This window comes from Limnohabitans sp., from assembly GCF_017848645.1.
Classification (GTDB): domain Bacteria; phylum Pseudomonadota; class Gammaproteobacteria; order Burkholderiales; family Burkholderiaceae_C; genus Limnohabitans_A.
Genome location: NZ_JAFEIF010000048.1, coordinates 1 through 56936, shown reverse-complemented (window position 1 = coordinate 56936; position 56936 = coordinate 1). Strand labels below are relative to the sequence as shown.

At 62.1% G+C, this 56936-nt stretch carries 51 protein-coding genes (1 of these 51 running past the window's edge); 26 read left to right on the top strand and 25 right to left on the bottom strand.

Annotated features, from left to right (window positions below; genetic code table 11):
- A protein-coding gene (locus tag QZ190_RS10960; protein WP_291916120.1) for an FAD-binding protein crosses the window boundary here: on the top strand, positions 1–247 show its end. The gene continues 686 nt to the left of window position 1, outside the view; the window shows 247 of its 933 coding nt (coding positions 687–933); its start codon lies off the left edge, out of view; its stop codon occupies positions 245–247.
- Between the two features lie 76 nt (positions 248–323).
- Here the strand turns inward: QZ190_RS10960 and QZ190_RS10955 are convergent, their stop codons facing one another.
- From QZ190_RS10955 to QZ190_RS10900, 12 genes are all read right to left on the bottom strand, one after another.
- Entirely contained in the window at positions 324–1550 is a 1227-nt protein-coding gene (locus QZ190_RS10955; RefSeq protein WP_291916118.1) for an MgtC/SapB family protein, read from the bottom strand.
- A 150-nt stretch (positions 1551–1700) separates the two neighbouring features.
- A complete protein-coding gene (locus QZ190_RS10950; protein WP_291916116.1) occupies positions 1701–2531 on the bottom strand; it encodes an urease accessory protein UreD in 831 nt (276 codons plus the stop codon).
- Positions 2532–2585: 54 nt separating this feature from the next.
- Complete coding sequence (locus QZ190_RS10945; protein ID WP_291916114.1) at positions 2586–3353, bottom strand: ABC transporter permease; 768 nt, start codon at positions 3351–3353, stop codon at positions 2586–2588.
- Positions 3354–3366: 13 nt separating this feature from the next.
- The gene (locus QZ190_RS10940) at positions 3367–4185 is read right to left on the bottom strand and encodes an ABC transporter ATP-binding protein (RefSeq protein ID WP_291916112.1); all 819 of its coding nucleotides are present in this window, start codon (positions 4183–4185) and stop codon (positions 3367–3369) included.
- Positions 4186–4310: 125 nt separating this feature from the next.
- Positions 4311–5345, bottom strand: coding sequence for an ABC transporter substrate-binding protein (locus QZ190_RS10935; RefSeq protein WP_291916110.1), 1035 nt, complete (start codon positions 5343–5345; stop codon positions 4311–4313).
- Between the two features lie 182 nt (positions 5346–5527).
- Positions 5528–7828, bottom strand: a complete 2301-nt coding sequence (locus tag QZ190_RS10930) for an NADP-dependent malic enzyme (RefSeq protein ID WP_291916108.1) — start codon at positions 7826–7828, stop codon at positions 5528–5530.
- A gap of 262 nt (positions 7829–8090) precedes the next feature.
- The gene (locus QZ190_RS10925) at positions 8091–9572 is read right to left on the bottom strand and encodes a nucleobase:cation symporter-2 family protein (RefSeq protein ID WP_291916106.1); all 1482 of its coding nucleotides are present in this window, start codon (positions 9570–9572) and stop codon (positions 8091–8093) included.
- A gap of 199 nt (positions 9573–9771) precedes the next feature.
- Positions 9772–10614 carry a phytanoyl-CoA dioxygenase family protein gene (locus QZ190_RS10920; protein ID WP_291916105.1) on the bottom strand — a complete coding sequence of 281 codons (843 nt, stop codon included), beginning with the start codon at positions 10612–10614 and terminating at the stop codon, positions 9772–9774.
- Positions 10615–10616: 2 nt separating this feature from the next.
- Positions 10617–11870 carry a M20/M25/M40 family metallo-hydrolase gene (locus QZ190_RS10915; RefSeq protein WP_291916101.1) on the bottom strand — a complete coding sequence of 418 codons (1254 nt, stop codon included), beginning with the start codon at positions 11868–11870 and terminating at the stop codon, positions 10617–10619.
- A complete protein-coding gene (gene uraD / locus QZ190_RS10910; protein WP_291916098.1) occupies positions 11867–13642 on the bottom strand; it encodes a 2-oxo-4-hydroxy-4-carboxy-5-ureidoimidazoline decarboxylase in 1776 nt (591 codons plus the stop codon). Before uraD ends, QZ190_RS10915 begins: the two co-directional genes overlap by 4 nt.
- 2 nt (positions 13643–13644) lie before the next feature.
- The gene (gene puuE / locus QZ190_RS10905) at positions 13645–14595 is read right to left on the bottom strand and encodes an allantoinase PuuE (RefSeq protein WP_291916094.1); all 951 of its coding nucleotides are present in this window, start codon (positions 14593–14595) and stop codon (positions 13645–13647) included.
- Positions 14596–14614: 19 nt separating this feature from the next.
- Positions 14615–15280 carry a GntR family transcriptional regulator gene (locus QZ190_RS10900; protein WP_291916091.1) on the bottom strand — a complete coding sequence of 222 codons (666 nt, stop codon included), beginning with the start codon at positions 15278–15280 and terminating at the stop codon, positions 14615–14617.
- 170 nt (positions 15281–15450) lie between these two features.
- On the opposite strand from QZ190_RS10900, the gene uraH reads away from it, so the two are divergent.
- From uraH to QZ190_RS10860, 8 genes are all read left to right on the top strand, one after another.
- Positions 15451–15804, top strand: a complete 354-nt coding sequence (gene uraH / locus QZ190_RS10895; RefSeq protein WP_089952974.1) for a hydroxyisourate hydrolase — start codon at positions 15451–15453, stop codon at positions 15802–15804.
- A 131-nt stretch (positions 15805–15935) separates the two neighbouring features.
- The gene (gene xdhA, locus QZ190_RS10890) at positions 15936–17408 is read left to right on the top strand and encodes a xanthine dehydrogenase small subunit (RefSeq protein WP_291916086.1); all 1473 of its coding nucleotides are present in this window, start codon (positions 15936–15938) and stop codon (positions 17406–17408) included.
- Positions 17409–19769, top strand: coding sequence for a xanthine dehydrogenase molybdopterin binding subunit (gene xdhB, locus QZ190_RS10885; RefSeq protein WP_291916071.1), 2361 nt, complete (start codon positions 17409–17411; stop codon positions 19767–19769).
- A gap of 75 nt (positions 19770–19844) precedes the next feature.
- Positions 19845–20027 carry a hypothetical protein gene (locus QZ190_RS10880; protein WP_090142236.1) on the top strand — a complete coding sequence of 61 codons (183 nt, stop codon included), beginning with the start codon at positions 19845–19847 and terminating at the stop codon, positions 20025–20027.
- Positions 20028–20105: 78 nt separating this feature from the next.
- On the top strand, positions 20106–21389 hold the full coding sequence (locus QZ190_RS10875) for an MFS transporter (protein WP_291916067.1): 1284 nt from the start codon (positions 20106–20108) through the stop codon (positions 21387–21389).
- Positions 21390–21501: 112 nt separating this feature from the next.
- Positions 21502–22728: an MFS transporter gene (locus QZ190_RS10870; protein ID WP_291916064.1), complete on the top strand. Its 1227-nt coding sequence runs from the start codon at positions 21502–21504 to the stop codon at positions 22726–22728.
- 213 nt (positions 22729–22941) lie between these two features.
- Positions 22942–24705, top strand: coding sequence for an AMP-binding protein (locus tag QZ190_RS10865; RefSeq protein WP_291916061.1), 1764 nt, complete (start codon positions 22942–22944; stop codon positions 24703–24705).
- A gap of 20 nt (positions 24706–24725) precedes the next feature.
- The gene (locus tag QZ190_RS10860; RefSeq protein ID WP_291916059.1) at positions 24726–25637 is read left to right on the top strand and encodes a bile acid:sodium symporter; all 912 of its coding nucleotides are present in this window, start codon (positions 24726–24728) and stop codon (positions 25635–25637) included.
- Positions 25638–25693: 56 nt separating this feature from the next.
- Here QZ190_RS10860 and QZ190_RS10855 read toward each other — a convergent pair whose 3' ends face one another.
- Positions 25694–26281, bottom strand: coding sequence for a hypothetical protein (locus tag QZ190_RS10855; protein ID WP_291916056.1), 588 nt, complete (start codon positions 26279–26281; stop codon positions 25694–25696).
- Between the two features lie 106 nt (positions 26282–26387).
- On the opposite strand from QZ190_RS10855, the gene xdhC reads away from it, so the two are divergent.
- From xdhC to QZ190_RS10830, 5 genes are all read left to right on the top strand, one after another.
- Positions 26388–27176, top strand: a complete 789-nt coding sequence (xdhC, locus tag QZ190_RS10850) for a xanthine dehydrogenase accessory protein XdhC (protein WP_291916174.1) — start codon at positions 26388–26390, stop codon at positions 27174–27176.
- Between the two features lie 175 nt (positions 27177–27351).
- On the top strand, positions 27352–28557 hold the full coding sequence (locus tag QZ190_RS10845) for a urate hydroxylase PuuD (RefSeq protein ID WP_291916052.1): 1206 nt from the start codon (positions 27352–27354) through the stop codon (positions 28555–28557).
- Positions 28558–28699: 142 nt separating this feature from the next.
- Positions 28700–29683 (top strand): tripartite tricarboxylate transporter substrate binding protein, encoded by a 984-nt coding sequence (locus tag QZ190_RS10840; protein ID WP_291916049.1) that lies wholly within the window; start codon positions 28700–28702, stop codon positions 29681–29683.
- An 8-nt stretch (positions 29684–29691) separates the two neighbouring features.
- The gene (locus QZ190_RS10835; RefSeq protein ID WP_291916046.1) at positions 29692–30165 is read left to right on the top strand and encodes a tripartite tricarboxylate transporter TctB family protein; all 474 of its coding nucleotides are present in this window, start codon (positions 29692–29694) and stop codon (positions 30163–30165) included.
- Between the two features lie 62 nt (positions 30166–30227).
- Positions 30228–31721, top strand: a complete 1494-nt coding sequence (locus QZ190_RS10830) for a tripartite tricarboxylate transporter permease (protein WP_291916043.1) — start codon at positions 30228–30230, stop codon at positions 31719–31721.
- Between the two features lie 88 nt (positions 31722–31809).
- Here QZ190_RS10830 and QZ190_RS10825 read toward each other — a convergent pair whose 3' ends face one another.
- The 5 genes from QZ190_RS10825 to QZ190_RS10805 form a co-directional block, all read right to left on the bottom strand.
- Positions 31810–32856 carry an Ldh family oxidoreductase gene (locus QZ190_RS10825; RefSeq protein ID WP_291916041.1) on the bottom strand — a complete coding sequence of 349 codons (1047 nt, stop codon included), beginning with the start codon at positions 32854–32856 and terminating at the stop codon, positions 31810–31812.
- 67 nt (positions 32857–32923) lie between these two features.
- Entirely contained in the window at positions 32924–33652 is a 729-nt protein-coding gene (locus QZ190_RS10820; protein ID WP_291916038.1) for an LrgB family protein, read from the bottom strand.
- Positions 33649–33996 carry a CidA/LrgA family protein gene (locus QZ190_RS10815; RefSeq protein WP_291916035.1) on the bottom strand — a complete coding sequence of 116 codons (348 nt, stop codon included), beginning with the start codon at positions 33994–33996 and terminating at the stop codon, positions 33649–33651. Before QZ190_RS10815 ends, QZ190_RS10820 begins: the two co-directional genes overlap by 4 nt.
- 57 nt (positions 33997–34053) lie before the next feature.
- Positions 34054–35787: an aldehyde dehydrogenase family protein gene (locus QZ190_RS10810; RefSeq protein WP_291916033.1), complete on the bottom strand. Its 1734-nt coding sequence runs from the start codon at positions 35785–35787 to the stop codon at positions 34054–34056.
- A 22-nt stretch (positions 35788–35809) separates the two neighbouring features.
- Positions 35810–37411, bottom strand: coding sequence for a GMC family oxidoreductase (locus QZ190_RS10805; protein ID WP_291916030.1), 1602 nt, complete (start codon positions 37409–37411; stop codon positions 35810–35812).
- Between the two features lie 181 nt (positions 37412–37592).
- Between QZ190_RS10805 and QZ190_RS10800 the strand changes: the two genes are divergently transcribed.
- The 4 genes from QZ190_RS10800 to QZ190_RS10785 all read left to right on the top strand — a co-directional run bounded on the left by QZ190_RS10800 (position 37593) and on the right by QZ190_RS10785 (position 41147).
- Entirely contained in the window at positions 37593–38540 is a 948-nt protein-coding gene (locus tag QZ190_RS10800; RefSeq protein ID WP_291916027.1) for a helix-turn-helix transcriptional regulator, read from the top strand.
- Between the two features lie 179 nt (positions 38541–38719).
- A complete protein-coding gene (locus tag QZ190_RS10795; protein ID WP_291916024.1) occupies positions 38720–39571 on the top strand; it encodes an oxidoreductase in 852 nt (283 codons plus the stop codon).
- A gap of 37 nt (positions 39572–39608) precedes the next feature.
- Entirely contained in the window at positions 39609–40625 is a 1017-nt protein-coding gene (locus QZ190_RS10790; RefSeq protein WP_291916022.1) for an AraC family transcriptional regulator, read from the top strand.
- 12 nt (positions 40626–40637) lie between these two features.
- Positions 40638–41147: a hypothetical protein gene (locus QZ190_RS10785; RefSeq protein WP_291916019.1), complete on the top strand. Its 510-nt coding sequence runs from the start codon at positions 40638–40640 to the stop codon at positions 41145–41147.
- A 1-nt stretch (position 41148) separates the two neighbouring features.
- Here QZ190_RS10785 and QZ190_RS10780 read toward each other — a convergent pair whose 3' ends face one another.
- From QZ190_RS10780 to QZ190_RS10770, 3 genes are all read right to left on the bottom strand, one after another.
- Positions 41149–42579, bottom strand: coding sequence for an 8-oxoguanine deaminase (locus tag QZ190_RS10780; protein ID WP_291916017.1), 1431 nt, complete (start codon positions 42577–42579; stop codon positions 41149–41151).
- 139 nt (positions 42580–42718) lie between these two features.
- Positions 42719–43912 carry a M20 aminoacylase family protein gene (locus QZ190_RS10775; RefSeq protein WP_291916014.1) on the bottom strand — a complete coding sequence of 398 codons (1194 nt, stop codon included), beginning with the start codon at positions 43910–43912 and terminating at the stop codon, positions 42719–42721.
- 86 nt (positions 43913–43998) lie between these two features.
- Entirely contained in the window at positions 43999–44910 is a 912-nt protein-coding gene (locus QZ190_RS10770; RefSeq protein ID WP_291916013.1) for a LysR family transcriptional regulator, read from the bottom strand.
- Between the two features lie 99 nt (positions 44911–45009).
- On the opposite strand from QZ190_RS10770, the gene QZ190_RS10765 reads away from it, so the two are divergent.
- The 4 genes from QZ190_RS10765 to QZ190_RS10750 all read left to right on the top strand — a co-directional run bounded on the left by QZ190_RS10765 (position 45010) and on the right by QZ190_RS10750 (position 49279).
- Positions 45010–46074 (top strand): tartrate dehydrogenase, encoded by a 1065-nt coding sequence (locus tag QZ190_RS10765; RefSeq protein ID WP_291916011.1) that lies wholly within the window; start codon positions 45010–45012, stop codon positions 46072–46074.
- An 82-nt stretch (positions 46075–46156) separates the two neighbouring features.
- A complete protein-coding gene (locus QZ190_RS10760) occupies positions 46157–47146 on the top strand; it encodes a tripartite tricarboxylate transporter substrate-binding protein (protein WP_291916009.1) in 990 nt (329 codons plus the stop codon).
- A gap of 127 nt (positions 47147–47273) precedes the next feature.
- The gene (locus QZ190_RS10755) at positions 47274–48581 is read left to right on the top strand and encodes a glycerate kinase (protein WP_291916007.1); all 1308 of its coding nucleotides are present in this window, start codon (positions 47274–47276) and stop codon (positions 48579–48581) included.
- 62 nt (positions 48582–48643) lie between these two features.
- On the top strand, positions 48644–49279 hold the full coding sequence (locus tag QZ190_RS10750) for a Crp/Fnr family transcriptional regulator (RefSeq protein ID WP_291916005.1): 636 nt from the start codon (positions 48644–48646) through the stop codon (positions 49277–49279).
- 13 nt (positions 49280–49292) lie between these two features.
- Here QZ190_RS10750 and QZ190_RS10745 read toward each other — a convergent pair whose 3' ends face one another.
- Both QZ190_RS10745 and QZ190_RS10740 read right to left on the bottom strand, forming a co-directional pair.
- Positions 49293–50870, bottom strand: coding sequence for an indolepyruvate oxidoreductase subunit beta family protein (locus QZ190_RS10745; protein ID WP_291916002.1), 1578 nt, complete (start codon positions 50868–50870; stop codon positions 49293–49295).
- 23 nt (positions 50871–50893) lie between these two features.
- Positions 50894–53050, bottom strand: coding sequence for an indolepyruvate ferredoxin oxidoreductase subunit alpha (locus QZ190_RS10740; RefSeq protein ID WP_291915999.1), 2157 nt, complete (start codon positions 53048–53050; stop codon positions 50894–50896).
- A gap of 95 nt (positions 53051–53145) precedes the next feature.
- On the opposite strand from QZ190_RS10740, the gene QZ190_RS10735 reads away from it, so the two are divergent.
- From QZ190_RS10735 to QZ190_RS10720, 4 genes are all read left to right on the top strand, one after another.
- Positions 53146–54081 (top strand): LysR family transcriptional regulator, encoded by a 936-nt coding sequence (locus QZ190_RS10735; protein WP_291915997.1) that lies wholly within the window; start codon positions 53146–53148, stop codon positions 54079–54081.
- Positions 54078–54398, top strand: coding sequence for a thioredoxin family protein (locus QZ190_RS10730; RefSeq protein WP_291915995.1), 321 nt, complete (start codon positions 54078–54080; stop codon positions 54396–54398). The genes QZ190_RS10735 and QZ190_RS10730 overlap by 4 nt, the downstream gene beginning before the upstream one ends.
- 80 nt (positions 54399–54478) lie before the next feature.
- Positions 54479–54757 (top strand): type II toxin-antitoxin system RelE/ParE family toxin, encoded by a 279-nt coding sequence (locus QZ190_RS10725; RefSeq protein WP_291915992.1) that lies wholly within the window; start codon positions 54479–54481, stop codon positions 54755–54757.
- Positions 54758–54767: 10 nt separating this feature from the next.
- Positions 54768–55076 carry a HigA family addiction module antitoxin gene (locus tag QZ190_RS10720; protein ID WP_291915989.1) on the top strand — a complete coding sequence of 103 codons (309 nt, stop codon included), beginning with the start codon at positions 54768–54770 and terminating at the stop codon, positions 55074–55076.
- 21 nt (positions 55077–55097) lie between these two features.
- Here the strand turns inward: QZ190_RS10720 and QZ190_RS10715 are convergent, their stop codons facing one another.
- The gene (locus QZ190_RS10715) at positions 55098–55331 is read right to left on the bottom strand and encodes an oxidoreductase-like domain-containing protein (RefSeq protein ID WP_291915986.1); all 234 of its coding nucleotides are present in this window, start codon (positions 55329–55331) and stop codon (positions 55098–55100) included.
- A 151-nt stretch (positions 55332–55482) separates the two neighbouring features.
- On the bottom strand, positions 55483–56817 hold the full coding sequence (gene guaD / locus QZ190_RS10710) for a guanine deaminase (protein ID WP_291915984.1): 1335 nt from the start codon (positions 56815–56817) through the stop codon (positions 55483–55485).
- Positions 56818–56936: the final 119 nt, after the last annotated feature.

Genomic DNA, 56936 nt, shown 5'->3' with positions numbered 1-56936 from the left:
CGCAGCGGTGGACGCAGGCTACGCCGCCAACGACCTGCAGGTCGGCCAGACCGGCAAGATCGTCGCGCCTCAGTTGTACATCGCAGCAGGCATTTCGGGCGCGATCCAGCACTTGGCGGGCATGAAGGATTCCAAGGTGATCGTGGCGATCAACAAGGACCCTGAAGCACCCATCTTCAGCGTGGCCGACTTTGGCCTCGAAGCCGATTTGTTTGCGGCTGTGCCTGAACTCGTACAGCAGGTCTAAACCACTACGAAAGCGGTCATTGGCTACATAACAGCCTTTCGCAGACCCTCATCCCTCGCAAGCCTGCTGGTTCAATTCAGACAAACCACATCACGCCCACCGCGCCGCCCGCCACCATGACCCCGAATCCAATTCCTACGGTCAGGCCGTAGCGAATCCCGCCGCTGGCCATCGCCAAGGCAGTTTTGGCCACTGCGCTGGAGGCCAGAACGGCCACCAGTGCCCAGTGCGCCCACTCAGGCGCCATGCCGCCTGACTGAATCAGTTGCGCAATGCTGGCGGCGGCAGCATGCACTTCCACCCAAGCGACGCACAAGGCAGCCACAAATACGCCCACATCGCCGAAAACGTTTTGCAGCCAAGCGGCGAGCAAGGACATCAAGGCAATGATGCTGGCCATGCCCACGGCATGGGTGAGCTTGAAGGCACGCCCTGTGGGGGTCTTGGCACCATCCCCTTCGATGGGACGCAAGGCGAGCAACATCACCAGCAGCAAGCCCAAGCCTGCCAAGACCAGTGGCCAGCGCATGGCCAACAGCAGGGGCGGTGAGGCAGCCCCCAGCACCCCGGCAAACAACGCCAGCGACGCCAGATTGGCCAACAGGGCACAAGCCGCTGCGGGCAGTGCATCGCTTTGCCCTGACCGCACGCGCTGCCCCGTGCTGACGACCACAGCGGTGGAGGACACAAAACCCGAAAAGAATGCCGCCAGTGGCATGCCCCAACGACTACCCAACGCCCGCTGCGCGACGTGGCCCAGCATGCCGATCGCCATGACCAGTAACACGATGCGCCACAGCGTGGTGGCTTGCAACACACCCCAGGGGTCCATCGCTTGGTCCGACAGCAGCGGCATGACCACCAGTGCTGCAGCAGCCAGGATCAGGGCGTCTTGCAACTCTTGATCCGTGATCAAAACACGGCTGATGCGCTGCGAAGCTTGCTTGGCATGCAGCAGTGCGGCAGCCAGCACGCCCAGAGCGGCAGACAAGCTCGGGTTTTGTTGCGCCAGCGCCGACAACATCAGTGTCGCCAGCAAAGCCACCTCACCCGTCTGGCCAGGATCGCTTCGGGCTGTGGCCTGATAACCCCCGATCACCAGCGCGCCGATCACCAAGACGGTGGCCACAAATGGCCAAGTGCCCAAACTCCAGCTCACATAGCCCAGCATTGCCACCAGCGCGTGCGTCCGCGTGCCAGCTTTGGACACATGGGGCTCGTGCCGGCGCTCGCGCACCACACCGATCAGCAAGCCCACCCCCAGGGCGGTCAGCAATCCGATCCAATGCGCGGCGGAGTTCATGACAAAACAAACATCATCCGCATCTGACCATGAGGCTCAGCGCCCAACTGTGATCCAGATCACTCTCTGATGGATCCAGGTCTTGGTTCTCGATCCTTTGGCATGCTGAATGTTGGATGCCATGGCGCTTGGGTGAAAGAATCTCTGGCTTCACATGCTCCACAACCGAGGAACCGTGCCTGCCAAGCCCCACATCTCATGCCGCCACGCCGCCCACACTTGCCTGAGCAGCTGCATCGCAGGCTCGGTCACAGGCGCGAGCACCCGCAGCACAATGACCTGTGAGTGCGGTGATGTGGCCCCGGCTGTCAGGCGCAGCCCTGAGGCTTCGAGCAGTTCGCGTGCGCAGCGCAAGGCCCGGTCTGAGCGTTCTTGCGTGATGGTGCTGCCCGCTGCAAACACCAGCGTGGCCATGCAGCGCTGGCCTGCCAAGCCCAGCGGGCTGTTCATCAATTGGGTGTCGGTGGCATTGATCGTGCCGCGCTCCAGCCACACGCCGGGGATCTCCAAATGTTGACGAAAGGTCCCTTGCGCAAAAGGCATGTCGGCCGCAGGCAGGCCCAGCGCGGTGATGTCCCAGGTCATCATTTCGGCCTCGGGTGCCAGGTCAAACACGGCGCGGTTGAGCGCATCGCATTGGTTGTAGGCAATAGCTTCCAAAGGGAGCCATTCCAAACGAGCGCCAGACTCGACACGCGCATGCACTTGCTGTGTGGCCAAGCCTGCTTCGGACCGGTAAAAGCGTGTGGCACCCGGTGTGGTGACCAGACCGTGCGCCCCTTCGCCCACGGTGACGTGCATGTCGAGGGTGTCGCCACCCACCAGGCCGCTGGGCGGGTGCACCAGCACGTTGTGGCACACCGCATCGCCTTCGGGGTAGAGGCTTTGCAAGATGCGCAGCGGGCCTTGGTGCAGGTAGCGGGCCACGCTGCGCTCGGCTTCGAGCGTGTAGTCCAAATCGAGTCGGGCCAACCAAGTCATCTGATGCACTCCCTTGGTTGGGCCGACTGCGTCACGCGCAAAACAGTGTCCGCTTTACTCGCCTTGCGAGCCGCGGTGTGCCCAGCCTGTGGTGCGCTTTTCGATGGCGCTGAACAGTTCGTACATGGCCATGGCCATCGCACCCACCACCACCAAGCCAGAAAACGCCAGGCCCATTTGCATGGCCGAGCCGGCCGAAATCAGCAGGTAGCCAATGCCTTCGTTCGAAGCGGTCATCTCGGACACGGTGGTGCCCACAAAGGCCAGCGTGATCGCGACTTTGAGCGAGCCATAGAAGTAAGGCATGGAGCGGGGCAGGCCGACTTTGACCAGCACGTCCCAGCGCTTGGCGCCCAGCACACGCAGCACGTCTTCGAGCTCAGGCTCCAGCGTGGCCAAGCCCGTGGCGATGTTCACCATGATGGGGAAGAAGCTGATCAGGAAAGCCGTGAGGATGGCGGGGCCGATGCCGATGCCGAACCACACCACCAAGATGGGCACAAAGGCCGCTTTGGGCAGGGCGTTGAAGGCGGTCATGAGCGGGTACACGGCGGCATAAGCCAGGCGTGAGCTGCCGATGATGAAGCCCAGCAGCACGCCCACCACGATGGCGATGCCAAAGCCCACCATGGTCACCCAATAGGTGCGCCAGGCGTGGCCCGCGATCACGTCGCGGTATTCGATGGTTTGCTGCGCAATGCGCGAAGGGCTGGGGAAAACGAATTCCGACACGTTGAAGGCGCGGCACAGACCTTCCCAGATCAGCAAAGTCAGCACCAGCAAGATCCAGGGGGACCAGCTTTCGAGGGATTTCTTGTTCATGTGGGGCTCCCGCTCATTGGTTGATGGCTGTACCGGTCTTGCGCATGGCACCGATGTGGCCGCGCAGCTCGTGCACGATGTTGGTGAATTCGGGTGTGTAGGTGATCTCCAGATCGCGTGGGCGCGGCAGGTCGATCTCGCGTTTCACCACAAAACGGCCGGGGCACTTGCTCATCACATACACCGTGTCGGCCAAAAACACCGACTCGCGCAGGTCGTGGGTGACCAAAATCACGTTGAACTTTTGCTCGGTCCACAGGTCGCGCAAGATGCACCAGAGTTCTTCACGCGTGAAGGCATCGAGCGCACCAAAGGGCTCGTCGAGCAGCAGCATTTTGGGCTCATGGATCAAGGCACGGCAGATGCTGGCGCGTTGCTGCATGCCGCCTGACAGTTGCCAGGGGAATTTGTCTTCGTAGCCACCCAAGCCCACGGTGTTGAGCAGCTTGCGGGCGCGTTCTGCGTACTCTTCGCGTTTTTGCTTGAAGTTGGAGCGGTAGGGTTCCACGATTTCGAGCGGCAGCAGCACGTTGTCCAAAGTGGTGCGCCACGGCAAAAGTGACGAGGCCTGAAACGCCATGCCGCTGATCTTGAGCGGACCGGTCACCGGTTGGCCGTCGACCAGGATGCGGCCTTTGCTGGGCATCTTCAGACCCGTGGTCAGCTTCATGAAGGTGGACTTGCCGCAGCCCGATGGTCCAACGATGGCGATGAACTCGCCTTGCTTGACCTGCAGGTTGATGTCTTCCACCGCAAAGTGGTTTTGCGCCAGCAACTCGTCGTTGTAGGCCAGCCAGACATTCTGGAAATCAACGAATGATTCTTGGGTCATGGTGAGAGCTCGAAAATGGTGTTCGAAAGTGTATACACGCTACGCCCTGTAAAAGCCCACCGACCCGTGCAGGGTGGCGGTGGGCACGGAGCGCCGGGGCGGCATGCCCCGAAGCTGGCGCTGGTTTACTTCTTGCCTTTGGGCAAGATGTCCAGCTCTTTGGCCGTGGGCAAGAACGAGCCGTTCCAGATCTCTTCGGACTTGACGCGGGTCTTGGTGTTGAAGGCGTCCGACACTTGCGAAGCCATCAGTGTCATGCGTGGGCCATTGATCTGGCCAAAGCCTTCAGCGCGGGCCGATGGGCTGTTGATCACGGTGTCGATGGCCAGTTGCAGGCGGCGGGTTTCGAGCGCCACGTTGATGATGCCGTCGCGGGCCTTGACCGATTCAATGGCTTTGGCGGGGTCGGCCATCACGTCCTTGGCACCCTTGGTGAAGGCAGCCAGGAAGGCTTTCACAGCGGCTGGGTTTTCTTTCAGGATCTTGGGCGAGGCGATGATCGCGTTGCCATAGAGCTTGACGCCGAAATCGGGGTACTGCATGACCACCACGTCTTCGGCTTTCACGCCACGTGCTTCGATGTTGAGCAGCGAGGTGAAGGTGAAGCCGGTGATGGCGTCCACGTCACCGCGCACCAGCATGGTCTCGCGCAGCGGTGGGTCCATCGCGGTCCAGGCCACGTTGCCAATGCTGTTGGCTTTCTGGAAGATGGGAAAAGCACGGCGACCGGCGTCAAACACGGGTGCGCCCAGCTTTTTGCCAGCCAGGTCGGCGGGGGTCTTGATGCCGGACTTCTTCAAAGCCATCACCGAGGCGGGTGTGTTGTTGTAGACCATCATGATGGCCACAGGCTTGTTGGGGGCGTCGGGGTTGTTGGCGTGGAATTCCATCAGGGCGGCCAAATCGGCAAAGCCCAGGTCGTAGGTGCCCGAAGCCACGCGGGTGACCGCGCCACCGGAGCCGTTGCCCGAGTCCACCGTCACGTCCAGTTTGGCGTCCTTGAAATAGCCTTTGGCCGCAGGCAACAAAAAGAAAGCCGATGGGCCTTCAAAGCGCCAGTCGAGCTGGAACTTGAGGGGGGTGCTTTGGGCTTGCGCCAGGCCAAAAGAGGCGACTGCTGCCAGTGCGGCCGTGGCCTTGAGTAAGAAACGCTTGTTCATGAGGGGCTCCAGGGACTGATAAACGGTGAATCTTGTCTAGCAAAATCGGTGCCATTATCCGGGAAGTACCTGACGGTGTATGTCAGGTCCATCCCCTATAAAACCCCTGTTTTGGTGCCCATTTCGGCTGAAATGGGCACCAAATTGGGGCTTTTTGCAGTGCTGGGCCCGTTTTTAGCGGCTCAGCTGCGCACGCCGGCTGCGGCCAGTGCGGTCATGTTGAGCACCCGGCGCACGGTGGCTGCAGGCGTCAGGATGTGCGCCGTGCCGGCCGCGCCCATCAGGATCGGGCCCACCGTGACACCGCCGCTGGTGGTGGTCTTCATCACGTTGTACAAAATGTTGGCCGCGTCCAGGTTGGGGCAGACCAGCAAATTGGCCGAGCCGCTCAGGGTGCTGTCTTCCAAGTACACGTTGCGGATTTCGGGCTGCAAGGCCGCGTCGCCGTGCAGCTCGCCATCGCACTCGATGTCGGGGTGCTGCGCCACAAACAGGTCACGCGCCAGGCGCATCTTGCGCGCCGATGCGCGTTTGGACGAGCCGTAACTCGAATGCGAGAGGAAAGCCACCTTGGGCACGATGCCAAAGCGCTGGATCTCCTTGACCGCCATGGCCGCGATCTCGGCCAGCTGCTCGGCGCTGGGGTCTTCATTCACATAGGTGTCGGTGATGAACAGGGGTCCCAAGTCACTCACGAGCGCATTCACGGCGGCGTAGTTGGTCACGCCCGCACTTTTGCCCAAAATGCTGTCGATGCGCTCGAGGTGCGTCATGTAGCTGCCCGTCAGGCCGCAAATCAGGGCGTCGGCATCGCCCAAGGACACCATCAGCGAGCCGATGATGGTGTTGGAGCGGCGCACCGCTGCCTTGGCCACCGCGGGTGTGGCGCCGTTGCGCTTCATCAAGTGGTGGTAATGCTCCCAGTACTGGCGAAAGCGCTCATCGTCTTCCGGGTTGACGTTGTCCACATCCACCCCCAAGCGCATGCGCAGCCCAGCTTTTTCGATGCGGGCAGCAATCACGGCGGGGCGGCCGATCAGGATCGGGTGCGCCAACTTGTCGTCGATGGCCATTTGGGCGGCACGCAGGGCGCGTTCGTCTTCGCCGTCGGCATAGGCCACGCGCTTGGAGGCGTTGGGCACGGCCTTGGCGGCGTTGAAGATCGGGCGCATCAGGATGCCCGTTTGCGTCACAAAGCTTTGCAGCTGCTGGCGGTAGGCATCCATGTCGGTGATGGGGCGCGTGGCCACACCCGACTCTGCAGCGGCCTGGGCCACGGCCGGGGCGATGCGCAAAATCAGGCGTGAGTCAAAAGGCGTGGGGATCAGGTAGTCACGCCCAAAAGACAGTTCTTTGCCCGCGTAGGCGCTGGCCACTTCTTCGCTGATGTCGGCTTTGGCCAAGTCGGCAATCTGGCGCACGCAGGCCAGCTTCATGGCTTCGGTGATCTTGGTCGCGCCGCAGTCCAGGGCCCCCCGGAAGATGTAGGGGAAACACAGCACGTTGTTGACCTGGTTCGGGTAGTCCGAGCGGCCGGTGGCGATGATGCAGTCCGGGCGGGCGGCTTTGGCCAGCTCGGGGCGGATTTCAGGCTCGGGGTTGGCCAGAGCCAGGATCACCGGGTCGCGGGCCATGGTTTTGAGCATGTCCACCGTCATCACGCCGGGGGCCGAGCAGCCCAGGAACACGTCCGCGCCGTTGACCGCATCGGCCAGCGTGCGGGCGTCGGTCTTTTGGGCGTAGCGCGCTTTGGATTCGTCGTAGCCACCGGGGCGGCCTTCGTAGATCACGCCCTTGGAGTCGCAGACAAAAATGTTCTCGATCTTGACGCCCAGGCCCACCATCACGTCCAAGCAGGCGATGGACGCAGCGCCTGCGCCCGACACAGCCAGCTTGATGCTGCCGATGTCCTTGCCCACCAGCTCCAGGCCGTTGAGCATGGCGGCCGAGGCGATGATGGCGGTGCCGTGCTGGTCGTCATGAAAGACCGGGATGTTCATGCGCTCGCGCAGCTTCTTCTCAATATAGAAGCACTCGGGCGCCTTGATGTCTTCGAGGTTGATGCCGCCCAGCGTGGGCTCCATGGCGGCGATGATGTCCACCAGCTTGTCCGGGTCACGCTCGGCCAGCTCAATGTCGAACACGTCGATGCCCGCGAACTTCTTGAACAAGCAGCCCTTGCCCTCCATCACCGGCTTGGCCGCCAGAGGGCCAATGTCGCCCAGGCCCAACACGGCCGTGCCGTTGGTGATCACCGCCACCAAGTTGCCACGCGAGGTGTACTCGGCCGCTTTGGACGGGTCGGCCTCGATGTCAAGGCACGGATAAGCCACGCCGGGCGAATAGGCCAGCGACAGGTCGCGCTGGTTGGACAGGGGCTTGGTCGGGTTGACCGAGACCTTGCCGCGTGTGGGAAAGCGGTGGTAGTCGCGCGCAGCGTCGCGCAAGGCTTCTTCGGCGGGGGAGAGTTGTTTTTGGCTCATTGTTCTTGTCTCGGTAGATCAAATGAAAAGAGGGTTGCCGTGAAAGCGTAACCTATTTGAGCGCGGTTTCAGGCTGTGGATTACCTGCATAAAAAGCAAAAAGCCAAGCACCGGGCTTGGCTTTTGGGGACAAATGTCTGTCATGCCCGGCATGACCGGGTATCCATCTGCACCGAAGGCATGGACCCCCGATCAAGTCGGGGGTGACAATTGCGCGTCATACCCGGCTTGACCGGGTATCCATGTCTTCAGGCGATCGTCTTCAATGCGAGTCGGCGTGTTTGGCCGCTTCGATGGCCTCGCTGCTGTCGCCCTTGGAGCCGTTGAAGTACAGGTTCAACAACACAGCGCTGATGGAGGCCAGCAAGATGCCCGACTCGATCAGCGGGTGGATGCTGTGCGGCATCCACTGCAGGTAGCGTGGCGCGATCAGCGGGATCATGCCAAAGCCGATCGAAATCGCCACGATGAACAGGTTGTTGCGGTTGCCCTTGTAGTCCACGGTGGACAGAATCCGGATGCCGGTGGCGGCCACCATGCCGAACATCACCAAGCCCGCACCGCCGAGCACAAAGGTGGGCAGCGACTCGACCAAGGCCGCCATCTTGGGCAACAGCCCCAGCACGATCAGGATCACGCCGCCTGCGACGCAGACAAAGCGGCTTTTCACGCCCGTCACGCCCACCAGACCCACGTTTTGCGAGAAGCTGGTGTAGGGGAAGGTGTTGAAAATACCGCCGATCAGCGTGCCCAGACCGTCGGTGCGCAGACCAGCCGTCAGCATTTTCTGATCGACTTTTTTGCCGGTCAGATCGCCCAAGGCGAGGAACATGCCGGTCGACTCGATCATCACCACGATCATCACCAGGGTCATGGTCAGGATCAGGATCGGATCAAAGACGGGCGTGGCGATTTCGAAGGGCAGCACCAGGTCAAACCAGCCAGCTTTGCCGACTTTGTCGAACGTCATGAGCCCAGCGGCTGTAGCCACCACGCCACCGATCACGATGCCCAGCAGCACCGAAATGTTGGCCACAAAGCCACGGGCGTACTTGGCAATCAGCAAGATGGACACCAACACGATGGCGGCAATGCCGATGTGCGACAGCTGCGCGTACTTGGGGTTGGGCACCGAGCCGACGATGTTCATGCCGGCAGGCACCGGGGGCACTGCACCCGTGCTGGCCGCTTGTTTAGCGGCATCGAGCCAGGCCAGGTGTTCCGGGTTAGGGATGCTGGGCGCTGTGGGGCCGAAGGGGTTGCCAAAAATCCAGTTGATGCCCACACGCATCAAGCTGATGCCGATGACGGCAATGATGGTGCCGGTCACGACTGGCGGGAAAAACCGCAGCATGCGGCTCACGATGGGCGCAATCAAGATGGAGATCACCCCCGCGCCAATGATGGCGCCAAAGATCAGCCCCGCGCCTTGCACGCCCGGGTTGTTGTTGGCCATGGCCACCATCGGGGCGACAGAGGCAAACGTCACGCCCATCATCACGGGCAGCTTGATGCCAAACCACTGTGTGGCGCCCAGCGATTGGATCAGCGTGACCAAACCGCAGCAAAACAGGTCGGCCGAGATCAGCATCGCCACTTGTTCAGGGCTGAGCTTGAGGGCGCGGCCCACGATCAGGGGCACGGCCACCGCGCCGGCATACATCACCAGCACATGTTGCAGGCCCAAAGCGGCGAGCTTGCCATTGGGCAAATGCTCGTCCACGGGGTGGATGGTTGAACTCATGGAGGGGTCTCCTGAAAAGTAAACAGAGGGGAAGACAGCAAAGCCGCTATAAGTGTGCTTCTTTGTGTTCCAAACTGTATACAAAATAGAATGCGATGTGGATGCGTGAAAACCCTGTGTATTCAAGGTCAATCAGCCCCGGACGCAAAAAACCGCCTGAACCCCGAAAGGCGGCGGTTTTCAGTGCACGCACGTCAACTCAAACCGACATCAAGGGAAACAGCGCATGGTCCATCGGCACCCCAGTGGGCAGTTCCTGGTCGAGCCCAGGGAAGGGCGGCGAGGTCACCCAAGGCCGTGGGGCGTGGGTCATGTCGTCGCCCAAAAAACGCACCGAGTACACGCGCCTGCGCTGCGTGCCGTCCACCCCGGCCGATGCGTGCAGGCTGAGCATGTGAAAACAGACCAAATCGCCCGGCTGCAAGTCCCAGCCCAAGATGGGGAAGTTTTGGCGGTGGTTGTCGATGTCGGGCAATTCAGCCAACGAGCCTTCGGGGAACCATTTGGCCTGGTTCGTCATGAAGGTGCGTGGCATGAGCCAGGGACCCCGGTGGGAGCCCGCGACAAACTCCAGCGTGGACGGGCGGGACACCGGGTCCACCGGAATCCAGAAACTGATGTTTTGCAGACCGTCCACGTTGTAATAAGGCTGGTCCTGGTGCCAAGGCGTGCGCTGGCGCGTGCCGGGCTCCTTGACCAGCAGGTGGTCGTGGTACAGGCGCACCGTCTGGCTTTGCATCAGGCGCTGCGCCAGGGCGGCCAGGGGGGTGTCGAAGATGAAACGCTTGTACTGCGGGATGTCCTGCCAGTTGCAAAAGTCTTCAAAAAAGCGCCCCGGGTCGTCCGGCCTGCTGGCCACCATGCCGCGTGGGCTGGGGTGGGCCAGGTTGGCCTCGATGCCGTCCCGCAGCAGGGCCACTTCTTCGGACGTGAACAAGTTGCGGATGCACACCGCACCATCGCGCTGGTAGTCGGCCACGTCCTGGTCGGTGGTGCAGGCCTGCACACGCTGGCGCAGGGTGTCAAGCTGCGGCGCGCTCATGTTTAGGCCAGCAAATCCAGCAAGGTGCGTGCAATCACCTTGGTCGCCCGGCGCAGGTCTTCCAGCTCCACATGCTCATCGGCACGTTTGGCGTTGGACTCGAGCACGGTGCGCGGCCCTGCGCCGTAGATCACGCCGGGGATGCCGCGCTCCACGTACAGGCGCACGTCGGTGTAGAGCGGTGTGCCCAAGGCAGGGATGGCTTCGCCGAAGACTTGTTCGCCGTGTCTTTGGATCGCATCGACCAGTGGTTGGTTGCCCGCCAGCGGCTTCATGGCGTTGGCCAGCAGCATGCGGCGCACATCCACTTTCAGCGCATGGCCACCGCGTGGGGGCTTGAAGCTGGCAGCGGCATCGGCAATGGTTTGGCGGATGCTGGCTTCCACTTCGGCCGGGTTCTCTTCGGGGATCATGCGGCGGTCGAGCTTGAAGCTGACTTTGCCGGGCACCACGTTGGTGTTGGTGCCGCCTTCGATCAGGCCCACGTTCAGATAGGGGTGGCTGATGCCTTCAACCTGGGACGTGACTTGGAGGTATTGCGTGTTGAGGGCGAGCAGGGCGTTCAGTATGTGCACAGCGCCTTGCAGCGCGTCGGTGCCGCTGTCAGGGATGGCAGCGTGCGACATCTCGCCTTGCACGGTGACTTCCATTTGCAGGCAGCCGTTGTGTGCGGTGACGACCTGGTAGCTGAAGCCAGCGGCGATCATCAAATCAGGCTTGGTCAGACCCTTGGCCAGCAACCAGCCAGGGCCCATTTCGCCGCCAAACTCTTCGTCGTAGGTGAAGTGCAGTTCCACACCGCCTTTGAGGGGGGCCTTGAGTGATTCGAGTGCGCGCGTGGCAAAGGTGAAGGTGGAAAAATCGCACTTGCTCACGGCGGTGGCGCGGCCGTACATGGCACCCCCATGGATCTCGCCGCCGTAGGGCGGGTGTGTCCAGCCTTCGCCTGGAGGGACTACGTCGCCGTGGGCGTTCAGGGCAATGGTTTTGCCTTCGCCATATTTGCGGCGCACGATCAGGTTGGTGACCGACTCCAGGCCGTAGGCTTTGACTTCGGAAGCAGGCACAGGGTGCTTTTCTGCGTCAAAGCCCATGGGCGCGAGCAGCTCGGCTGTGCGCTCGGCGTGTGGTGCGTTGTTGCCGGGTGGGGTGTCGGTGGGCACCTGCACCAGAGCCTGCAAAAACTTGACCTGTTCGTCAAAGTGCGCGTCGATCCAAGTGTCGAGTTGTTGGTATTGCATTTCGGTAGCGCTCATGACAATTCCTGAGAGAGTTGGTTCAAAACATGGGTGAATGCGTCGACACACAGTTGCATGTCGTCGCTGGTGGTCGATTCGCGTGGGTTGTGGCTGATGCCCCCGTTTTCGCCGCGCACAAAGAGCATGGCTTGTGGCATGACTTCGTGCAGCTTCATCGCGTCGTGGCCTGCGCCGCTGGGTAGTTTGAACAGCGGCACACCTAAAGCGCTCACGGCGCGTTCCCAAAGGGCTTGCCATTCGGGGGCGCTGGGTGCGGCGTTGGCGCTCATGGTCAGCTCGGCTTTGACGCGCACGCCACGGCGCTCGGCAATTTGGTCGAGTTGCGCCATCACATCCGCCACCAGCGCGTCACGCTGTGCATCGGTGGGCGCACGCATGTCCAGGCTGAACAGGCAGCGCCCGGGCACCACGTTGATGGAGCCGTTGGGCACTTGCAGCTGGCCAATCGTCGCCACGCTGTCGCCGTCTTGGCCGGCGCGTTGCTCCATGTACAGCGCCAGTTCGGCCACGGCGCAGGCCGCGTCGCGGCGGCGGTCCATGGGGGTGGTGCCCGCGTGGCTGGCCGTGCCCATGACTTCGCACAGGTAGCGCACGCTGCCGTTGATGGAGGTGACCACGCCCAGCGGGATGTTCACTTCGTTGAGTACCGGGCCTTGCTCGATGTGGACTTCGATAAAGCCCAAATACTGCGCCGGATCGCGCTGGATTTTGGGGATGTCGTCGATGTTCAAACCCGCGTTCTGCATGGCTGCGCGCATGGTGATGCCGTCGGCGTCTTGCTGGTCCAGCCAGGCGGGGTTGAACTGGCCAATGAGCGCGCCCGAGCCCAAGAAGGTGGCTTTGTAACGCTGGCCTTCTTCTTCGGCAAAGGCCACGACCTCGATGCCGAAGGGTAGGCGCTTGCCCTGCTGGTGCAGCTGCTGCACGCAGGCCATGGGCACAAAAATGCCCAAGCGGCCGTCGTACTTGCCGCCGTTGCGCACGGTGTCGTAGTGGCTGCCCGTCATCAGGTATTTGGCACCCGCAGTGGCGGGGTGGTAGCGGCCCACCACGTTGCCCACCGCGTCGGTGTAGACCTCGTCAAAACCGCAGTCGCGCATGTTTTGTGTGATGCGTTGGGCGCAAGCGCGATGCGCGTCGGTCAAATAAGTGACGGTGAGTTGACCCAGTTCGGCAAAACCAGGGTCGGAATGTTGCGCGAGTTGTTCTTGCCAGTCCCAGACCTGGTGGCCCAGCGTGGGCTCTGCGCCAAATTTGTCGTTCAGGCGGATCTCGACGATCCGGTGGATGTGGCGCAGGCACTCGGCCAACTCCATGTCGGGGTGGCCGAACAGGCGGCGCTCAAAGGCGTCGATGATCTTTTTTTTGTTCAAACCCACGCCACGCGGGCCGCGCACCGCCAGGATGAAGGGCCAGCCGAACTTGGCGTTGTAGTCGGCGTTGAGCTTTTGGATCTTGGCGAACTCTTCGGGCGTGCAGTCGGTCAGGCCCGCCTTGGTTTGTTCGTTGGTGGACTCGGCCGTGAGCGACTTGCTCACCATGGCCTTGCCTGCCAATTCGGGGTGGGCGCGGATCAGGCCCAGCTGCGCGTCGCGCCCAGCGTGGGCCAGCACTTCGCACATGGCATGCTTGAGGTGGGCCAGCGAGGTGAAAGGGCGTTGCGCTAGCGCTTGCTCGGCGATCCAGGGAGAGTGCTCGTACAGGCCGTCGAGCATCTGCGCCGCCTCTGCTGCGGATGCGTGGTTAAGTTGGTCGAGGGTCAGGGCCATGTTCAATCCTTGTAGGGGTGTACGGTCTTCCAATGCCGCGCAATCTCGATGCGCCGCGCCACCCAGACCTTGTCGTGTGACTGGATGTGGTCCAAAAAGCGCTGCAGCGCGGTGATGCGGCCCGGGCGTCCCAGCAGGCGGCAGTGCATGCCGATGCTCATCATCTTGGGGGCGTTGTCACCACTCGGGTCACCTTCGGTATAGAGCGCGTCAAAGGTGTCCTTCATGTACTGAAAGAACGGGTCGGCGTGCGAATAGCCTTGGGGCAGCGCAAAGCGCATGTCGTTGCAGTCCAGCGTGTAGGGCACGATGAGTTGGGGCGCATCGGTGCCGTCTGACTTGCGCACTTTCATCCAGAAGGGCAGGTCGTCGCCGTAGTAGTCGCTGTCGTATTCAAAGCCGCCAAAGTCGGCCACAAGACGGCGCGTGTTGGGGCTGTCGCGCCCTGTGTACCAGCCCAAGGGCCGCTCACCGGTCAGCTTTTGCAAAATGTCCATCGCCTCGGCCATGTGGGCACGCTCGGTGGCTTCGTCGACATTTTGGTAATGGATCCACTTGAGGCCATGGCAGGCGATGTCGTAGCCCAATTCTTTGAACGCGGCGGTCACATCGTCGTGCTTTTGCAGCGCAGTGGCCACGCCAAACACCGTGAGCGGCAGGCCGCGTTTTTCAAACTCGCACAACAAGCGCCACACGCCAGCCCGGGAGCCGTATTCGTAAATGCCTTCCATGCTGATGTGCCGCTCGGGGAAGGACGCAGGGTTGAACATTTCAGACAAGAACTGCTCGGAGCCCGCATCGCCGTGCAGCACCGAGTTTTCGCCGCCTTCTTCGTAGTTCAAGACAAACTGCACCGCCACCCGGGCGCCGCCGGGCCACTGCGCGTGTGGCACATGTCGGCCGTAACCCTTCAAGTCACGGGGGTAGGGGAGGGTGCTGTCGTAAATGCTCATGGGTCTTGCTCGGTGGTGTTCAGGCCAAGGCCAGGGAAATGTCGTGGGTGGGGACTTTGCGGTCAAAGGTCAGGCTAGCTTCGACGTGCAACAGGTGTTCGTGCATCAGGCGCACGGCCAGGTCCGAGTCCTTCGCCTCCAGAGCGGCCACCAAGGCCACATGCTCGTCGGTGGAGTGCTCGGCCTCGTTGCGCGACTGGTACATCAGCGTGATCAGGGCGCAGCGCGAGATCAACTCGCCCAGCACCTGGGCCAGCACATCGTTGTTCATGAGCTCTGCCATGCGCACATGGAAGTCGCCCAGCAACTCGGTGCGTCCTGTGATGTCGCCTTGCGTCACGGCTTCGCGTTCTTGTTTGATGTGGTCTCTGAGGGCCACGATTTGTTCAGGCGTGACCTGCTGTACAAATGCACGGGTCATCTCGGCTTCGAGCATGCGGCGCACGGCAAAGACCTGTTGCGCTTCTTCGACCGAGGGGGCGGCCACAAATGCGCCGCGTGCCGGCTCCAGACGGATCAAGCGGTTTTGCGACAACTGAAACAGCGCCTGACGCACCAGTGTGCGCGACACGCCAAAGTGGTCGGCCAGCTTTTGCTCGGCCAGTTTGGAGCCGGGCAACAGCCGATGCTCCACGATGGCGCGGGTCAGCGATTCGACGATGTGGTGCGTGGTGGAAGTTTCCATGTCTCGCGGTCCCTTGGGGCTGTTCGCCCGGGTGTTTTTGTGTCGGTGGCGCAAATCATAGCCACCAAAAGCAAAATTGTATACACTTCGGTCGACCGGTTTGACGGGCTTTGGAAAGCCTTGCTCAAACCACCCTTTTTTGACTCTCATTCAAGACAAGCGAGCACACCATGGGATTGAGCACACACGTTCTGGACACCATGCACGGCTGCCCCGCCGCAGGCATGCAGGTGGCCCTTTACACCACACAAGGCGATCAGGCCACTTTGGTCAAGAGCTTTACCCTGAATCATGACGGCCGCAATCCCGACGGTATGCTCTACGACCACGCCAGCTTGCGCAAAGGCACCTACCGCTTGGTCTTTAATGTGAGCGACTACTTCAAAGCCAAGGGCGTGGAACTGCCCGAGCCCAACTTCCTGAACAAAGTCAGCCTTGACTTTGGCGTGGCGCATGAAGACCAGCACTACCATGTGCCGCTGCTGGCCAGCCCTTGGAGTTATTCGACTTATCGAGGCTCATAAAACAATGGGGATCTGACCCCAATTAATTTAATTGGGGTCAGATCCCCATTAATCCGTCGAAAAGCCGCCCAGCGAAGGCCCTGACTCCTTAAAATCGGGGTCTTACCGTTTATTTACCCACCCTTCGCACCATGACCCAAGTCACCAACACCGTGCGCTTTGTGCTCGACGGCCGCATCGTCGAAGCCCAAGGCGAGCGCCGCACCACCACTGTTCTGGACTATTTGCGTGAGCAAATGCACCGCACCGGCACCAAAGAGGGCTGCGCCGAAGGCGATTGCGGCGCTTGTGTGGTGATGGTGGGTGAACTCAACGCCGCTGGCACGGGCGTGGACTATGTGGCCACCAACGCCTGCATCCAGTTGCTGCCTTCGCTGGACGGCAAATCGGTCAAGACGGTCGAGAGCCTGAAAAAAGCCGATGGCACGCTGCACCCGGTGCAGGAAGAAATGATCAAGTGCCACGGCTCGCAGTGCGGTTTCTGCACCCCCGGCATCGTGATGAGCCTGGTGAACCTGGTTCAGGTCTTGCCCATGCCCAATCGCCAGCAGATCACCGATTCGCTCAGCGGCAACCTTTGCCGCTGCACCGGCTACAAGCCGATCATCGATTCGGCCACCAAGGCCTGCGCCAAGCCCGAGGCGCTCAAACTCGACGACAGCGCCGATGTGCCGCTGCTCAAAGAAATCAAACGTGCCAGCGTGCCCACGCTGAGCCTGGACGGCGACATCATCGTGCAGCCGGTCGTGCGTACCCGCAAAGGCAATGAATTTGTATCGCCCGCCACCCTTGCCGAGGTGGCTGACTATCTGGTCAAGAACCCCACCACCACGCTGTTGGCAGGCAGCACCGAAATCGGTCTGCAGGTCAACAAGCAGTTCAGCCGTCCCGACCACATCATGTATTTGGGCAACGTCAAAGAGCTGCGCCAAGTGACCGAGACCGCCAGCGCCTGGCGCATTGGTGCGGCTGTGTCGCTCACGCAGGTCGAGGCCCTGGTGGCCCAGGCCTACCCCGACTTCACCGAAGTGCTGCGCCGCTTTGGCTCGCCCCCCATCCGGTCGACTGCCACGTTGGCGGGCAACATCGCCAACGGCTCGCCGATTGGCGACACCATGCCTTGCCTGATGGCGTTGGGTGCCAGCTTGGTGCTGCGCCGGGGCGACAAGACCCGCAAGGTGCTGCTGGACAACTTCTACACCGGCATGAAGAAAAACGTGATGGAGCCCGGTGAGTTCATCGAAGCTGTGGAATTGCCCAAGCCCGTGGCCGGACAGGTGTTCCGCGCCCACAAGGTGAGCAAGCGTTTTGAGCAAGACATTTCGGCCACTTGCGCGGCTATCAGCTACACGCTGAAAGACGGCAAATTGAGCAGTGTGAAACTGGCCTACAACGGCCTGGCCCCATCGCCTTGCCGTGCGCCCAAGCTCGAAGCCGTGCTGGAAGGCCGTGCGCCTGCCGACGTGAAATCGGCCGACCTGGACGCCGCGATCACCGCCAGCTTCACCGCCCGCGACGGTCTGCGTGCCACTTGGGCCTACCGCGCCTTGGTCGCCCGCAACCTGGTGCTCGAATTCATTGAAGAACAGAAAGAGGTGGCTTGAATGAACGCTCCTACCCCCATCAAAAACCTGTTGCCCGCTTCGGGCGTTCAGCAAGGCACCGACATCGTTCACGAGTCCGCGCACCTGCACGTCACGGGTTCGGCCACCTACATCGACGACATCCCTGAGCACGCGGGCACTTTGTATGCTGCGCTCATCTTGTCGCCCGTGGCGCATGGCGAGTTGATCGGCGATGGCATCGACCGCGCAGCCATCCTCAAGGAGCACGGCGTTGTCGCGGTTTACACCGCCAAAGACATTCCCGGCGAAAACAACTGCGGCCCCATCATCCACGACGATCCATTCCTGGCCGCAGGCAAGGTCGAGTTTGTGGGCCAGGCCGTGGCCGTGGTTGTGGCGCGTGAAATGCTCTACGCCCGCGAAGCCGCCAAAAAAGCCAAGGTGCTGGTGAAAGAACTCACGCCCATCTTGACCATCGAAGAAGCGATGGCGGCGGGCAGCTTCATCATGCCGCCCAAAGGCATCACGCGGGGCGATGCCGCAGCCGCCATTGCCAACGCGCCCCACAAAATCAAGGGCAGCACCAACACCGGTCAGCAAGAACAGTTCTATCTGGAAGGCCAGATCACTTACGCGGTGCCCAAGGAAGACGGTCAGCTGACGCTGTACGTGTCGACCCAGCACCCTGACGGCAACCAGCGCGAAGCCGCGCACGCCCTGAACCTGCACACCAACGATGTGGAGGTGATTTGCCGCCGCATGGGTGGCGGCTTTGGCGGCAAAGAAGGCAACGCCAGCATCTTCAGCCAGAGCGCCGCGCTGGCTGCGCACAAGCTGCAAAAGCCCGTCAAGCTGCGTGTGAACCGCGACGACGACATGACCATCACCGGCAAGCGCCACGACTTCCGCATCGACTACGAAGTGGGCTTTGACGACAATGGCCGCGTTCTGGGGGCCAACATCACGCTCATGTCGCGCTGCGGTTACAGCACAGACTATTCGGGCCCGGTGAACGACCGTGCTTGCCTGCACATCGACAACACCTACCACCTGCCCGCGCTCAAGCTGGTCAGCCACCGCTGCAAAACAAACACCCAAAGCGCCACAGCTTTCCGGGGCTTTGGTGGCCCACAAGGCATGTTCGGCATCGAGACGGTGATGGACGAGATCGCCATGACTTTGGGCAAAGACCCACTGCAAGTGCGCAAGCTCAACCTGTACAAAGACCCGGCCATCAGCGGCACGCCCGACACCATGACCACCCAGTACAACCAGCTCATTGAAGACTGGGTGGGCGACAAGGTGATCGACCAGGTGGAGCAAGAATCCAACTACGCCGAGCGCCGCGCCGCCGTGCACGCCTTCAACGCCAAGAGCAAAACCCGCAAGCGCGGTTTGGCTTTGGTGCCACTCAAGTTCGGCATCAGCTTCACCGCCACGCACCTGAACCAGGGCGGCGCATTGCTGGTGGTTTACATGGACGGCTCGGTCAGCTGCAACCATGGCGGCACCGAAATGGGCCAGGGCCTGAACACCAAGATGGCGCAGGTGTGTGCCGATGGTCTGGGCATCAGCGTGGATCATGTGCGCATCACTGCGACCGATTCACAAAAAGTGCCCAACGCGTCGGCCACCTCCGCTTCAAGCGGTGCCGACATCAACGGCGCGGCCATCATGAACGCCACAGCGCAAATGCGCGAGCGCTTGAAGCCCGTGGCGGCCCGCATGCTGGGCTGCGCCGCCGAAGAGGTGAGCTTCTCCAACAACGAGCTGCACGGCGGCGGCAAGTCCGTCAAGTGGGCCGATGTGACCAAGCAAGCGTACATGGAACGTGTGGGCTTGTCGGTCACGGGTTTCTACATGACGCCCGAAATCAAGTACGACTTCGCGACCCTGAATGGCCGTGCTTTCTATTACTACTGCTACGGCGCGGCCGTGAGCGAAGTGGAAATCGACACCCGCACCGGCGAGTGGTGGCTCAAGGCCGTGGACATCGTGCACGACGTGGGCCGCAGCATCAACCCCGCATTGGACAAAGGCCAGATCGAAGGCGCTTATGTGCAAGGCATGGGCTGGCTGACCATGGAAGAGTGCATTTGGGACAAGAAGGGCAAGCTGCTCACACACGGCCCCAGCACTTACAAAATCCCGGTGGCGGGCGACATTCCGGAGCACTTCAAGGTGTCCTTGTTCGACAACGCCAACATCAAACCCACGCCTTTCAACAGCAAAGCCACAGGCGAGCCGCCTTTGATGCTGGGCTTGTCGGCCTTCTTTGCCTTGCGCGATGCGGTGGCGGCCAGTGCCAACCACAAGGCGGTGGTCTACATGGACGCTCCGGCGACGCCCGAGCGCATCCTGATGGCGTGCGAAAAAGCCAAGGCCACAGCGGGACTGTGATGGCTTGAGCCGGATGCCTGAAACGGTTTCAGGCATCCTGTCACTTTGATTCCAACAGCCCACAGGAGCAGGCCCATGTCAGACGATCCACGGTGCTGCGGCACCGGCACTTGCATCATCAACGCCGAAGGCCTGTGCTGGTGCGGCCAGCGCTGGGATGGCGAGAAGATGTGTTTCATGCCAGAGCCTGCGGCGCAGCCAGACCGCCTTGCCAAAAACGACGCCACCCCGCAGTCGCCTCGCGCCGGGCAGGATTGAGCGCATGAGCGCCATGCGCCCGCGCCCTTGCCGCCGTGCGCTGTTTCCCCTCATTTTGCTCTGCACAGGACCACGGCCATGAGCCAGGGGGTGTCGACGGCTGACACAACACCCGCCATGCACTGGCGCGACCCGTTTCGGGTCAGGAGTTTCCGCTTTCAGTGGCCGGCCGATCTGGCCACCTCCTGGGCCTTCGAGATGGAGTCCATCGTGCTGGGCTGGTTCATCCTGGTCGAGTCGGGCTCGGTCATGATGCTGGTGGTGTTTGGCTCTTTGCAGTATCTCGGCTCTTTGGTCTCGCCCTTGTTTGGCGTGGTGGGAGACCGCCTGGGTTACCGCCGCATGCTGGTTCTGTCACGGGCGCTCTATGCAGCGCTGGCCGCCACCTTCATGCTGCTGGCCTGGCTGCAAGCGCTCACGCCCTTGATCGTGTTGTGCATGGCGGCTTTGGCGGGGCTGGTGCGGCCGTCGGACATGATGATGCGCAACGCGTTGATCGCACAGACTTTACCGCCCCGGCATTTGCTGGGTGCCTTGGGCATTTCGCGCATCACCTCGGATTCGGCCCGCATCGCGGGTGCTTTGGCGGGGGCAGGCGTGGTCGCATGGCTGGGCATGGCCTGGGCTTACGCGCTCATCACCGCGCTCTACACCCTCAGTTTTGTGCTGTCGCGCGGCGTGTCCGATGGGCCTGCGCCAACAGCCAACAAAGATGCGCCACCCCTGTCGTCCGTGTCGCCTGTGCGCGATTTGCAGCTGGCTTTTGGCTATGTGTGGACGCGCCCGGTGCTGATGGCGGCCATGGCCCTCGCCTTCTTGGTCAACCTGCTGGCCTTTCCCTTTTCTTTGGGCTTGCTGCCTTATGTGGCCAAAAACATTTACCTGACCGACCAGACGGGCCTGGGTTGGCTGGGCGCGAGCTTTGCCTTTGGGGGGCTGGTGGGTTCGGTGGTGCTCAGTTCGCACCGTTTTGCGTTTCGCGCAGCGCAAACCATGGTGCTGGCGGGGGCGGTGTGGTTTGCGGTGGATGTGCTGTTCGCCTTCAACACCCATTTGGGGGTGGGCATGGCCTTGCTGTGGGTAGCGGGCCTGGCGCAAAGCCTGAGCATGACGCCGCTGGCGGCCGTGATGCTGCGCGTGACCGAGCCCGCCTACCGCGGCCGGGTGATGGGCATGCGCATGCTGGCCATCTGGGGCCTGCCTTTGGGTTTGCTGATGTCGGGCCCCTTGATCGAGCGCTGGGGCTATGCCGCGACAGCGGGGGCGTATTCGGTCCTGGGCCTGTTGCTCACGGGTGCCATGGCGGTGTATTGGCGGGCGCACATCTGGGACGCCAAAGCCCCGGCCAACGCGCCTTTGTGAATGCCATGCATCCCCGCTGTGACCAAAGCGACAGCGTTCAAGCGTCCTTCGGCGCACAGTGTTGGTGCCTGATGGTCGAGGTAAGCACTTGGCCTGAAAATTGAAATTGACCATGACGACCTTGTCCCCTTCTGCCGCCCCTGTGACCGAACAAGCCGCCGACCACCCCCGCATGGTGCGCGGCCTGCTCAACATCGCGCATGCGCTGGACCATTTGTTTTTGCTGATTTTTGCGGCGGCGGTCAGCACCATCGCCCTTGACATGGGCCTGGCCCAGTGGCAAGACCTGATGCCTTACGGTGCGGGTGCGTTTTTCATGTTCGGTCTGGGTTCTTTGCCTGCCGGGCGCTTGGGCGATCTGTGGGGCCGCCGCAGCATGATGCTGGTCTTCTTTTTTGGCATTGGCGCGGCCTCCATCCTCACGGCCTTCGCGCAAACACCTTGGCAGCTGGCCGGATGCTTGACGCTGATCGGCGTGTTCGCCTCCATTTACCACCCGGTGGGCATTCCCATGTTGCTCGAGCGTTCGTCCAACCCTGGCGCAACCATTGGCTTCAATGGTCTGTCGGGTAATTTGGGCGTGGCGGTGGCCGCTTTGCTCACGGGTTTTCTGATCCAGTGGCAAGGCTGGCGGGCAGCTTTTATTCTGCCCGGTGTGGCGGCCCTGGTGTGTGGTTGGCTGTTTGCCCGCACTTGCCCGCCAGAGGTCTCGTCGCCCGCCAAACGCAAGGGCGGGGCCAAGGTGAGCCTGCCCGCACCTTTGCTGATGCGGGCCATGGTGGTCATGACGGCAGCGGCGGTGACCAGCAGTGTGTTGTTCAACTTCACCACCAACGGCAATGGGCCTTTGATCACCGAGCGATTCAAGGGGGTCATGGAAGACCCGGCCAGCTTGGGCCTGTTGTTGGCCTTGGTTTACGCCGTGGCCTCAGTCGCCCAGGTGGTGGTGGGACACCTCATCAACCGTTTCCCACTCAAGCGCTTTTTCATGTTCATGGTCTTGGCGCAGATTCCCATGCTGGTGCTGGCCTCGCAGGCGCAGGGCTGGTGGCTGTTTGCAGCGCTGATTGGGGTGATGGTGTTCATCTTCGGGGCCATCCCGTTCACCGATTTCATGATCGCCCGCTATGTGGACGACCGCTTGCGCTCGCGCGTATCCGGCATGCGCCTGGGTGTGTCGTTTGCGGTCAGTTCCTTGTCGGTCTGGGCGCTGGGGCCGGTCGTCAAGGCCATGGGCTTTGGCAACTCGCTCTTGCTGCTGGCGGGGTTTTCGGTGGCCACCACGCTCATTTTGACGATGCTGCCCGGAGCAGCCCACGAGCAGCAAACACCTGCTTGAGTGAGGGTTTTGGGTCAGGGAAAACACCCTTATTTGAGGCGGTGTTTCAGGGTTTTTTCAGTCTGATCACGTCAATAATGGCCGCTCTCGCAGTGCGGCCTTTTTTTGCGGGTGTCACACCCGTACTCAGTGGCGCATCGAGTCTCTCGCTGCAGCGACCGCTGAACCGCCTTGACCATCCCTACTGTTTCATCTCTGCCCCCAAGGACCTTCATGAGCTTGACCCCAGACCCCACGAGCGCCGTGCGCCCGTGGCAAGCGGTTTACCCCCAAGTGGGCATCGCCCCCGATTTGCCCGCGCCCGAGCACCAGAGCCTGGCGCATTTGATCCACGACCACTGCACCCGCTGGGCGCGTGACAGCCAGGCCAAGGCAGCCTTCACCTGCGTGGTGCCCAACGGCATGAACGGCAGTTTGAGTTTTGCGCAAGTCGATGCTTTGTCGGATGCGTTTGCTGGTTACCTGCGCGGTACCTTGGGCCTGGCCCGGGGCGACCGTGTGGCGGTGCAGTTGCCCAACAGCCTGCCCTACCCGGTGGTGGCTTTTGGTGTGCTCAAGGCCGGGTGCGTGCTGGTCAACACCAACCCGCTTTACACCGTCAGCGAAATGGTGCATCAGTTCAACAACTGCCAGGCCAAGGCGCTGGTGGTGGTCGACATGTTTGCCGACAAACTGCCCGAGGTGCTGGCGCAAACGGGTGTGAAGCACATCGTGCTGGCGGGCGTGCCCGAGTTTTTCCCGGCCATTCCGCGAGGCATCATCCGCGGCGTGCAAAAGGTCTGGAGCAAGGTGCTGCCGCCCGTGACCGTGCCGCATGTGCGCCTGCAGGCTGCGCTGGCCCAAGGCCGCGTCAGCTTGGCCCAGCAGCCTGCCAAAAATTATTGGCAGGACTTGCAGCCGCAGGATTTGGCCTTGTTGCAATACACCGGAGGCACCACGGGCGTGAGCAAGGGCGCGATGATCAGCCACGGCAATTTGCTGAGCAACGTGCAGCAAATGCTGGCCATGGGCGCGACCCACATGAACCCCGGCCAAGAGTGCGTGCTGACGGCGCTGCCGCTGTACCACATCTTTGCGTTCACGGCCAATTTGCTGGGCTTCCTGGCCATCGGTGCGCACAACATTCTGGTGCCCAGCCCGCGCCCGGTGCAGAACCTGCAACGCGCTGTCGAAAACTATCCGCTGACCTGGATGACGGGCGTGAACACCTTGTTCAATGGCCTGCTCAATGAAGAATGGTTTTTGGCTTACCCGCCCAAGCACCTGAAGGCCTCGATCGCAGGGGGCACCGCTTTGCACAGCGCCGTCGCGCAGCGTTGGCGCGAAGTCACCGGCACCCCCATTGCCGAAGGTTATGGCCTGACCGAAACATCGCCCGTGGTGAGCTTCAACCCACTCAGCGGCGAGCCGCGTGTAGGCAGCATCGGCATCCCGGCCCCCGGCACCGATGTGCGTTTGGTGTCTGAAGCCGGGCAAGACGTGCCTGTGGGCGAGCCTGGTGAGATCTGGGTGCGCGGCCCGCAGGTCATGCAAGGCTATTGGCAAAACGAGGCCGAAACCGCCAACGTGATGCATGACGGCTGGTTCGCCACGGGCGACATCGCGGTGATGGACGCGACCGGCTTTTTGCGCATCGTGGACCGCAAGAAAGACATGGTGCTGGTCTCCGGCTTCAACGTCTACCCCAACGAGGTGGAAGACGTGATCGCGCAGATGGCCGCAGTGCTGGAGGTGGCAGTGGTCGGCACGCCCGACGAGCGAACAGGCGAAGCCGTGCGGGCCTATGTGGTGCCCAACCCCGACCATGCAGGACAGTTGCGCGCCGAAGACGTCGTGGCGCATTGCAAGCAACACTTGGCGGCCTACAAGCGACCCAGCTCGGTGGTGCTGCGCGACGAGTTGCCCAAGTCCCCCATTGGCAAGGTGCTGCGCAAGGACCTGAAAGCCGAAGTCAAAACCGAATTCAATCGCGCCTGAGCGCCACAGCGGAGTTTTATATGGTCACCGAATTTGAAACCAAACTGCTGGGCGTGATGATGATGGTCATCATGATGGGCATGGGCGCATCGCTCACCTGGCGCGACTTTTTAATTGCCTTTCGCAAGCCCAAGGGCGTGCTGGTTGGCGTGCTGTGCCAGTACGGCATCATGCCCTTCCTGGGCTTTGCCATGGCCATGCTGCTGGACTTGCCACCTGCGTTGGCGGTGGGCCTGATCCTGATGGCTTGCATGCCCGGTGGCACCACCTCCAACATATTTACTTACTTCAGCAAAGGTGTGCTGGCGCTGTCCATCATGATGACCAGTGTGTCGACTTTGGTGGCGCTGGTCATGGTGCCCGCCTTGCTGGAGTTTTATTCGCAAGCAGCTGGCATCGGCGGTGACTTCAAGATTCCTGCCAGCAACGTGGCACAGGTGCTGATGGTGCTTTTGGTGCCCACCTTGATTGGCATGGCGTTGCGCAAAATGAGCCCCAACATCGGCGCCACCATCGAGTTGCTGGGGGGCTTTTTGGGCATTCTGGTGATTTTGTTTTTGGTGGTGACCTGGATACCGCGCAACCACCAGCTGCTGGCCACCACACCGTTGACGGTGTATTTTGCGGCCATTGGCCTGGGCCTGTTCGGCATGGCGCTGGGTTACGGCCTGTCTCGCCTGCTGCGCCAGGACGCCAATCGCAGCCGCACGATTGCGCTGGAGACCGGCATCCAGAACGGGCCCTTGGCGGTGCTGATCGTGACGCTCAGCTTTGCCGGGGCCATGCAGCAAGACATCTTGTTGATCCCGGTGCTGTACTCGCTGTTCATCGTGATCAGCAGCAGCTTTGTGACGCTGGTCTTTCGCCGCCGCAGTGACCGCGAAGCCTTGGCCCGCGACAAGGCCAAGGCGGGGCAGTTGGTTTCGGCTTGAGGCACTCTTGAAATGGGGGGCAGCGCCCCCCCTGAGGGGTGACCAGTTTGGGCCGTTCAGTCCTGACCTTCTGTCAAAGTGTCGAGTTGGAATTTGCCGCTTTGGTGCCAGAGCCACACGTCGGTGTAGGTGACTTGGCTCATGTGCTGGGGCACCGGGTAGGGCGCTGCGGCTTTGACCATGCGCTCGATTTGTTGCATGACCTGGGGCACATGCCGGGGCGCACGCATCCATTGCACCGATTTGACCGAGCCGTGGCGGTCGATGTCCACGTTGAGCACCCCCACCGCCTCCAGCATGGGGGGCAGGCGGCCTTTGTAGATGTGTTGGCTGTGGCGGGCGTACAGGTGGCTGGCCGCATCTTTGCGGTAGTCCCGGGCGTTGCGTGCAGCGGATTTGACGGGACCGGAGACTTGTGCGGGTGTGGCGGCTGGGATAACAGTTTGCGCCACGGCCTCGGGCCGAGTTGCAGCCGGTTGACTGGGGTTGCTGGGCACCTGGCTGGTGGCAGGACCAGGGCCGGGTTTGCTGCTGGGCGGGGTGCTGCAGCCGCTCAGCCAGCCAAGGCCTAAGGCGCTCAGGGCCAGCAAGGTGCGTGACAAAACCGTGCGTTCCGGGCTCTTGTGCGGGGTTGCCTCTGGCATGGGTCGGGTCCTCTCCTTGGCATACTCGGTGTTCGGGCGTGATTGTGGCATTGGACACGGGCCTTGGCGAGCAACAAATTGACAAAGGGGTGTGCGTGTGAACTGGATGATGGCGGCGTTGGATCGGTTGGCCCATGAGGCGGCGGTGCGGGTGAGTGTGCAAGCCACTCAGGGCTCGGTACCGCGTGGGCCGGGCACCCACATGCTGGTGTTTGCCCGCGGCGAAGCGGGCACCATTGGCGGCGGGCATCTGGAGTTTCAGGCGCTGGCGCATGCTCGGCGCTTGCTCGCCGGGGAGTTGGTGTCCACCCACTTGCGCCAGGTGCTGGGCCCCAGTTTGGGGCAATGTTGCGGCGGGGTGGTCGAATTGACCATGGAGCGGGTGGACGCGGGTGACGTGGCGCGTTTACGCACCGTGTTGATGCCGCCCCGCACTCCGTTGGCGCTGTTTGGCGGCGGCCACGTGGGCCGGGCGATTGTGAACACGCTGGCGCCTTTGCCTTTTGCGGTGCGCTGGATCGACAGCCGCGACGAGATTTTCCCGGACGATGTGCCCCCAGATGTGGATTGCGAGCATTCCAACCCGGTGCAAGCGGCGGTGGCCGATCTGGCTGCGGGCAGCCGGGTGCTGATCATGAGTTTCAGCCACGCCGAAGACCTGGACATCGTGGTGGCCTGCCTCAAACGTTTGCGCACACAAGACGATTTGCCCTTTGTCGGTTTGATCGGCAGCCAGACCAAGTGGGCCACCTTCAGGCACCGACTGGAGGACCGGGGTTTCACGGCCGAAGAGATTGAGCGCATCACCTGCCCGATTGGGGTGTCTGGCATCACGGGCAAAGAGCCCGAAGTCATTGCCGTGGCGGTGGCGGCACAACTCTTGCAGACCCTTTGAAGACGGATGATGGTTTTCCCTAGGCGAACAAGCCCGGGGAAGGCTGGATTCAGAGGGTTAAACTGTATACACTTCGGTGCACTGGTCGCAGCGGCGCAAGTTTCTCCGGGAACATGTTCGCGACCGAATACCCGCTCACAGGGCCCGCGGTGGTGAGCTGGTTGGAGAATCCTTCATGGAATCGTATTTTCTGGAATGGGCCAATTTGTTGCTGCGATGGGTGCATGTCATCACCGCCATCGCCTGGATTGGCTCCTCGTTCTACTTTGTCTTTCTGGACAACAACCTGCAAAAACCCAACTCGCCCGACCTGCTCGAAAAAGGCGTGGGCGGTGCCATGTGGGCGGTGCACGGCGGCGGTTTTTACAACCCCCAAAAGTACATGGTGGCCCCTAAAAAGATCCACACCAAACTGCATTGGTTTTATTGGGAAAGTTACTCCACCTGGCTGAGTGGCTTTGCGCTGTTCACGGTGCTGTATCTGTACAACGCGGGCACCTTCCTGATCGATAAATCGCTCATGGACTGGACCCCCGTGATGGCCGGGTCGGCCGCGGTGGGCATGCTGGTGGCTTTCTGGTTCGTGTACGACATCATTTGCCGCGTGTTTGGCTTCAGAAAAAACGGCGAGCTGATCGTGGCGGGCCTGATGATTGTGGTGGTCGCGTTTTGCTCCTGGCTGGCCAATGAGCTGTTTGCAGGCCGTGCCGCTTTCTTGTTGGTGGGCGCGATGATTGCCACCGCCATGAGCGCCAACGTGTTCTTCTGGATCATCCCCGGCCAGCGCAAAGTGGTGGCGGCCATGACCTCAGGCGAAACTTATGACGCCAATGCTCTGGCCATTCACGGCAAGCGTGGCAAACAGCGCAGTGTGCACAACACCTACTTCACGCTGCCCGTCATCTTTGCGATGCTGAGCAACCACTACAGCTTTTTGTACACACACGAGCAGCGCTGGGTGCTGCTGTTTGTGATGATGCTCGCCGGTGCCCTGATCCGCCAGTTCTTTGTGCAGCGCCACGCCTTTCACCTGGGCCGCGCGGCCAACCCTTGGCCCTTTGCGGCCGTCGGTGTGATGATGATTTTGGGGGTGATCGTGGCCTTGAAGCCCGCCGCGCCCCAAGTGTCGGCTGTGCCTGCTGCGCCTGTGAGTTTTGCTCAGGTGCAAAGTCTGGTCAGTCAGCACTGCATCAGCTGCCATGGTGCACAGGTGCAGATGAAGAACGTGCGCCTGGACAGCCCCGAACTGGTGAAGCAGCACGCCCAAAACATCTACCAGCAAGTGGTGGTGACCAAGCAAATGCCCATGGGCAATGCCACAGGTCTGACCGAAGAAGACCGCGCCATGATTGGGCGCTGGTTTGTGGCGGGGCCAAGGTAGACTGATCTCTGCCAGGCATCGAGACAGTCGCCAGTGTTACTGGGGCTATGGTTGACCCTAATGGTATGACCTTCGAATGGGTATAAATTTTGATGCAGCAGGCTCTTTGGGGCCCGGCTGTTCAAATCAAAAGGAGACACCCATGTTCAATCGCTCACGCCGTTCTTTGGTTGCCAGCGCAGTTGCTGGTTTGACTTTTTTGGCAGCAGCTGTGCCTGCTGTTGCACAAAACTACCCCGTCCGACCGATCACCATGATCGTGCCTTGGGGCGCAGGCGGAGGCACCGATGCGGTGGCTCGCATTGTGGCCAGCTTGCTCGAAAAAGACCTCGGCCAACCCGTCACAGTCGTCAACCGCACCGGGGGCAGCGGTGTGGTGGGCCATGCGGCCATTGCCTCGGCACCCGCTGATGGCTACACCATCGGTCTGGCCACGGTCGAAATAGGCATGATGCATTGGCAGGGCTTGACCCAGCTCACAGGCGCTTCTTACACCCCCATCGGTTTGGTCAATGCCGACCCGGCGGGTATTCAGGTGCGTGCCGATTCGCCTTACAAGAACGTGAACGACTTGCTGGCCGCCATCAAGGCCAACCCTGGCAAGTTCAAAGCCTCGGGCACAGGCCAGGGCGGCATTTGGCACCTGGCGATTGCCGGTTTGTTGCTGGACCAGAAAATCGACCCCGCAGCACTGCCCTGGGTGCCCAGCAACGGTGCTGCCCCTGGTTTGCAAGACATGGTGGCTGGGGGTGTTGAAGTGGCCCCGGTGTCTTTGCCTGAGGCGCGTTCGCTGATCGATGCCGGCAAGGTCAAGAGCCTGGCCATCATGGACGCCAAACCTTCTGCGCTGTACCCCAATGTACCCACACTGAAGTCGGCTACAGGCAGCAACTGGACCATGGCGGCATGGCGCGGTGTGCTCGCGCCGAAAGGTTTGCCTGCACCGGTGCAAACCAAGTTGGCCGAGGCCGTGCGCAAAGCGGTGGCCAGCAAAGAGTACAACGACTTCATGTCCAGCCGTGGCCTGGGTGTGATTTATGGCGGACCGGATGACATGGCCAAATTCATGGCCAAGTCCGATGCGGAAATGGGCGTGACCATGAAGGCCGTGGGCCTGGTCAAGTAAACCCGCGCATGAAAATCAACGACGCTTTTTGGGGCGTCCTGCTCATGGCCTTGGGCGCTGCGGTGCTCTGGGCTGTGCGCGGTTACCCCAATATTCCGGGTCAGCCCGTCGGGCCTGCTTTATTTCCGGGCTTGATTGCGCTGGGCCTGTGTGCGGGCGGCGCCTTGCTGGTCTGGCAAGGCTGGCGTGATCGCGCGAACGGACCATGGCTTGAGTGGGAAGACTGGGTGCGTTCGCCACGGCACACCAAGGCGCTGGTCGCCTTGCTGGGCTCGGTGGTCTTTTACATCGTGCTATCTGATGAGCTGGGATTTTTCATCACCGCATTTTTGATGCTGGTCACCTTGTTCAGATCCTTGCACGTCGCATGGGGCCGATCGGTCTTTTGGGCGGTGGTGGCCACTGTGGTGGTTCACTTTGCGTTTTACAAATTGCTGCGCGTGCCCTTGCCGTGGGGCATCTTGACGCCCTTCGCTTGGTAACGGCATTGCCCCCTTTATTGTTTTCACCCCAAAAACTGTGACAGTCTGAGGAGTCTCATCCCATGTGGACAGCCATTGGCCAAGCTTTTTCGATGGTGTTCGAGCCCTACACCTTGATGGTGATGGTGCTCGCTTCGTTGTACGGCTTGTTTGTGGGGGCTGTGCCAGGCTTGACGGCCACCATGGCCACCGCTTTGCTGGTGCCGGTGACTTTTTTCATGCCACCGATCCCGGCGGTGGCCGCCATGGTCACGGCCACCGCCATGGCGATTTTTTCTGGGGACATTCCGGGCTGTTTGCTGCGCATTCCGGGCACGCCCGCATCGGCCGCCTACACCGATGAAGCATTTGCCATGACCCGCAAGGGGCAGGCCGAGAAAGCGCTGGGCGCAGGCCTGGTGTTTTCGGCAGTGGGGGGCTTGTTTGGCACGGTGGTGCTGATCGTCGCTGCGCCTGCCTTGGCCGACTTTGCGCTGAATTTCAGTTCCTTTGAATACTTCTGGTTGGTGCTGTTGGGTCTGACTTGCGCGGTCTTCATCTCCACCGGCTCTGCGGTCAAAGGGCTGATGATGTTGTTCATGGGCTTGTTGGTGGCGTGCGTAGGATTGGGCAACCCCGCTGGTTTTCCGCGCTTTACCTTTGGCAACACCGAAATGTCGGGTGGCATCGGCATGATCGCCATGATGATCGGCATGTTCGCCATCTCCGAAATCATCCGTTACGTGGTGGACACCAGTCCGCCCGCTGAGTTGGTGGTGGAAGAGGTGGGCGGAGTGCTCAAGGGCCAATGGGCACTGGCCAAAAAATACCCCAAGCAAATTTTGCGAGGTAGCGTGTTGGGCACGGCCGTGGGCGCTTTGCCCGGCGCTGGGGCTGACATCGCCGCCTGGATGTCTTATGCCGTGAGCAAGAAATTTTCCAAGAAGCCTGAAAAATTTGGCACCGGGCATGTGGAAGGCATTGTGGAGTCGGGCTCGGCCAACAACAGCGCCTTGGCCGGCGCGTGGATTCCGGCCTTGGTGTTTGGCATTCCGGGTGACTCGATCACGGCGATTGTGATCGGAGTGCTCTACATGAAGAACATGAATCCTGGCCCGACTTTGTTCACCACCAATCCGCAAAACATCTATGCCGTGTTTTTGCTGTTCATTGTGGCCAACCTCATCATGATTCCGCTGGGCATTTTGTGCATCAAGGTGGCCAAGCGCATCCTCAAGGTGCCGCGTGAAATCCTCATGCCCATGATCTTGCTGTTCTGCGTGGTGGGCACGTTCGCCATCAACAACTCGGTGTTTCAGATCGGTGTGATGCTGGTGGCCGGGATTCTGGCTTATGTGCTGGAGGCCAATAAATTCCCGGTGGCTCCTGCCATTTTGGGCGTGGTGCTGGGCGGCATGCTGGAGGAAAACTTCATCACCTCGATGATCAAGTCCAACGGTGATCTGAGTGCCTTTGTGTCGCGACCTATTGCACTGGCATTGGCCATCCTGACGGCGCTGGTCTGGTTGACGCCCATGCTGCTCAGGGCCTTGCGCAAACCAGCGCCAGGGCGTTGAGCGTTCAGGGTTCAGGGTTCGGGGTTGCTGGTGTTTACTCGGCAACGGGCGGCATGGGCCAACTGGTGGGCATGTCTTTGGTATGGTTTCAGATGGGCTGGGGTGCTGCGACTTTGAGTTTTTCGGCCCAGGGCAAGAGCATGGGCATGATGTTGGGGTAAAGCGCTACGCCCTCGTTGGCGCTGCTCGCCTTGAGTTTCAGGCCGCGCTCACCGGGTGTGCGCACCCAGCGGTCAGGCTGAGCGGGGCGCGAGGCATGGCATTGGCGCGAGACTTCGTCCATCTGCGTGTTGAAGGCGCTTGCCCCCGCAAACGCACGCGGATCCATGATCTGTAAAAACACCGTGGCCCCCCAACCCTCCGGCGCATCGGCCCGGCCGTGGCCGGCCAAGCCGCCCGTCAGCGCTTCGACCATCCAGCTCAGGCCATAGCCTTTGTGACCTGAATCCATGCCCCCCAGCGGCAAGATCGTGCCCTTGGGTTCGTTGAATAAAACGGCCGGGTCTCGGCTGGCTTGGCCGAGGCCATCCATCACCCACTCGGCAGGCAGCGCGCCGCCTTCTTTGTGCAAGCGGTTGGTCATGCCGTTGGTGGTGGACGAGGTGGACACATCGATCAGCACCGGCAAGCCCGAGGTGGGAATGCCCACCGACATGGGGTTGGGCGTGAACACCGGGTCCAGCCCGCCAAAAGGCGCGATGCTGGCGGTGTTGGGGTCCGAGCAATGCAGCAGCATCATGAAACCCTGATCGGTCACGCGCTGGTGATACGCGGCCAGGCAAGCAATGTGGTGGCTGCGGCGGATAACCACCGTGCAGGTACCTTGTGTGCGTGCGCGGTGGGTGGCCAAGTCGATGGCTTGCTGCACCAGCCAAGGGCCGGGCAAGCGCTGGCCATCCCAGGTCACGGCAGCTGGGTGGTCCGACACCACCAGCGGCTGACCATCCTTGCGCATCTTGCCCGATTCGAGCTCCGCCAGATAAGGGGCCAGCAAGGCCAGGCCATGGGTGGTGTGGCCCAGCAAGTCGCCCTCCAGCAACACTTCCGCTACGGCCTGCGCCTTGTCGAGCGGCAAACCTGCGGTTTGCAAAAGTTGGTCGGCAAAAGCCAGGAGGTCTGTGGTGGCGTAGTTCATGGCTTTCATCATAAAAAGAAGCTTGGCAGACCCTGTCACGCTGCGGACTCGGTACAAAATCCGGGTTTTAAAACCACCAAGCCACCGCATACGGGATCAGCATGGCTCCCGCGATGCCATGCAGCCCCATGCCTAGGCTGGCATAAGCCCCGGCCTCGGCGTTCACGCTGAATGCGCGTGAAGTGCCGATGCCGTGCGCGGCCACGCCCAGGGCAAAGCCGCGTTGCCACCAGGCCGTGACGCGCAGGGCGTCCAGCACATAGCGGCCCAGCACCGCGCCCAAGATGCCGGTGCTGACGGCAAAAATGGCCGTCAGGGTGGGCGAGGCTTGCACGCGTTCGGCAATGCCCATGGCAATCGGCGCGGTGACCGATTTGGCCACCAGGCCGCGCACCAGCGCTTCGTCCACACCCAGCCAACGCGCCATGCCCACCGCCGTCAGCACCGAGGTGATGCCACCCGCCACAAGTGACAGCAGCAACACCCCCATGCGCCCTTTGAGCGAGGCCAAGCCCTTGTAAATCGGAATGGCCAGCGACACCGTGGCCGTGCCCAGCAAAAAGTGCACAAACTGCGCGCCTTCGAAGTATTGGGCATAGGGCATGTCGATCACGCTGATGCCGATGCACACCACAACCACCGCAATCAGCACCGGGTTGGCGAGCGGGTTGCGCTGGCTGCGCTCGTACAAGGTCAGGCCCAGCAGGTAAGCGCTGAGCGTGAGCACCAAAGCCAGCAGCGGGCTGCCCGAGAGATAGACCCAAATGTCAGAGATGGGCGGCAGGCTGTTGTTCATGGCGCGCTGTCCTTTTGGGCGAACAGTTTGAGCACCAAGGCGGTCACCGCCACCGTGGCCACCACGCTCAGCACCAGCGCCGCCGTGATGGCCCAGGCGTTGGCCTGCAGCACCGGCAAATACAGCACCACGCCCACCGATGCGGGAATGAACAACAGCCCCAGGTGCTGCAAGATGCTGCTGCCCACCAAGTCCATGGACGCGGGCACATGGCCGCGCAAGGCCAAAAACGCCAACAGCAAGACCAGACCCAGCACGGGCCCGGGGATGAAGGGCAGGGCGAACTTGGAAAGCAGTTCGCCCAGCGCCTGGAAGAGGAAGAGTTGAACGAGGCCTTGGATCATGGCCTCAGTTTAGACAACTTGGCGGGCGGATCATCAGCCCCTTGGTCAGTTCTGTTGTTACCCCAACAAGGCATTCCAAAAAATGCGCGGCATCTTCAGCAAGCTGGGGCGGTGCTGAAACGCCACCAGCAACTTGCCCAGAATGGCCCCTTTGCGGTTGGTCACAAACCAAGGCGGGCGTGGCAGCAGGGTGAACGACAAACTCAGCAGGTTACGCGGGAAGGGGCGAAACGGGGCTTCGACCACGGCGCGTTCGGTCTTGTCGAACAGCATCGTGTTGTGCACCACGCCGATGCCGCTTTGCACGTCGTCTAGCGTGTGGCCCGGAAACGCGCCCCAGGGCGACTGCGCCGACAAAAATCCCAAGCCCGTCCAGGCGTTGATGGCGATGGTCCCGTAGCGCAAGTCGGCCAGAATTTCTTCAAAGCGCTGGCGTCCTATCTGGGCGATGGTTTGCGGGTGGATCACGATGTTCGCGCCCAAGGTGCCATAGAGCTGGCTGTTGGCCAGTGCAATTGCAGTGGTCAAATAGGTCTCGGCGTCTTGCCCGCCGATTTCGACCACGTTGAGCGCCGGCGCAAACACCTCGGTGCTGCGTGCTTTGGCGTTGCCCAAGTCCAGCGTGGACATGACCAAGTCTTGCGCGCCGGGGCGCTTGACGGTTTTGAAGGTCGGGTTGTTGGTGCAGAACTCGGCCAGGCGCTCGGGTGCGCCAGGGTAGTACAGACCGCGGGGCAGGGCGTTGCCGATCACGTTTTCCAGCGCCTGCACAAAGGCGGATTTCTGGTCCCAGTCTTTGGGCAAGACCAACACCTGGCAGGCCACGCAATTGAAACCCGAGTTGTGCAGCTTTTGTGTGGCCACTTGCTCGGCCTGAAAGCGGATGTCGGCCGCTGACCAGGGGCCGGGCACCACGATGGTGGGGCACACCGCGCCCAGCTCCGAGGTGATCTGGCGGGTGTTGATGGGCGTTTTGGCCGCTTTGTTGGCCGCGCCTTTTTCGCCGATTCCCCACACGATGGCGTCGTGCGATGCACCCGCGCCCGTGATGTGCAGCGTCTCCACCAACGGGTGATTGCACAGGTATTGCCCCACATCGGTGCCGCCGCGCACGATGCGCACAAAGCCCCGGTCGATCAGCGGCTTGAGCGCGGCATTCAAGAACTCGATCAGGTAATCGTTGACCGGGTTCATCTTGAGCATCGCCACTTCGTTTTCGGCAAACAGCTTGTGGAACACATCGAGCGGCGCAATGGCCGCGATGTTGCCCGCGCCCAGCACCAGCGAGACTTTGCCAGTCTTGTGCTGCGGGCTGGCGCTGTCGTAAATGGCGGCCGTGTGCTGGGCCAGGTTGGTGCGGTTCACGCCCGGCTGCATCCACACGTCGAGGGTCACGCCGCTCAGCAGCAAGTGGTCCCACAGCGAATGCGGCAGCACGCGTGCGGCCAGTTGCCCATTGGGCAGCTCGCGCAGGGGCAGGCCGCTCAGGTGCTGCTTGCCCTGCACCTTGGACAGCGTGGCCATCATCTGGTTGCAATACGCCATGACGGTGTAAGGCCCGGACAGCCACTCCTCGCCTTCGAGCGGCGAGCCGACCGGAATGCCTTTGTGGCGCGAAGCCGTCTCGGACCAGTTTTTGGCCACAGGCAGCAAGGCGTCCTTGATTTCGTTCAGAATGGCGATGCGCTCGGCCACCGAGGTCTGCACCCAGCGGCTGCGGTGCTCGGCCAAAGTTTGTAGGTCTTGGTCCAGGCTCGACTGGCACTCGGCCAGGGTAGGGAGGTTAGGCATATCAGGTGGTCTTGGTAGGGGGTCAGGCGTGGCGGATCAAATCGGCAGCTTTCTCGCCAATCATGATGGTGGGTGCGTTGGTGTTGCCGCCGCACAGGGTGGGCATGATGGACGCATCGACCACGCGCAGGCCTTGCAGGCCGTGCACGCGCAGCTGGGCATCGACCACGGCCATCGGGTCGCTGGCAGGGCCCATCTTGCAGGTGCCCACCGGGTGGTATTGCGTGTCGGCACGGCGGCGGATGTCGGCCGCAATGGCGGCTTTGTCGTTCTTGTCCACTGGGTAGAGCATCTTGCCGCGAATGGCGTCAAAGGGTTTGGACTCGATGATGGTTTGCTGGATCTGAACGCCTTTGACCAGCAGGTCCAGGTCGCGCTCGTCGCCCAGAAAGTTGGGGTCGATCAGCGGCGCGGTGCGCACATCGGGGCCGGCCAGCGTGACGCTGCCCCGGCTGTGCGGACGGATCACATCGACGTGGCAAGAAAAGCCGTGGCCCAGGTGCATCTTGCGGCTGTGGTCGTCCACGATGCCGACCACAAACACCAGCTGCAGGTCGGGCGTTTCCACCTCGGGAGAGGAACGGAAAAACGCGCCCGATTCGGCAAAGGTGCTGGTGACCAGGCCCGTGCGTTTTTTCTTCCACTCGCCAATGGCTTGGGTGATCTTGACGGTGCCTGTGGCCGACACGCCAAAGGTCTCGGAGCTGCTGGGCGCGCGCCAGGTCTGCACTTGGTCGATGTGGTCTTGCAGATTTTTGCCCACGCCTTCGAGCGCGTGCACCACCGGGATGCTGTGGCGCTGCAGCTCGGCCGCAGGCCCGACGCCCGAGACCATGAGCAGCTGCGGCGAGCCAAAAGCCCCCGCCGAGACGATGACCTCTTTGTTCGCACGCAGCTCCTGCGTCTGGCCGCCTTCTTGCACGCGCACCCCCACGGCACGTTGGCCTTCAAACAAAATCTTGCTGGTGATGGTGTTCGTCTTGACCGTGAGGTTGGGGCGCGACAGGTGGGGCGTGATGTAGGCCTTGGCCGCGCTGTGGCGCTCGCCGTTTTTGTGGAAGACCTGGTACATGAAGGCGCCAAATTGTTCGGCGCCGTTGTAGTCGGCGTTGTAGGGAATGCCGTTCATGGCGCAGGCCTGCAGGAACATCTGGTTGAGTGCGCTGGGGCTGCGCAGCTCGGCCACGTTTTGCGGGCCGCCCGTGCCGTGGTATTCGCTGTCGGTGTGGGTCTCGTTGTGCTCGGCTTTCTTGAAGTACGGCAGCACGTCCTGGTAAGACCAGCCGCTGTTGCCCAGCGACGCCCAGTGGTCGTAGTCGTGTTTGTTGCCACGCACATAAAGCATGGCGTTGATCGAGCTGGAGCCGCCCAGCACCTTGCCCCGGGGCTGGTAGCCCTGGCGGCCGTTCAGGCCTTTTTGCGGCACGGTCTTGTACGCCCAGTTGTTGAACGGGATGGGCAGCATGGCCACCACACCCGCCGGGGCGTGGATGAACACGCTTTTGTCAGGGCCGCCCACTTCGATCAGGCACACGCTCACGTTGGGGTCTTCGCTCAGGCGCGAAGCCACCACGCAACCGGCCGAACCGCCACCCACCACGATGTAATCAAATGCTTGGCTCATGTCGTCTCCTTCGTTGTTGTGTTGAATGGGGCCAGTCTAAAAACCGCCCGGCTGGGCGACTATCCAGATTTCTGCAAAGGGGCCTCAGATTCGCTAGGGATAACCCTGCAGATAAGGGATAACCCTGCGGATTGACACAGCGCACCCCAAAGGGTTCAATTCCGGGCCAACGTTCATACCCATGCACCCATCCACAGCCACTTCTGCGACCTCGGTCACCCGACTCGACGCCTTCGATCCGCAGGCGCTGGTGTTGGCTTTGCAAGAGGGTTTTCTGGAGCATGTGCAGTTGGAAAAAGGCCGCTTTGGCGGGCAGATCGTGCACAGCGTCAGCCCGCAGTGCCGCACCGATTGGGGGCAGTACAACCTGGCCCTGCTGGCGCAGGGTGACCTCTCGCCCGAGTGGCTTTCGGTGGGCATCTTTTTGCACGGCCAAGGCGTGTGGCGCGTGCAAGGTCAGGCGCTGCGCAACGGCGACCTGGTGGTCTATGCGCCAGGGCGTGACATGTGCATCAGCCTGCCGCCGCAGGCGCAGTGGGTGGGCGTGCAAATGCCGCCGCACAAGCTGCAAGCCCTGGGCCTGCATATGGCCCCGGGTGTGAGCGCCTTGCACCTGCCCGGTCAGCTGCCGCCGCAGGCCTTGCAGCAACTGGTGGATTTGTCGAGCGTGTTGGGCCCCAACCGGCAGCACGACCTGGACGCGGCCTTGGTGGACCAGGCGCACGAGCAGCTGCAGCACATCCTGTGGAGCGAGTTGGCACGGCGCTGGCGACAGCCCAGCAGCAGCGCTGCGCTGAGCCTGCAAACCCGCGAGCGCTTGTTGCAGTCGGTGGACCAGTGGGCCCAGGACAACAGCACCACACCGCTGCGCATCGACGCGCTGTGCGAGGCGCTGGAGGTGCCCATCTGGCAACTGGAGCGGGCCTTCTTGCAAACCTACGGCATGGCCCCGCAGCGCCTGATCACCCTGCGCCGCTTGGCCAAGGCCCGCCGGGCTTTGCAACTGCAAACCGTCAGCGTGACCGAAGTCGCCATGGGCCACGGCTTCTGGCACCTGGGGCGCTTTGCAGGGCTGTACAAAAACTACTACGGCGAAAGTCCGTCGGAGACGGTGCGGGCGATGGGGTGAGGTGAGGGGCTTTGGGGTTAAGGGGCCCTTGACTGCAAAACATCGCGCACGGGGTGCGCTCCTGTAATCGCCATCATTGGCATCTTCTGCATGTGCATTGGCGCGATCCGATGGTGACGCTTCGCGCCCCAGCGGCGACCATCACTTCATTCGCAACACATTCACGAACGGAGTTTTTCATGGCATCGACATCCCCCTTTTCCCAACTCAAACCACAGGTGGCCCTCGTCACCGGCGCATCGTCCGGCATGGGCAAAGAAACAGCCAAGCGGCTGCTGCAAGAGGGGCTGGTGGTTTACGTCGCGGCCCGGCGTGTGGCACAAATGGAAGACCTGCGGGCCTTGGGCGCGATACCGCTGCAGATGGACATTTCGGTGGACGCTGACATCGTCGCGGCCGTGAACACCATCACCCAAGGTCATGGCGGCATCGATGTGCTGGTGAACAACGCGGGCTTTGGCATGTACGGCGCGATGGAGGATTCGACCTTGGCCGATGCCCGCTACCAGTTTGAAGTCAATTTGTTTGGCATGGCGCGGCTCACGCAATTGGCGCTGCCGCACATGCGCCGCCAAGGGGCGGGCAAGGTCATCAACATCTCGTCCATGGGCGGCAAGATCTACACGCCCCTGGGCTCGTGGTACCACGCCACCAAGCACGCGGTGGAAGGCTGGAGCGATTGCTTGCGCCTCGAGTTGGCGCCCTTCGGCATTCAAGTGGTGATCATCGAGCCCGGTGTGATTGCCACCGAGTGGGGTGGCGTGATGCTCGAGCCCATGCTGGCGCGTTCGGGCAAAGGCCCTTACCACGCCATGGCGCAGGGCATGGCCAAGGCCATGCGCAGCACCTACGCCAAAGCGGGCGCCGCTTCGCCGCCGTCGGTGGTGGCCGATGCCATACTGCAGGCTGTGCGTTCGCGCCGACCCCAAACCCGTTACGTCATCGGCAAAATGGCCAAACCCCTGATGTTCATCCGCAAGTATTTCGGGGACCGCCTCTTTGACATGGCCATCATGAGCCAAGCCAAATAGTCCTTGTCCACGCCGCATTGCCAGAAAGACCCACACCGTGAAACAGGCCACGCGCTTTGCCGTGCAGATGAGCTGGAAACTGCTCATCCTCGATATGGGTTATGCCCCTGCTGATGTGCTGAGCTTGGCCCGGCTGCCGGGCGACCTGTTTGCGCGCTCGGGTGCGAGTTTGTCACCTTCGCAGTACTTTGACCTCTGGCGTGGACTGGAGCAAGCCGCAGGCCATGACGAACTCGCCCTGAAGCTCGCACAGGCCATGTCGGTGGAGGCTTTTGACCCGGCCCTGTTCGCCTGCCTGTGCAGCCCCGACCTGAACACCGCGCTGCAGCGGCTGGCGCATTACAAACGCTTGATCGGACCCTTGCACATGGCGGTCGACATCCGCGCAGACCGCACGCAGGTCACACTCCGCTGCTACGGGAGCACCGCACCGATTCCCCGCAGTCTGGGTGTCTCGGAGCTGGTGTTCTTTACGCAACTGGCCCGGCTGGCCACGCGCGAGCGGATCGAGCCCTTGGCGGCCTCGGTGCCGGATTTGCCTTTGAAAATTGCACCCTATCAAGCCTATTTGGGCTGCGCCTTGGGGGCCTCTGAACAGATCCAGATTGCCTTTTCAGCGCACGATGCGCGTCGGCCTTTCTTGACCGACAACATGGCCATGTGGGACGCGTTTGAGCCCGCCCTCAACAGCCGGCTCTCTGAGTTGGATGCACAAGCGAGCCTGCGCGAGCGGGTGCGGGCCGTGTTGCTGGAAACGCTGCCCGCCGGCATCAGCAGCATCGACGCCGTGGCAAAGCGTTTGGCCATCAGCAAGCGCTCCTTGCAGCGGCAGTTGGCCGACGAGTCGGTGGGGTTTCAAGAACTGCTCAGCGAGGTGCGGCATGAGCTGGCGCGGCATTACCTGAGCCGCACCGACATTTCAGCCGGCGAGATTTCGTGGCTGCTGGGCTTTCAGGAAAGCAACTCCTTCATCCGGGCCTTCAGAAGCTGGACCGGCACCACACCTGCGGCCTATCGGCAGGGGCGTGCGGGCATGGACGCCCAGTGGCATTGAGGGGCACAGAACATGAACACAGGAGACCTGCACATGGTGAAAGACATGACGGATTATTTTGTCGGGGAGAAGCAGGAAAGCGTGCTTTTCATGCTGGCGGCCTTGATGGCGATAGGCCTGGCGGTTTGGCTGTGGTCCCACGGCCACCGCCTGCGCTGGATGGCGCTGCCTTTGGTGGTGGTGGCGCTGATGCAGCTGGTGGTGGGCGTCACCATTTTTGCGCGCACCGATGCCCAACTGGCCAAGCTCAGCACCCAACTCGTGAGCGCACCAGCCGAGTTCAAACAAGCCGAAACCGCACGCATGCAAACGGTGATGGCCAATTTCAAACTGTACAAAAGCGTCGAGCTGGGCCTGCTCGTGCTCGGGGCCTGCCTGATCGCGTTCTTCTCCAAATGGGACCCGGCCACCGCCATCGGCATCGGCTTGGTGGTGCAGGCGGGCTTCACGCTGGCGCTGGACTTGTTTGCCGAGGCGCGTGGGGAGGCTTACTTGAGGGCGCTGGCGGGCATGGCCACCTAGCTCAGTTCACACCCAAGGCCAGCTGCAAAGCCAACTGGTTGTGCCGCTCGATCAGGGGCCCCATGTCCACGGTGATGATCTGCCCTTGGCGCACCACCACGCGGCCATTGACGATCGTGTAGTCGGCGTTGTCACTGGCGCACAGCAAGAGCGCCCCCACCGGGTCGTGCACCGCGCCGCCCGCCATGCTCAGGGTGTCGGTGCGGAACATGGCAATGTCGGCGCAATAGCCCGCTTTGATCTGCCCCAGCTCATGGGCGCGGCCCAGCACTTCGGCCCCGCCGCGTGTGGCCAGGCGCAGGGCGTCGCGGGGCGTCATGTCGGCGGGGCCGTGGTCACAACCGAATACAGTGCGCCCGTCTTCGACGCGCGGTGGCTCTAAAGCCTTGCCCACACGCGCCAGCAGCATGGCTTGACGCGCTTCGTTCAGCAGGTGCGCCGCGTCGTTGCTGGCGCTGCCGTCCACACCCAGGCCAATGGGCACACCCGCATCGAGCATTTTGCGCAGCGGCAAGATGCCGCTGGCCAGGCGCATGTTGCTGCACGGGCAGTGGGCGATGCCGGTGCGCGTGCGGGCAAACAGGTAGGTGCCTTCGTCGTCGAGTTTGACGCCGTGGGCGTGCCACACGTCATGGCCCACCCAGCCCAGGTCCTCGGCGTATTGCGCGGGGGTGCAGTGGAACTTCTCGCGGGTGTAGGCGATGTCGTGGTCGTTTTCGGCCAGGTGGGTGTGCAAGCGCACGCCGTGGGCGCGGGCCAACTTTGCGGATTCGCGCATCAGGTCCTGGCTCACGCTGAAGGGCGAGCAGGGGGCCACGGCCACGTGCGTCATCGACCCGTAGCTGGCGTCGTGCCAGGTCTCGATCAGGCGCTGGGTTTCTTTCAAGATGGCCGGTTCTTTTTCGACCACGCTGTCGGGCGGCAGCCCGCCTTGGCTCTCGCCCACGCTCATGCTGCCGCGTGTGGCCGTAAAGCGCATGCCGATGGTGTGCGCCGCTTCGATGCTGTCGTCCAGTCGCACACCGTTGGGGTAGATGTAGAGGTGGTCACTGCTGGTGGTGCAGCCGCTCAGCAGCAGCTCGGCCATGGCTACCTGGCCCGACACACGCACCATCTCGGGCGTCAGGCCCACCCAGATGGGGTAAAGGCCCTTGAGCCAAGAAAAAAGCTCGGCGTTTTGCACTGCCGGAATCGCCCGCGTGAGCGACTGGTACATGTGGTGGTGCGAGTTGATCAGGCCCGGCACCACCACATGGTGGCGTGCGTCGATCACTTCATCCACTTGCGTGAGCAGTTCGTCAATGTTCTCACTGGAAGGGATGATGCGTTCTATGCGGCCGTCGCGAATCAACAGCGAGGCGTCTTTCAGTTCGGTGTTCGCATCGTCCATGGTGGCGATGCAGCGGGCGCGGTGGATGAGCAGCGTGGTCATGGACTTGTCCTGGGCAAAGGGTGAAACAAGTCGCGGCCGAATCCCCTGGTGTCCGCAAAAAGCGGGGAGGGCGAGCACCACGTTGCCGCGCGTCCCGGGCTGTGCAGTGAGGCGATTTTAAGCAGACGGCTTGATCGCTTCAAACCTTGGCAAGCCAGCGTTCCACCAGTTTGACCCAGTAAGTGGCACCGGTCGACAAAATTCGGTCGTTGAAGTCATAACCTGCGTTGTGCACCATGCAGCCGCCCACACTGCCCACGCCGTTGCCGATGTTGATGAAGCAGCCGGGCACCTTTTCCAGGAAAAAGGCGAAGTCTTCACTGGCGGGCACGGGCTCGGGGTTGGGCACCAGGCCGGTCTCGCCCAGCCAGTCGCGCACCAGATCGAGACAGAACGCGGTTTGGGTGGGGTCGTTCATGAGGACCGGGTAGCGGCGCATGTAGTTCACCTCGACCGTGGCACCGTAGGTCTGCGCCTGGGCGGTGGCGATTTCGTGGATGCGGCGCTCCAGCAGGTCGCGAATTTCGGGTTGCATGGCCCGCACGCTCAACCGCAGCTCGGCCGTGCCCGGGATCACGTTGGGTGCGTCGCCTGCCAAAAATGCCCCCAGCGAAATGATGCCGGTTTGCAGGGGCGGCACGTTGCGCGAGACCACACTTTGCAAGGCCATGACAATGGCCGAGCCCACGAGGATGGGGTCAACCGCATTGTGCGGAAAGGCGGCATGGCCGCCCACCCCCTTGACGGTGATGATGCAGGTGTCTGCGCTGGCCATGGCACAACCGGGCACGGCCATGAATTGGCCTTCAGGAATGCCGGGGCCGTTGTGCATGCCAAACATGGCATCGCAGGGAAACAAGTCCAGGAAACCGTCTTCCAGCATCTTGCGGGCACCGCCCAGACCCTCTTCGGCGGGCTGGAACACGGCGTGCACGATGCCGTCGAAGTGTCGGGTGGCCGCCAGATGGCGTGCCGCAGACAGCAGCATGGCGGTGTGGCCGTCATGGCCACAGGCGTGCATCTTGCCAAACACCTTGCTGGCCCAGGCCTTGCCCGAGGTTTCGGCAATCGGCAGGGCGTCCATGTCGGCACGCAGGCCGATGCGGCGTGTGCTGGTGCCCGAACGCAAGGTGCCGACCACGCCCGTGCCGCCCAAACCTCGGTGCACCTCCCAGCCCCAGCGTTCAAGCCGTGCGGCCACCAGGTCACTGGTGTCGTTCTCTTGAAATCCCAGCTCGGGGTTGGCGTGGATCTGGTGGCGGATGTCCACCATCTCGGCTTCGTGCGCACGGATAGCTTCTAGGGCAGGTGGGAGGAGGGCGGTGTCGTTCATGGCGTGTCCTGGTCATGACTGGGAGGATGGCCAAATGCTAAGGCTGGCCAAAGCGTCCGATGTTGCTTTGCATGACAGCCGGCCCATCAAGGCCTGGCGGGCCTGAACGCCTCGGCCACAAAGTCCACAAACGCCCGCACCCGCGCCGCCGATTTGTGCTGCGCGGGGTAAACCGCATAAATGTCGGCATCGGGCGTGTGGTGCTGCGGCAGCACTTGCACCAGCTGGCCAGTGGCCAAGTGCTGGCGGATGTCCCATTCGGCCCGCAGCAAGAGGCCGTGACCATCCAGCGCCCATTGCACCGCGATGCTGCCGTCGTTGGTGGTCAGGTTGCCGCGCGTCTTGATGGTCTCGGTGGGGCCTTGCTTGCCGCGTGTGAGTTTGACCACGCCATAGGCTTCGCCCCCTTGGCGGATACTGATGAAGTTGTGCCGGGTCAGGTCGGCCGGAGTTTTGGGCTCGCCATGCGCCTGGAGGTAGGCGGGCGATGCACACAGCAGGCGCTGGTTGTCGGCGATCTTGCGTGCAATCACGCGGGTGTCGGGCGGCGGGCCAAAGCGGATACACACGTCAAAGGCGTCGTCGCTCAGCGAGGGCGGGTCCACCGACAGCTGCAGCTGTGCATCGACTTGCGGATATTGCCGCACGAAGCGGCTGATCAGTGGGCCGATGTGGCTGCGCCCAAATCCCAACGTGGCGTTGATGCGCAGCAGGCCGCTGGGCGTGGAGCGGCTGGCACCCAACTGCTGTTCCAGATCGGCCATCTCGGCCAGGATGCTGCGGGCGTGGCGCAGCATGGTTTCGCCTTCCACCGTCAGGCTCATGCGGCGGGTGGTGCGGTTGACCAGGGGCACACCCAGGCGCGACTCCATGTGCGACAGGCGCTTGCTCACGGCAGCGGTGGTGATGCTCAGCTCACGCGCAGCGGCGCTCAGGCTGCCCGCCATGGCCAGTGCAGAAAAAAAGCCCAGATCGGCCGCTTGCAGGCGTGGTTCCATTGTTGATCTAAGGTTAACAATGAGTTGAATTTTAGGGTGTTTGTTGATCTGATCAGGCTCCAGAATGTCTGCACCGTTCAACATCCATCCCGCATTCACATGAAAACCTACCGCATCGCCACCATCCCCGGAGACGGCATTGGCAAAGAAGTCATTCCTGCAGGCCAACAGGTCATGCAGGCCTTGGCGCAAGCCTGTGGCACTTTTGCTTTCGAGTTTGAAAACTTTGGCTGGGGCGGCGACCACTACCGCCAGCACGGCGTGATGATGCCCGCCGATGGCCTGGATGCCTTGCGCGGCAAAGACGCCATCCTGTTCGGCTCGGCCGGTGACCCGGACATCCCGGACCACATCACGCTGTGGGGCCTGCGCCTGAAGATTTGTCAGGGCTTTGACCAGTACGCCAATGTGCGGCCCACACGCATATTGCCCGGCATCGATGCACCTTTGAAGCGCTGCACCCCCAAAGACCTGGACTGGGTCATCGTGCGTGAAAACTCCGAGGGCGAATATTCGGGCGTGGGCGGGCGCGTGCACCAAGGCCATCCGATCGAAGCGGCCACCGATGTGTCCATCATGACCCGCGCAGGCGTGGAGCGCATCTTGCGCTACGCCTTCAAGCTGGCGCAGTCGCGCCCGCGCAAGCTGCTGACGGTGGTGACCAAGAGCAACGCCCAGCGCCACGCCATGGTCATGTGGGACGAGATCGCCGTTCAAGTCTCCAAAGAGTTTCCCGATGTGAAGTGGGACAAAGAGCTGGTCGACGCCGCCACCGCCCGCATGGTCAACCGCCCGGCCACGTTGGACACCTTGGTCGCCACCAATTTGCATGCCGACATCCTGAGCGATCTGGCCGCTGCGCTGGCGGGCAGCTTGGGCATTGCGCCCACGGGCAACATCGACCCCGAGCGCCGTTACCCCAGCATGTTCGAGCCCATCCACGGCTCGGCCTTTGACATCATGGGCAAGGGCCTGGCCAATCCGGTGGGCACCTTCTGGTCGGTGGTTATGCTGCTGGAGCACATTGGCGAGCCGGCTGCGGCCCAGCGTCTGATGGCGGTCATCGAAAGCGTGACGGCCAATCCGGCCTTGCACACGGGTGACTTGGGCGGGAAAGCCCGCACGGTCGATGTCACCGAGGCTGTATGCAAGGCCTTGACTTGAAGTCATGATGCAGGGCTGGATGCAGTCTGTCCTTTTCCTGATCAATGAATCTTGATCCCCTTAATCTTTGAAAGGTTTGACCATGCGCTCCCCATTTCTGCCGGTTTCCTTCGCTTGCGCTTTGCTCTTGTCTGCCAATGCGTTCGCACAAGACTACCCCGCATCGAACAAAACCATCACCTTCGTGCTGCCCTATGCCGCAGGCGGCCCCACTGACAAAGCCGCACGCGACCTGGCCCAGGCCATGAGCAAAGCCATGGGCGGGCACAGCATCGTGATCGACAACTCGGCAGGCGCTTCCGGCTCAATTGGTGCCAACAAAGTGGCCAAAGCATCGGCCGATGGTTACACGTTGCTGTTCACACACATCGCCCAAGCCACCTTGCCCACTTTTTTCCGCAACTTGCCCTACAACGTCGAAAGAGACTTTGAGTACATCGGCTTGGTCAGCGAAAACCCGATGAACCTGATCGGTCGCCCCAGCCTGCCCGCCAACAACATGGTCGAGTTGGTGAGCTGGATCAATGCCAACAAGGGCAAGATCAACATTGCCAACGCAGGCCCTGGCTCGGCCTCGCACCTGTGTGGCATGTTGTTCCAGTCCACCATCAAGGTGGACATGACCTCGGTGCCCTACAAAGGCACGGCCCCCGCCATGACCGACCTGATCGGCGGTCAGGTGGACCTGATGTGCGACCAGACCACCACCACGATCCCGCAGATCGAGGGCAAAAAGGTCAAGTCTTTCGCCGTGACCACGCCCGCGCGTTTGAGCTCGCCGGTGCTCAAGGACAACCCCACCATGCAGGAAGCCGGGCTCAAGGATTTCAGCGTCACGATCTGGCAGGGCTTGTATGCACCCAAGGGCACACCCGCCCCGGTGTTGAAAAAGCTCAACGACGCACTGAAAGTGGCGGTCAAAGATCCGGACTTCATCCGTAAGCAAGATGCTGGTGGTGCGTCTGTCATCAACGATGCCCGCAACGACCCAGCAGGTCACAAAGCCTTTGTGCTGGCCGAAGTGGCCAAGTGGGCGCCTGTGATCAAGTCAGCGGGCGTTTACGCGGATTGAAGCGCACATCCAAGCCACCAAAGGGTGCACTGGCATTGGGGCTGGTGCACCCTTTTGGCTTTGATGGGTTGTGGGCTGAAATGCCTTTATCCTTTGCGCCTGTTCTTTTGCCCGAGACTGTCTGAACATGACCGATCCTCAAACCGCGCTGCGCCACCTCTACGATGTGGCCGTGCAACGCGCCTTGCCCCTGCACAACACCGCCGCCCATTTGCCCAACCCGCCAGATCCTGCGAAGGGCCGCACCCTGGTGCTCGGCGCTGGCAAAGCTGGGGGCGCCATGGCGCAAGCTGTCGAGGCCATGTGGCCAGCAGATGCGCCGCTGTCGGGTCTGGTGGTCACGCGTTACGGCCACACACCACCGCGCCCTGCCGGTTTGCCCGAGCGCATTGAGGTGGTCGAAGCGGCCCACCCCGTGCCCGATGCAGCGGGTTTGCAAGCCGCCGAGCGCATTTTGGAATTGGCGAAAGGCTTGACGGCCGATGATTTGGTGCTGTGCCTGATCTCGGGCGGCGGCTCGTCTTTGCTGACCTTGCCTGCCGACGGCATCGATTTGCAACTCAAGCAAGACATCAACCGCCAGCTGCTGGCCAGCGGGGCCAATATTTCTGAAATGAACTGCCTGCGTAAACACCTCTCGCGCATCAAAGGTGGGCGTCTGGCGGCGGCATGTAGTCCGGCGCGGGTGGTCACGCTCACCATCAGCGATGTGCCGGGCGACGACCCCTCCATCATCGCCAGCGGCCCCACCGTGCCCGATGCCAGCAGTTGCGCCGACGCGCTGGCCATCCTCAAGCGCTACGCCATCACGGTGCCCGACTCGGTGCTGCAAGCTTTGCAGTCGGGTGTTTGGGAAACACCCAAGCCCGGCTCGCCTGTGTTTGCGGGGCACAGCGTGCACATGATCGCCACGCCCCAGCAGTCGCTGGAGGCCGCGGCCGATGCCGCCCGAGCGATGGGGCTGAACGCCTACATCCTGAGCGACGAGATCGAAGGCGAGTCGCGCGAAGTGGGCAAAGTGCACGCGGCGCTGGCCCGTGCAGCGGCCAAGGGTCTGGGGCCCTTCATCAAGCCTTGTGTGATTTTGAGCGGTGGCGAAACCACCGTGACGATCAAGCCCCAAGCCGCTGGTGTGCCCAAGGGGCGCGGGGGCCGGGCGGGCGAGTTTTGCATGGGCTTGGCGCAAGCCCTGCAAGGCCAGCCGGGTGTGTGGGCACTGGCAGCCGATACCGATGGCATCGACGGCATCGAGGACAACGCCGGGGCGCAAGTGAGCCCCGACACGCTGGCCCGCGCCCTGGCGCTGGGTCACAAGGTGGACGAGCACCTGCAGCGCAACGACGCCTATGGCTTCTTTGAGCCCTTGGGCGATCTGGTCATCACCGGGCCTACACACACCAATGTGAACGACTTTCGGGCGATCTTGGTGAGGTGATGGGGCCTTATTGATTTGCGTCAAAGCCCAAGGGCTGGGGCTCTGGCACATTCGGCTCCACCATGTTGGATACCTCTTTGCCCCCTTTGTCCGAGACTGCGGCCCCTTTATCCCTTTTGGCGGCAGGCACAGCGTTGCTGCACCGAGGCGATGCGGTGGACCGCATCGTGCACGTCATGCAGGGGCGCGTCGTGCTGGGCGTGATGGCGGATGGCCACATGGCGCACCAGCTGGGCGTGGTCGAGGGGCCTTTCTGGCTCGAAGCCGCTTCGGGCCTGTTGGCGCTGCCCCACGCGATCGATGCGGTGGCCGAGACCGAAGTGCAGGTGCAGTACGTGAGCTTGGGCGATTTCGTGGCCGAGGTGCAAACCTTGCCCGAGGCTTCACAGAACTTGCTCATGGACATGGCCCGTTCGCAGCGCCAACAAACCGAAATGGCCGTGAGCCGCCTGGCCAAGGACGCCGATGCGCGCTGCGCCGAATGGCTGCTGCGCCACGCCGAACCCACCGATCAGTCGGGGGGGCTGGCCGTGAAACTGACGGAGCGCAAACGCACGATCGCGGCCCAACTGGGCATCGCGCCCGAAACCTTTTCTCGGGTGCTGCGCCATTTGCGCGAACGCGAGCTCATCAGCGGTGGCGGGCGCGTGCTGGGCCTGCCCAACCCGCAGGCCCTGCGCGAGTTGGCCGGGGTGTGAGTTCTTCGATGCTTCAGGCTTTTTTGAGCCTCGGATTTTTCATCCACAGCACCGGTTGCTCCTTGACCGGACGCGCTGGCGCGCCGTGCTGCAGCAAGGCCTGGTCGAGCGCTTGACCGGCTTCGTCTTGCAAGGCTGCTTGGCGGATGCGGGCCACGGCCTCGGCTTGCTCGGAGACAGGCACGGCAGAAGTTGGGCCGCACACATGGCGCAGGATGTGCAGCAGGTTGTCTTTGCCGCGTTCGTTGGTGCTGCCGTAGCCTTTGATGAGTTGGCCGCAACGCGCCAACTCCAGACCCAGCGCGGGCGACAGGCGCGTAGCGGCCTCGATACCGCCCAGCCATTCTTCGATCAGGGCTTGTTCGGTGCCATAGCGGCTGCCCAAGGGGCGCAGCACGCGCAGACTGGCCAACAGGCGCAAGCTGGCCATGCCCCACAGCGCGTGCCGCGCCACCTTGAGTGGCATGGACCAAGGCGCTTTGCCATTGGCCACGCGGGCCCGGTCCCAGCGCAGCAGCCGGTTGGCCAAGCTCTGTGGCAACAAGGCGGCCAGCTCGGGCACGCCGGGTTTGAAGTGGTCGTACACCTTGAGCACATCGCCTTCTTTGGCCTTGACCTCTTGTGTGACGCGGTCCCAGCGGCTGGCGCGGCTTTTCAGGTCGGCCACGCGGATGATGTCGTCAAACGCCATCCACAGCGCCAGCCAGCGGGTGGCTTCAAGCGTCACGGGGTGGGTGGCGTCTTTTGCACTGGCTTCTGCCTGGAGCAATCGTTCTAGGCGTTGCACATACAGACGGGCATAAGCCGGACCTTGGTATTCCACCAAGCGCTGGTGGGCCAGGCCCATCAAGGGGTGCAGCTCTGCTGGAAACTTGGCGGCGACATCTGAAGGCAAAGCCGCCGATGCAGAGGGCGCAGGCAAAGCCGGTTTCATCACATGCTCGACATACTGCGCCTGTTCGAGCTGGCGCGTGACCACATCAAAGGCCAATGCAAAGCCGCGCAGGCTGGCCTTGGCCGAGTTGCTTGGGCCCGCCAACACGGCTTCGTAATGTGCCCGCTCAAAGGGCAGCAAGCCACTGCCGGCTATTGCCCCCAACATGACGGCGCTGACCATGGTGCCGCTTTGCTGGCACAGGCTGGCCATGTCCATCACATGGTGGCGCTGGCTGTGTGCGGCCACCACGTCGAGCAGCGGGCCTTCGGGGCGGCGGCCGTCGCCCATGGTCATTTTTTCGGCGGTGGTGAGCGCCCGCGACGAAGCGCTGATCACCAGCGTGCGGTCGGCTGAAGCCAGGCCGTTGCCAATTTGGCGTGCGGTTTCCAGCAACTCGGACGACACCAGCGCATCGAGCCTGCCCGGCAGGGGGTTCAGGCCCAGCACCGGCAAGCGGCCTTGCAGCTGGTTGTGGGGCAGGGGGTAGATTTCCAGGTAATAGGTGGTGGCCCCGGTGCGTTGTGCCACGCCGGGAATGGAGGTGGCTTGCGCCGGGTGGCCTGCGTGGCGGGCCACGTCGACCAGCCAGTCGGCCAGCACGCCGCCGCCTTCGCCACCCAGGGCGCACAGCAAGATTGAAATCGGTTGGGTCATGGTGTGTCTCTGAATGGGGCGTTTCAAGCAGGTTGCAGCCAACGTGTGGCCAGGCTTTGCCAGCGGGCCCACAGGCGTTCGTGCCACTTGGGGTTTTGCACCACTTCGGCCCGGTAAAAGGAGGGGCACAGCGTGGCCGCGTGTGCGTTTTCACCGCACAGGCCGCAGCCCACACAGCCGTCGATCACGGTCGCCACCGGGTCCACTTTCAGTGGGTCGGGGTTGTCTTTGAGCGTCAAGGTGGGGCAGCCCGAGAGGCGGATGCAGGCGTGGTCTCCGTTGCACACGTCTTCGTCCACGCCGTATTTCACGCGTTCCACCCGCTCGCCTTTGGACAGCAGCGAGGCCAGCCAGGGCTTGATGCGGCGCTGGCGCTCCAGCTGGCATTCGCCTTCGGCCACGATCACTTTCAGGCCCTGAAACTCGGTGGTGAAGGCTTCGGTCAGTGTGGTCTGCATGTGGCTCACTTCATACGTGTGCACCGTGCGCAGCCATTGCACGCCCAGGCCTTTGAGCGTGGACTCGATGGTCTGGTTGGTGTGCACCATGCTTTGGCGCTTGTCGCCCGCCAGCTCTTTGGCGATGTCGGTGGGCGTGTTGATGATGTCTTGTGTGCCGGTGGCCGAGGTGTAGCCGTTCTTGAAGATCAGCAGCACCGCGTCGTCGCCGTTGAACAGCGCACTTTGCACACCCGTCAGCAAACCGTTGTGCCAAAAGCCCCCGTCGCCCATCACAGACAACACGCGCCGCTTCATCACGGGCGACACGCCCGCCCGGCTGGCCAGGCTCATGCCGTAACCCAGGATGGAGTGGCCCACCGAAAACGGCTCGAAAGTGGCCAGGGCATGGCAGCCAATGTCGCCAGAAATGTGTACAGGACCGACATCTTGCTGGGCCAGCTTGAGGGCCGAGAACACGGGCCGCTCGGGGCAGCCAATGCACATGCTGGGTGGCCGTGCGGGCAGCGGGCTGCCCAGCAGGGCTTGCACTTGCTGGCGCCGTTCACCGTTGGTGGCCAGCCATTGGCGTGTGGCTTCGGGCACGGCATCGGCTTGGCGGCGGTCCAGAAACTTCAGCAGGCCCTGGGCCATGACCTCGGCGGTGTATTCACCACCCGAGGGCAGCATGTCTTTGCCGTGCAGCGGGGTTTGCAGGTCAAGGCGGCGCAGCATCAGAGCGAGTTCTTGCTCGATGTATTCGGGCTGGCCTTCTTCGAGCAGCAGCACGGCCGATTTGTCTTTGCAAAAATTCACCAACTCGTCAGGCACCAGCGGGTAGGTCACGTTCAGCACCAGCACCGACAGGCTGGTCGTGCCAAAGGCGTCGGCCAGGTCGAACTGCTGCAGGGCGCGGATCAGCGTGTTGTACAGACCCCCTTGCACGATCAGGCCCAGGTGGCGGTGGGTGCTGCCTTCAAAGTGCTCGTTCAGGCCTTGCTCGGCAATGTACTGGCGTGCGGCGGGCAGGCGGTGCTCGACTTTGCGTTTTTCTTGCGCAAAGGTCACGGGCGGGTGCGCCAGGCGCATGTAGTTGAAACCCGCCGGCTCATCGATCAGGTGTTTTTTGGAGAGTTGGGGCGCCTGGTTGTCCTTGGTCACAAACTGGCCGCGCACATGGCAGGCGCGGATGCGCAGCTCCATCATCACCGGCATGTTGGACGCTTCGGACAGCCGGAAACCGTGCTCGACCATGTTGACCATCTGGCCCAGCTCGGGGCGCGGGTCGAGGAGGCACATGCCCGACTTGAGGGCGTAGGCGTGGGTGCGCTCCTGGATCACGCTGGCGCCTTCGCCGTAGTCTTCGCCGACTACGATCAGCACGCCGCCGGTCACGCCGGGTGATGACAAATTGGACAGCGCATCGGCCGCCACGTTGGTGCCCACAATCGACTTCCAGGTCACCGCGCCGCGAATCGGGTAATGGATGGACGCGCCCAGCATGGCCGCGGCCGAGGCTTCATTCGAGCACGCTTCCACATGCACGCCCAGTTCGTCCATGTAGGGCTTGGCCTGCACCATCACATCGAGCAGGTGCGAGACGGGGGCGCCTTGGTAGCCGCCCACATAACTCACGCCCGACTGCAGCAGGCCCTTGGTGATGGCCAAAATGCCCTCGCCGTGAAAGACCTCGCCCGCGCCCATGCGCAGGGCCTTGATTTCTTCGTGAAATGAAACTTCCAAAGCACGCTCCTTGCGTTGTGGTGCCCGCGTTCAACGGGCAAAGACCATCTTACGTATAAGTGCATAAAATATTCTGAATAAACGGTATGCGCTGAATGAATATCAAAGACTTGGACCTGAACCTCTTGCGCTTATTTGACGCCGTGTGGCGCACGCGCAGCGTGAGCTTGGCTGCGCAGCAATTGGGCATGTCGCAGCCAGCGGCCAGCCAGGGGCTGGCGCGTTTGCGGGTCGTGCTGGGCGACGCCTTGTTTGAGCGCAGCGGCGCGGGCGTGCGGCCCACGCCGCGAGCGGACCGGCTGGCGCAGGCGGTGCAATTGGCGCTGGGCACGATCGAAGATGCGCTCAATGTCTCGCAGGTGTTTGACCCTCAGCGCTCGGCCCGTGTGCTGCGTGTGCACCTGAGTGACATTGGCGAGGCGCGTTTTTTGCCCGAGCTGGTGTTGGCGCTGCAGCACCAAGCGCCGGGCATGCGGCTCGAAGCCCTGCCGCTGCCCCACGACAAAATTTCCCCCGCGCTGGACAACGGCCAGCTGGACCTGGCGATTGGTTTTTTGCCCGAGGTGAACGACACCTTGCAGCAGCCTTTGCTGAGCGACCGCTATGTGGTGCTGATGCGCCAAGGCCACCCGGTGGCGGCGCGTTGGCAGCAACTTCAAAAAGCACGTACTGCGCCTGACGCCGCGCAGGCTTTGCTGGCCGAGTTGGAATTCGCCGCTGTGCGCACCCATTCGGATACGCTGCGCATTCTGGAATTGATGCATTGGCAGCACCGCCTGCGCCTGACGGTGAGCCACTTTTTGTCGCTGCCCGGTATCGTGCGCGGCAGCGATTTGGCGGTCTTGATGCCACGCAATTTTGCGCAAGGCTTTGCCGAGGCGGGCGCGTTGGCCCTGATCGAGCCCGATTTACCCCTGCGCGACTTCACTGTGTCCATGCACTGGAGCCAGCGCTTTGACAAAGACCCCTGCCTGCAGTGGCTGCGGGGCACCGTGTCCAGACTGTTCAGCACCACCGAGGTCGAGCCATGAGCACTTTCAAACCCTACTTGAGCGCCATCGAAGCGCCCAGCCTGGCCGAGGTGCAGGCGCTGCCTGGCCTCACGCTCTTGGAATTTGGCACCGAATGGTGCGGCCACTGCCGCGCTGCTCAGTCCTTGATCGCACAGGCTTTGGCCACGCAGACGCCCTGCCTGCACCTCAAAATAGAAGACGGCCCGGGCCGTGAGCTTGGGCGCCATTACCGCGTCAAGCTCTGGCCCACGCTGGTGGTTTTGCGCGATGGTCAAGAGGTGGGACGGTTGGTGCGGCCAGCAGCCGCTTCGGACATTGATGCCATGGTTTCGTAGACATGATGGGGTGGAGACGCATCAAATACGTGTCTTTTGATCTTCTTGACGGATTCCGTGACGCGGAATAAAATTACGCCATGATCCATTCGTTCATTTGCGCCGACACCGAGGCTTTGTTTCGAAGCCAGGTGGTGCCCAGGTTCAACAACATCGAGCGCGTGGCTCGGCGCAAGTTGTTGCAGTTGCATGCGGTGACTGAATTGATCAGTTTGAAAGTGCCACCTGGTAACCACTTGGAAGCCTTGAAGGGTGATCGAAAAGGGAAGCACAGCATCCGCATCAACGATCAATGGCGAATTTGTTTTGTATGGCACGACAACGGCGCTTACCAAGTCGAAATCGTGGACTACCACTGAGGAGTTGAAGATGACTGAATCACTTGATGAAATCCACCCCGGCGAAATTTTGTTGGAAGACTTCATGAAACCCATGGGCATCACGGCGCGTCAGCTGGCCGCTGACATTGATGTGTCGCCCAGCCGAATCAGCGATCTGGTCAATGGCAACCGTCCCGTGACGGCCGATACCGCCTTGCGTTTGGGGCTGTTTTTCAACATGGAGCCCCGCTTTTGGCTGAACCTGCAAACCGAATACGACATGCGTCAGGCCGCAAGAACGCTCACTGACACGATTGCGCCACGCATTCGGGTGTTCCAACAGCCAGCCGTTGCTTAAGTCAACAGGGGCTGGGTCCGCTTAAGCCAGCAAAGCCCCAGCGTCCTCGTACCAAAACATCAGCGCGGCGTCGTAGCTTTCCCACACGCAACCATTGCAACCGCGCCCGCAGCAGGATGTGGGCTCGGGTGGTGGGTCCCTGAAGTCATGGCCTGCGGCTTGCAGGCGCTCCTGAAATTGCGCAATGCCCCGGCGCACGGACGCGCGCTGGGATGCGTAGGGGTCGATGATGGGGTGTTCGTTCTCGGCGCTCATGCCATATTGTCTGACAAGGGCTGGATGCTTCATCACCTGCTGACACCGAGGTAGGTCGGTGCCTTTAGGTCCGACAAAACGGTGGAGGACCACGTCCGTTAGAAAATGTCGCTTCGCTAAAAGATCAGATGTCGGACCATAAAGATCCGACCTACAGGGAGATGTTCACACTTTGACCTTGGATGACCGTGTGCGCAATCAAGCGTTCATCGCCCAGCACGATCATGGCGAACAGCCATTCGGCCAAGGTTTCGGTTTGCGCGGTGCGGCGGGCCAGCAGGGGTGTGGCTTTGGGGTTGAGCACCACGAAGTCGGCTTCGCAGCCGGTCAGCAGGTTGCCCACTTTGCCGTTCAGGTCCAGAGCTGCGGCTGCGCCCGCCGTGTGTTGCCACCACAGGTGTTCGGGCGCGAGGCTGATGCCCGGACGCCCCACGCTTTGCCGGGCTACGGTGTAGGCCGCGTGCATGGTGTGAAAGGGGCTGAAGCTGGTGCCGCCGCCCACATCACTGGCCAGGCCGTAGCGCAGACCGGCTGTGTCTGAAGCCGTGTAGTCAAAAAAGCCGCTGCCCAAAAACAGGTTGCTGGTCGGGCTGACGGCGGCGGTTGCGCCCACTTCGGCCATGCGTCTCCGGTCGGTGTCGTCGAGGTAAATGCAGTGCGCGTACACCGAGCGCTGGCGCAAAAGACCTGCACGGTCGTAAACGTCCAGATAGCTGCGTGCTTCGGGGAACAGTTCATGGACCCAGCGGATTTCATCGACGTTTTCCGCCACGTGCGACTGGATCCACACATCGGGGAACTGCTGCGCGATCTCGCCCGCGCCTTGCAGTTGCTCAGAGCTGCTGGTGGGCGCGAAGCGCGGCGTGATGGCGTAGCCCAGGCGGTCCACGCCGTGCCAGCGGCGGATCAAGTCTTCGGTCTGGCGCAGGCTCAAGGCGGTGTCGGTGTCGCGCAGGCCGTCGGGGCTGTGCCGGTCTTGCAGCACCTTGCCAGTGACCATGCGCAGGTGGCGCTTTTGCGCCTCGGCCATGAACACATTGACCGATTCGGGGTGGGCGGTGGCAAAGCACAGGGCGGTGGTCACGCCGTGACGCATCAGCTCGTCCAGAAAGAAGCGGGTCACTTCGTGTGCGTACACCGGGTCTGAAAACTGCTTTTCGTGTGGAAAGGTGTAGTGCTCCAGCCAAGGCAGCAAGCCCTCGGCGGGCGAGCCGATCACATCGGTTTGTGGGTAGTGGATGTGCAGATCGACAAAGCCCGGCGCGATGCACAGACCCGGCCAGTGGGTCACGGGCAGGTCGGGGTACTGCGGGGCCAGCTCTCGGTAGGGGCCGATGGCCTGGATGCGCACGATGCCGTCGGCTTCGCGGGCTGTCACCAGAAGGCCGTCGGTTTCGTGCTGGGCGTGGGGACTGAGCGGGTCAGGAAACCACAGCAGGCCAGCGCGCCAGCCTTGCAAATGGGAAACAGAGGGAAGGGCCGTCATTGGTTGATCAATTCAAGTCAAATTAATTGGGATCTGACCCCAATTAAAACCCCAATTAACCCGGTTCAGGAGTGCGTTCAGCACGCGCTCGGGGGTGGCGGGGGTGTCGAGGCGGATGG

Coding starts and splice junctions, on each gene's coding strand:
- QZ190_RS10950 (WP_291916116.1), bottom strand. CDS start 2,531: ATGACTTGGTTGGCCCGACTCGATTTGGACTACACGCTCGAAGCCGAG.
- QZ190_RS10755 (WP_291916007.1), top strand. CDS start 47,274: ATGACCGATCCTCAAACCGCGCTGCGCCACCTCTACGATGTGGCCGTG.
- QZ190_RS10880 (WP_090142236.1), top strand. CDS start 19,845: ATGTCAGACGATCCACGGTGCTGCGGCACCGGCACTTGCATCATCAAC.
- QZ190_RS10725 (WP_291915992.1), top strand. CDS start 54,479: ATGATCCATTCGTTCATTTGCGCCGACACCGAGGCTTTGTTTCGAAGC.
- xdhB (WP_291916071.1), top strand. CDS start 17,409: ATGAACGCTCCTACCCCCATCAAAAACCTGTTGCCCGCTTCGGGCGTT.
- QZ190_RS10805 (WP_291916030.1), bottom strand. CDS start 37,411: ATGAGCCAAGCATTTGATTACATCGTGGTGGGTGGCGGTTCGGCCGGT.
- QZ190_RS10825 (WP_291916041.1), bottom strand. CDS start 32,856: ATGAACTACGCCACCACAGACCTCCTGGCTTTTGCCGACCAACTTTTG.
- QZ190_RS10920 (WP_291916105.1), bottom strand. CDS start 10,614: ATGAGCGCGCCGCAGCTTGACACCCTGCGCCAGCGTGTGCAGGCCTGC.
- QZ190_RS10800 (WP_291916027.1), top strand. CDS start 37,593: ATGCACCCATCCACAGCCACTTCTGCGACCTCGGTCACCCGACTCGAC.
- QZ190_RS10795 (WP_291916024.1), top strand. CDS start 38,720: ATGGCATCGACATCCCCCTTTTCCCAACTCAAACCACAGGTGGCCCTC.
- QZ190_RS10860 (WP_291916059.1), top strand. CDS start 24,726: ATGGTCACCGAATTTGAAACCAAACTGCTGGGCGTGATGATGATGGTC.
- QZ190_RS10835 (WP_291916046.1), top strand. CDS start 29,692: ATGAAAATCAACGACGCTTTTTGGGGCGTCCTGCTCATGGCCTTGGGC.
- QZ190_RS10735 (WP_291915997.1), top strand. CDS start 53,146: ATGAATATCAAAGACTTGGACCTGAACCTCTTGCGCTTATTTGACGCC.
- QZ190_RS10930 (WP_291916108.1), bottom strand. CDS start 7,828: ATGAGCCAAAAACAACTCTCCCCCGCCGAAGAAGCCTTGCGCGACGCT.
- QZ190_RS10785 (WP_291916019.1), top strand. CDS start 40,638: ATGAACACAGGAGACCTGCACATGGTGAAAGACATGACGGATTATTTT.
- QZ190_RS10775 (WP_291916014.1), bottom strand. CDS start 43,912: ATGAACGACACCGCCCTCCTCCCACCTGCCCTAGAAGCTATCCGTGCG.
- QZ190_RS10870 (WP_291916064.1), top strand. CDS start 21,502: ATGACGACCTTGTCCCCTTCTGCCGCCCCTGTGACCGAACAAGCCGCC.
- puuE (WP_291916094.1), bottom strand. CDS start 14,595: ATGAGCATTTACGACAGCACCCTCCCCTACCCCCGTGACTTGAAGGGT.
- xdhA (WP_291916086.1), top strand. CDS start 15,936: ATGACCCAAGTCACCAACACCGTGCGCTTTGTGCTCGACGGCCGCATC.
- QZ190_RS10945 (WP_291916114.1), bottom strand. CDS start 3,353: ATGAACAAGAAATCCCTCGAAAGCTGGTCCCCCTGGATCTTGCTGGTG.
- QZ190_RS10750 (WP_291916005.1), top strand. CDS start 48,644: ATGTTGGATACCTCTTTGCCCCCTTTGTCCGAGACTGCGGCCCCTTTA.
- QZ190_RS10760 (WP_291916009.1), top strand. CDS start 46,157: ATGCGCTCCCCATTTCTGCCGGTTTCCTTCGCTTGCGCTTTGCTCTTG.
- QZ190_RS10820 (WP_291916038.1), bottom strand. CDS start 33,652: ATGAACAACAGCCTGCCGCCCATCTCTGACATTTGGGTCTATCTCTCG.
- QZ190_RS10810 (WP_291916033.1), bottom strand. CDS start 35,787: ATGCCTAACCTCCCTACCCTGGCCGAGTGCCAGTCGAGCCTGGACCAA.
- uraD (WP_291916098.1), bottom strand. CDS start 13,642: ATGGCCCTGACCCTCGACCAACTTAACCACGCATCCGCAGCAGAGGCG.
- QZ190_RS10715 (WP_291915986.1), bottom strand. CDS start 55,331: ATGAGCGCCGAGAACGAACACCCCATCATCGACCCCTACGCATCCCAG.
- QZ190_RS10875 (WP_291916067.1), top strand. CDS start 20,106: ATGAGCCAGGGGGTGTCGACGGCTGACACAACACCCGCCATGCACTGG.
- QZ190_RS10815 (WP_291916035.1), bottom strand. CDS start 33,996: ATGATCCAAGGCCTCGTTCAACTCTTCCTCTTCCAGGCGCTGGGCGAA.
- uraH (WP_089952974.1), top strand. CDS start 15,451: ATGGGATTGAGCACACACGTTCTGGACACCATGCACGGCTGCCCCGCC.
- QZ190_RS10780 (WP_291916017.1), bottom strand. CDS start 42,579: ATGACCACGCTGCTCATCCACCGCGCCCGCTGCATCGCCACCATGGAC.
- xdhC (WP_291916174.1), top strand. CDS start 26,388: ATGATGGCGGCGTTGGATCGGTTGGCCCATGAGGCGGCGGTGCGGGTG.
- QZ190_RS10765 (WP_291916011.1), top strand. CDS start 45,010: ATGAAAACCTACCGCATCGCCACCATCCCCGGAGACGGCATTGGCAAA.
- QZ190_RS10830 (WP_291916043.1), top strand. CDS start 30,228: ATGTGGACAGCCATTGGCCAAGCTTTTTCGATGGTGTTCGAGCCCTAC.
- QZ190_RS10900 (WP_291916091.1), bottom strand. CDS start 15,280: ATGGAAACTTCCACCACGCACCACATCGTCGAATCGCTGACCCGCGCC.
- QZ190_RS10855 (WP_291916056.1), bottom strand. CDS start 26,281: ATGCCAGAGGCAACCCCGCACAAGAGCCCGGAACGCACGGTTTTGTCA.
- QZ190_RS10770 (WP_291916013.1), bottom strand. CDS start 44,910: ATGGAACCACGCCTGCAAGCGGCCGATCTGGGCTTTTTTTCTGCACTG.
- QZ190_RS10745 (WP_291916002.1), bottom strand. CDS start 50,870: ATGACCCAACCGATTTCAATCTTGCTGTGCGCCCTGGGTGGCGAAGGC.
- QZ190_RS10730 (WP_291915995.1), top strand. CDS start 54,078: ATGAGCACTTTCAAACCCTACTTGAGCGCCATCGAAGCGCCCAGCCTG.
- QZ190_RS10840 (WP_291916049.1), top strand. CDS start 28,700: ATGTTCAATCGCTCACGCCGTTCTTTGGTTGCCAGCGCAGTTGCTGGT.
- QZ190_RS10940 (WP_291916112.1), bottom strand. CDS start 4,185: ATGACCCAAGAATCATTCGTTGATTTCCAGAATGTCTGGCTGGCCTAC.
- guaD (WP_291915984.1), bottom strand. CDS start 56,817: ATGACGGCCCTTCCCTCTGTTTCCCATTTGCAAGGCTGGCGCGCTGGC.
- QZ190_RS10925 (WP_291916106.1), bottom strand. CDS start 9,572: ATGAGTTCAACCATCCACCCCGTGGACGAGCATTTGCCCAATGGCAAG.
- QZ190_RS10845 (WP_291916052.1), top strand. CDS start 27,352: ATGGAATCGTATTTTCTGGAATGGGCCAATTTGTTGCTGCGATGGGTG.
- QZ190_RS10955 (WP_291916118.1), bottom strand. CDS start 1,550: ATGAACTCCGCCGCGCATTGGATCGGATTGCTGACCGCCCTGGGGGTG.
- QZ190_RS10720 (WP_291915989.1), top strand. CDS start 54,768: ATGACTGAATCACTTGATGAAATCCACCCCGGCGAAATTTTGTTGGAA.
- QZ190_RS10935 (WP_291916110.1), bottom strand. CDS start 5,345: ATGAACAAGCGTTTCTTACTCAAGGCCACGGCCGCACTGGCAGCAGTC.
- QZ190_RS10865 (WP_291916061.1), top strand. CDS start 22,942: ATGAGCTTGACCCCAGACCCCACGAGCGCCGTGCGCCCGTGGCAAGCG.
- QZ190_RS10915 (WP_291916101.1), bottom strand. CDS start 11,870: ATGAGCGCTACCGAAATGCAATACCAACAACTCGACACTTGGATCGAC.